We start from the raw sequence: 56558 nt of genomic DNA on the forward strand, positions 1-56558 counted from the left end.
GGCGGCCAGGGCCTCGCCGATGTCGCGAAAGCCAACGGCCTCGCGGTATCCGAGACGCCGCCGGTGACGGTCGGCGGTGCCGCACCGGGCGATGCCGCCTACAAGGCCCCGCCCGAGCTTGCCTCGCTGCTCAAGCCCGGCTTCGCCACCGCGCCCGATCAGGCGCCGACGCTGGAGACGATCCAGCAGGGCGAGCGCTACGCGCTGCTCTCGGTCGCGCGCGTGCTGCCGGCGGCGCCGCTGCCCTTCGCGCAGGTCCGTGGTCGCTTGGCCGCCGACTATGCGGCGGTACGCGCGTCCGATCGAGCCAAGGCGGCGGCGCAGGCGATCGTCGCCAAGGTGAAGGGCGGCACCGCTATGGCCGACGCCTTCAAGGCGGCGCCGGTGACGCTGCCAACGCCGCAGGCGGGCAGCGGCCGCCGCATCGACTTGTCGCGCGCGCGCGGCCAGGTGCCCGCCAGCCTGAAGGCGCTGTTCACGATGCCGGCGGGCGGCACCAAGCTGGTGCCGGCGGATGGCGGCCAGGGCTGGTACGTCGTCCAGCTCCAGAAGATCGTGCCCGCCGACGCGAAGCTGCTGCCGCCGCTGGTCGCGGCCAGCCGGGGCGAGCTCGTCCAGGCGACCGGCGACGAATATGCCCAGCAACTCGCCAACGCGGCGGCGGCGGCGGTCGGCACCTCGCGCAACGAGGCGGCGCTCGCTGAACTGAAGCGGCGGCTGCTCGGCATCGCGCCCGCCACGCCATGACGCCCGATGATGCGGGCGCCGCCGCGGCGCTCGCCGCCGGCCGGCCCGCGATCGTCTGGCGGCGCCAGATCGCCGATACCGACACGCCCGTCTCCGCCGCGCTCAAGCTGATCGAGCCGGGACGCGGCGACTATCTGCTCGAATCGGTGGAGGGCGGGCGCACGCGTGGGCGGCACAGCGTGATCGGCCTCGCCCCCGATCTGGTGTTCCGCGCTCGCGGCGCGCGCGCCGAGATCAACGCGCGGTGGCTGGCCGATCGCGATGCCTTCGTGCCCGCGGCGGCGGCGACGCTGGAGGCGTTGCGCGCGCTCGTGTCGTCGTGCCGGATGGAGGTGCCCGCCGGCCTGCCCAAGGCGCTCGCCTGCCTCGTGGGCTACTTCGCCTACGAGACGGTGGGCCTCGTCGAGCGGCTGCCGCGCCCCGCGCTCAACCCGCTCGACCTGCCCGACATGATCTTCGTGCGCCCGACGCTGGTGCTGCTGTTCGATCGGCTGACCGACGAGCTGTTCTGGGTGGCGCCATTGTGGCCGGGCACCGGTGCCACCGTCGCCGACGCCGTGGCGCGGATCGGGGCGGCGCAGGCGCGGCTGGCCGCACCCCTCCCCGCGCCTGCCGACGTGCTGCCGGACATCGGCGGTGGCGACGGTGCGCCGCGCCCGGTGCTGCCGCCCGGCCGCTACGCCGGGATGGTCGCCGCCGCGCAGGAGTATATCGCCGCCGGCGACATCTTCCAGGTGGTGCTGGCGCAGCGCTTCACCCGCCCCTTCGCCGCGCCGCCGATCGAGCTGTACCGGGCGCTGCGCCGCATCAACCCGTCGCCCTTCCTCTACTTCCTCGATCTGCCCGGCTTCGCGCTGATTGGCTCCAGCCCCGAGATCCTGGTGCGCGCGCGCGACGGCGAGGTGACGATCCGCCCGATCGCCGGCACCCGCCCGCGCTCCGGCGACGAGGCGGAGGACGGCCGCCGCGCCGACGAGCTGCTCGCGGACCCCAAGGAACGCGCCGAGCACCTGATGCTGCTCGATCTCGGCCGCAACGATGTCGGTCGCGTCGCGGCACCCGGCAGCGTGCGCGTGACGGACAGCCATACCGTCGAGCTCTACAGCCACGTCATGCACATCGTCTCCAACGTCACCGGGCGGCTGGACGACGGGCGCGACGCGATCGACGCGCTGCTCGCGGGCTTTCCCGCCGGCACCGTCTCGGGCGCGCCCAAGGTCCGCGCGTGCGAGATCGTGGCGCAACTGGAGGCGGAGACGCGCGGCGCCTACGCGGGCGGCGTCGGCTATTTCGCGCCCGACGGATCGATGGATAGCTGCATCGTGCTCAGGACGGCGGTGGTGAAGGACGGCGTGATGCACGTCCAGGCCGGCGCCGGGATCGTCGCCGACAGCGACGCCGAGGCCGAGCAGCGCGAGTGCGAGGCCAAGGCCGGCGCGCTGTTCGCCGCCGCCCGCGAGGCGGACGCGCGGGCAAGGGACAAGCGCTGAATTCGTGTTCGTATGGCGGCGACCGGCCGAGCTAGACGCCGCCCTCCGCCGCGCCACCGCCTTCGTCCGCCCGGACGATGCCGAGGCGCCGCGCCTCCGCGACGATCCGAGGATCGGCCTCGGGCGGGATCGCCGGAAACCCCTTCTCCAGCACCGTGGCCACACGGTCCAGGATTGCGATTCGCGCCGGCTTCGCGCGGCCGGCGGCGACCACCGTCCACGGCGCCCAGCGCGTATCGGTGCGCGCGAACATCTGTTCCGTCGCAGCCGCATAGTCGCCGTAGCGGGCATGCTGGCGCAGCGCCTCCGGGGACACCGTCGACGCGCTCCATGGCTGCGTCAGGCGGTCGGCGAGGCGGCGGCGCTGCTCCTCTGCGGTCACGTGCAGGAAGAGCTTGACGATCGCGGCGCCGGCCTCGACCTGCCGCGCCTCGAACTCGTTGATCTCGTCGCAGGCGCGCTTCCACTCGATCTTGCCGCCTGGCCCTTCGACGCGGTCGGCGAGCACGTGGCGATACCAGCTCCCGTCGAACAGCGCGATCTCGCCGCGCGCAGGCAGCTTCGCCCAGAAACGCTGCAGCCAGTGCCGTCCCTCCTCCTCTACGTTCGGCGCGCCGATCGGCCACGCCCGCAGGTGACGCGGATCGAGGCCCGTCGCCAGCCGCCGAATCGCGTTCCCCCGCTCGCTCGCGTGCCAGCCCTCGATCACGATGATCGCGCGACCGCCATGCGCGGTCCGCGCGCGCTGGACGCGGCGCAACCGCCGCTGCGAGACCGCGAGCGCCTCGGCGAGATCGCCCTCGGGCCGGAGTGCCGCCTCGTAGTCGGCGAGCCTGAGCGTCATGCCCACCGCGCTAGGCCCGGCGGCGGGCGGCGGCGAGCGCGGCGAGCCTGGAGCCCGTCCCGCGGCGGGACGTCAGGGCTTGGGTGCTGTGTCCAGCGTGCGGATGTGCAGTTCGCGAAGCTGCTGCGGGCGGACCTGCGCGGGCGCGCCCATCATCAGGTCCTCCGCCTTCTGCGTCATCGGGAAAACGATCACCTCACGGATGTTGGGCTCGTCGGCGAGCAGCATCACGATGCGATCGATGCCCGGCGCAGAGCCCCCGTGCGGAGGCGCGCCGTATTTGAACGCGCCGATCATGCCCGCGAACTCGGCGTCCACCTCCTCGCGCTTGTAGCCGGCGATCTCGAACGCCTTGTACATGATGTCGGGCCGGTGGTTGCGGATCGCGCCGCTTGAGAGCTCCACGCCGTTGCAGACGATATCATACTGGTACGCCAGGACTTCCAGCGGATTCTTCCCCTCCAGCGCCTCCAACCCGCCCTGTGGCATCGAGAAGGGATTGTGGCTGAAGTCGATCTTCTTCTCGTCCTCGTGCCACTCGTACATCGGGAAATCGACGATCCAGCAGAACTCGAAACGCGCGGGATCGATCAGCCCGAGCTGCGTCGCGACGCGGGTGCGCGCGAGGCCGGCGAGGCGCACGGCATCCGCCTCCTTGCCGGCGGCGAAGAACAGGCCATCGTCCGGACCGAGGCCGAGCGCGTCGGCCATCGCGTCCATGCCCTCGGCGCCGTGGTTCTTGGCGATCGGCCCGCCCCATTCGCCGCCCTTGCGCGTGGCGTAGCCTAGCCCCGCAAAGCCTTCGGACTGCGCCCAGCCGTTCATGTCGTCGAAGAACTTGCGGCTCTGCCCCGCCGTACCCGGGGCGGGGACGGCGCGCACCACGTCGCCCGCCTCGACGATCGAGGCGAAGCGGCCGAAGCCGGAGTCGCGAAACCGATCGGACACGTCCGAAATCAGGATGGGGTTGCGAAGATCCGGCTTGTCGTTCCCGTACCTTAGCATTGATTCCTTGTACGGGATGCGACGGAAAGGCAGCGGCGAGACCTGGCGCTGCCGGCCGCCGAAACTCGCGAACTCCTCGAAGATGCCGTGCAGCACCGGCTCGATCGCGGCGAACACGTCCTCCTGCGTGACGAAGCTCATCTCGAAATCGAGCTGGTAGAACTCCCCCGGCGAGCGATCGGCGCGCGCATCCTCGTCACGAAAGCAGGGCGCGATCTGGAAGTAGCGATCGAAGCCCGCCACCATGAGGAGCTGCTTGAACATCTGAGGCGCCTGCGGCAGCGCGTAGAACTTGCCGGGATGCACGCGGCTGGGCACCAGATAGTCGCGCGCGCCCTCGGGGCTGGATGCCGTCAGAATCGGCGTCTGGAACTCGGTGAAGCCCTGGTCGATCATCCGCCGGCGGATCGACGCGATCACGTTGGATCGCAGCACGATGTTGGCGTGCAGCCGCTCGCGGCGCAGATCGAGGTAGCGGTGGCGAAGCCGGATCTCCTCCGGATAATCCTGCTCGGCCGCCACCGGCAGCGGCAGTTCGGCGGCGGCGGACTGCACGTTCGCGGCGGTGGCGAACAGCTCGATCGCGCCGGTCGCGAGATCGGCGTTCACCGTCGCCTCCGCCCGCGCCTTCACGGTGCCGTCGACCGTCACGACCGTTTCGAGCTTGAGCGCGTCCAGCGTCGCAAGCGCCGGGCTGTCGCTGTCGGCGACGATCTGGGTGATGCCGTAGTGATCGCGCAGGTCCACGAACAGCACGCCGCCATGATCGCGCTTGCGGTGCACCCAGCCCGAGAGGCGAACGCCCGAGCCGACGTCGGCCGCGCGGAGCTGACCGCAGGTGTGGGTGCGATAGGCGTGCATCGGTCTGGATCCCTGGAGTCCGCGTGCGCGGCGTCCAGTCCGCTGGACCCGCCGGAAGCTCGCCGCCTCCCCGGCCCCGCCGGCTTTGTCAAGCGCGGCAGACGCGGTTAAGGAGCCTGATGCACATACACCCGCTGATTACCGACAGCGCCACCCTCGCCGATCTCTGCGCCCGCCTGGCCGAGGCCGACTTCGTCGCCGTCGATACCGAATTCATGCGCGAGAACAGCTACTGGCCCGAGCTGTGCCTGATCCAGATCGCCGACGAGCACGAGGCGGCGGCGATCGATCCGATGGCGCCGGGCATCGACCTCAAGCCGCTGCTCGACCTGCTGGTCGACAATGAGGACGTGCTCAAGGTCTTTCACGCCGGCGGGCAGGATATCGAGATCGTCCATAATCTTACCGGGCGCACCCCGCACCCGATGTTCGACACGCAGGTGGCGGCGATGGCGCTCGGCATGGGCGAACAGGTCGGCTATTCCAACCTCGTCGAAAGCTGGGCGGGCGTGACGCTCGACAAGGGCGCGCGCTTCACCGACTGGGCGCGCCGCCCGCTCGACAAGCGCCAAATCGACTATGCCATCGGCGACGTCACGCACCTCTCGGCGATCTTCCCGCGCCTGCTGGAGCGGCTGCGCAAGACCGGGCGCGGCCAGTGGCTCGACCAGGAGATGGAGCGGCTCTCCGATCCCGCGAGCTACGTCAACGATCCTGCGCTCGCGTGGCAGCGCGTAAAGGTGCCGAGCCGCAAGCCCGAGGTGCTCGGCCGGCTGAAGGCGCTGGCGGCGTGGCGCGAGCGCGAGGCGCAGGGCAAGGACCTGCCGCGCGGACGCATCATGAAGGACGAGACGCTCGCCGACCTTGCCAGCCACCCGCCGGCCAAGCAGGCCGATCTCGCCAAGGTTCGTGGGCTCTCGGCGGGTTGGGCCGGAAACGATATTGGCGGTCGACTGATGGGCGCGCTGGAGGCGGCGACGCCGCTCTCCGACGACGAGATGCCCGCGCGCGATGATCGCAAGCCCGGCCTCGGCAAGGACGGCGCGCTCGTCGCCGATCTGCTCAAGCTGCTGCTTAAGATCAGGGCCAAGGAGACGGATATCGCACCCAAACTGCTCGCGCGCTCGGACGAGCTGGAGGCGCTGGCGGCGGGCCGGCGGGACGGGCTCGCGATCCTGTCGGGCTGGCGCTTCGACGAGTTCGGCCGCGACGCGCTGGACCTCGTGGAGGGGCGGATGGCTTTCGCGGTGAAGGGCGGCAAGCTCAAGATGACGCGCACGGTCGAGGCGGGCTGAGCCCGGCGTTTCAGGCCCGCAGCAACGGCTCGCGCCCAAAGGACGACGCCAGCGCCCGGTGGCGGCGCTCCACCGCCTCGCCGTAGAGCGCGGCGTCGCCCGGCGCGAGGCTGAGCGCCAGCGCCCCCTCCTCCAGCGTCACCGCGCTCGCGCGAAGCGGGCCGGCCACGCCGCCGGACAGGCGCTGCCCCAGCCGCATCGCCAGCCCCCAGCGCACCGCCCGGCGTCGGTCCTCGAGCGCGCAGATCAGCGGCACCACCGGCGGATCGCCGTCGGCGCCGAAGCTGGTCCACAGCGCCTGCGCCATCATCGCGCGGCCGCGCGGATCGAGCCCCACCCAATTGCCGTGCAGCGCCGTCTCCAGCCCGCGCTCGGCGCGGAACTCGGGATGCGCGCGCCAACCCACGTCGGCGAGCAGGCAGGCGGCGTGGCGCAGCCGCGCGTCGGCGGCGCTCTCGCCCTCGAAGAGCGGACCCATCCAGCGTTCGAGCAGGTCGCCATGCTCGGGGAAGCGGCCGAGCCGGCGCCCTTCCTCGCGCGTCGCGCAGATCAGCGGGTCCTGCGCGCGGACATCGGCGGCAAGGTTGCGGAACAGCACCCCCTCGCGCAGCCCGAAGGCGGAGGTGACAAGCTGCGACGAGCCGAGCTCCGCCACCACGGCGGCGAGCAGCGCCGCGGCATCGGGCAGCGTCGCCGCGCGCGACGAGGAGAGGCCGGGCACTTCCTTCAGCGCGGCCTTGTCGCTGTCCGCCAGAGATTTTGCGATCTGCGCCGGGCTCGCGGGCGGCATGGTGAAGCCGTGGACGATGGGCAGCGGATAGCCGGTGCGCCACATCGTCAGCCGCGCCAGCGCGCGCCACGATCCGCCGACGAGATAGAAGGGCAGCCCCGCGCCTTTGTCGGTCCAGCCCGCCTCGGCGAGCGCCTCGCGCACGACCTCGCGGAGCGCCCCGCCACCCCGTCGGCGGAGCGCACCGATGCGGAGAACCCCGAGCGGGAAGGAGCTGGTGTGCCGCGCCCCGCCCCCCTCGACGCGGGCGAGCTCAAGGCTGCCGCCGCCGAGGTCGCCGACGATCCCGTCGGCACCGGGAAAGGCAGCGATCACCCCCTCGCCCGCCATCTCCGCCTCCTCCGCACCCGACAGCACGCGAACGTCGAGGCCGATCGCCGCCGCGCGGCGCAGGAAGTCGGCGCCATTCGATGCGTCGCGCACCGCGGCGGTAGCGACGGTGTGGAGCGTCGAGACGCCGATCTGGCGCGCGACGAGGAGGAAGCGATCCAGTGCCGCAATGCCGCGATCCATCGCCTGCGGATCGAGCGCGCCGGTGGCGACCAGGCTCTTGCCGAGCCCCGCCATCACCTTCTCGTTGAACAGCACCGAGGGGATGCGCGCCGGGCCTTCATAGACCACGAGGCGGATCGAATTGGACCCGATGTCGATAATCGCGACGCGGCCGGATTGCCCCGCGACCGGCTCGAGCGCCGTATCGGCGCGGAAGAGGAAGCCGGGCTTCGTCACGCCGCCGCCTGATAGGGGCGCGCGCTCTCGCCGCCTAGAGGTGATCGGCGTGCCGCGGCGGGACGGCAGACCTCTCCGATCAGCCGCCGCGACGCAGCTTGAGGCGCGGCACCCCCGCCGACTTGGCGAGCGCCGCGCCACGTCCGGAGAGCGACGGGTTCGTCATGAAATAGCGGTGCAGGTTGAATGGCTTGCCACCTCCGCTGCAGACGCGGTCGTAGCTGCCGTCGGCGTTCAGCGTCCAGCTCTGCTCGGTGTCGATCAGGTTGGCGACCATCACCTGGTCGAGCACCTGCTCGTGCACGGTCGGGTTGAGCACGGGCAGCATATATTCGACGCGACGATCGAGGTTGCGCGGCATCCAGTCCGCCGACGAGATGAATACCTTGGCCGTGGGGTTGGGCAAGGCCTGCCCGTCGCCGAAGCAGAAGATGCGGCTATGCTCCAGGAAGCGGCCGACCACCGAGCGGACGCGGACATTCTCCGACAGCCCCGCGACGCCGGGCCTGAGGCAGCAGATGCCGCGGACGATGAGGTCCACCTGCACGCCGGCGGCGGACGCGCGGTAGAGCTTCTCGATGATCGCGGGATCGACGAGCGAGTTCATCTTGGCCCAGATCGAGCCCGAGCGGCCGGCTCGGACATGATCGATTTCGGCGTCGATCAGCGCCGCCAGCCGCTCGCGCAGCCCATGCGGCGAGATGGTGGCGCGTGCCAGCGACTGCGGCTCGACATAGCCGGTGATGTAGTTGAAGATCTGCGCAGCATCGTGGCCTACCTCAGGATCGGCGGTGAAGAAGCTGAGATCGGTATAGATTTTCGCCGTCACCGGATGATAGTTGCCGGTACCGAAATGACAGTAGGTGCGGATCGCGCCATTCTCGCGGCGAACGACCATGCTGATCTTGGCGTGCGTCTTCCAGTCGATGAAGCCGTAGACCACCTGCACGCCCGCGCGCTCGAGCTGCGCAGCCCACATGATGTTCTGCTCCTCGTCGAAGCGCGCCTTGAGCTCGACGACGGCGGTGACGGACTTGCCCGCCTCGGCGGCGTCGACAAGCGCCTTGATGATCGCGGACTGCTTGCCCGCGCGATAGAGCGTCTGCTTGATCGCGACGACGTCGGGATCCTGCGCCGCCTGCTTGAGGAAGGCGATCACCACCTCGAACGACTCATAAGGGTGGTGGACGACGATATCCTTGTCTCGGATCGCCGCGAAACAGTCGCCGCCATGTTCCCGGATACGCTCGGGAAAGCGCGCGGTGTAGGACGGCCACTTGAGATCGGGCCTATTCTCCTCGACGAGCTCGGCCAAATCCGCGATTCCCAGGAAGCCTGTCGCCTCGGACACGAGCGCGGCGTCCTGTCCGACGGCATCGCAGACGAGCTTCTTGAGATCGGACGACATCCCCGCTTCCATTCGCAGGCGGATGACACGGCCGCGGCGCCGCCGCTTGATGGCGGTGTGGAAGTAGCGGACGAGATCCTCCGCCTCTTCCTCGATCTCGATGTCCGAATCGCGGATCACGCGGAAGGCGCCGTCGCCGATCAGCTCGTAGCCGGGGAAGAGCGTGCCGGTGAAACGGCGGATCAGCGTCTCCACCGCCATGTAGCGCGCCTGATCGCCGGGCAGCCGCACGAACCGCGACAGCGTCGGAGGCACCATCAGCAGCTCGCGGATCGGCTCGCCGTCAGCCAGACGCTTCAGGTCGAAGATGAGGCTGAAGCCCTTGTTCGGAATGAACGGGAAGGGATGCGCGGGATCGAGCGCCTGCGGCGTGATGACGGGCAGCACCTGCTCCAGGAAATAGGTGCGCAGCCAGGCGTCCTGCTCCTCGTCGATGTCGTCCACGCCGAGGATCAGGAAGTCGCGCGCCGCGAGCTCGTCTCGCAGCACGCGGCGCACCTCTTGCTGACGCGTCATCAGCCGGTCCGTCGCCTCCCCGATCGCGACGAGCTGCTGCCCGGCGGTGAGCCCGTCGGCGGAGAGCTGCGCAACGCCGTTCAGCTCCTGCCCGCGCAAGCCGGCGACGCGGACCATGAAGAATTCGTCGAGGTTCGCGCCCGAGATCGACAGGAAGCGCAGCCGCTCCAGCAGCGGGTGCGCGGGGTTGCACGCCTCGTCGAGCACGCGCTCGTTGAAGGCCAGCCACGACAGCTCGCGGTTGAAGTAGCGTTCGCGCGGCGCGACCGGCTCATCGCGCGCGGCGCTGTCGCGGACGGCGGGATCCGCGGCGGCCTCGGTGATCGACTCGGTAGTCGCCGGGACGAGCGCGTCGTCATGATCGGAGTTCAGGAGGGGCTGTTCGCTCATGGCATAGACCCTAGCACGTCTCGATTAAGCCTCGATGACACGGCTCGCCGCCAGCGCCTCGCGCGCGAGCGCCACGGTGAGCCGCCGCCCGCCCGCCAGCGACAGCCGATCGATGGCGTCGACCACCGCCAGCACCGCGACGTAGCTGCGCTCGATCCGCGCGTTGAGGTAGGCGATCGCCGCCGCCGGCGCATCGAGCCCGCGCCGCGCCAGGCCGCGCTCGACGAGCCTGGCGATCAGCGCGTCGTCGGGCGGCTGGATCGTCGCGCGCGGCGTGGCGGCGAGCCGCGAGGCGAGGTCGGGCAGCGCCACCGGCCACTCAGGCGGCGCGGCGGCGGCGACGATCAGTAGCGGGCGACGGCGCTGCGCGGCGTCGTTCCAGGCGTGGAAGATCGTCTCTTCCTCCACGCGCTCCGCGTCGTCGATCACGACTCCCCCCGTAGCCTCGGCGAACAGCCGGGCGAGCAGGGTTCGGCCCGAGCGGCGCGGGCCGGTGAGCAGCGTGACGGGCAGCGGCCACGTCGCCCAGCGCGCGAGGTGACGCGTCGCCGCCTCATTGGCGGCAGTGACGATGAAGTCGTCGGCGCGCTCCGCCTCCGGCCAGCCGAGCGGCAGCGCGAACTGGCTCACGGCGCCGTCCTACGGCGCCGGCGGCGGCGGCGGCGGGGGAGCCGGCGGCGCGCGGCGCAGGCGGACGGTGCCGCCCTCCCCCTCCAGTCGCCAGCCGCGCGATGCCAGCGTAGTGCGCAGCGCCGAAACCTCGCCTGCGAAATCGACGGTGAGCAGCGAGGTGCCGCCGAGCGCGAGGCTGGCGGGCGTCGCCTGGCCGACGCCGGGCACGCCGCGCAGCGCCGCCTGCGCGGCATCGAGCGCGGCGGCATCGGGCGTTTCGACCTGCACTTGGAGCGTAACGCCCTCGGCGGCCGGCGCGGCGGCGAGCGGATCCTCGGCGTCGGTGGCGGATGCCGCCTCGTCCGGCGGTGCCTCGGGCTCCTCGATCGTCAGCGACGGATCGGGGCTGAGCTCGCCACGCCCGAGTGCGTCGACGTAGAGCGCGTCCAGCCGGCGCACGCCCTCGTCGAGCATCGCCGGCAGCGCCTCGGTAGACGGCGCGGTGAGCACGAAGGCGCCGAGCGGCGTCGCGTCCGGCCCGTGCCGCGCCACGAAGCGCGCCCACACCGGCCCGCCCGGCCAGCGCCGGCGGATCCACACCTCCGGCACCACGATATCGGCCGCGCCATATTGATCGAGCAGCGCACGCCACCACAATCGCCCCGGCCGCCGCGTCTGGCCGAGCTGGAGCAGCACCGGATCGGGCGCGGTGCCGACCGGGCGGACATAGTCGACCGGGCTCACGCCGGCACGGAAACGCGCCCATGCCTTTTGCCAGTCGGTGCGTGCCTCGAAGCTCTGCGGCCCGCCGCCGCCATATTGCACGGGGATCACCAGCATCGGCGAGGAGCGCGGCGCCTGCCCGCCGCCGCCGAGATACTGGTTCGCGCGCCCGCGATCGAACAGGATGCCGAGCGAGGCGATGTAGCGGTGCGGCCCGATCTGCTCGTTCTCCACCTCGATGCCGGCGACGATGGCGTCGAGCGTGCCGTCGGGCAGCCCCGGCACGGCGTCTGGCGCCATTCCGTGGGCGCGCGCGTAGAGGATCTTCCAGCCGCGCCGCTGCGCCTCGCGCCAGCCGGCCGATCGCGCCTCCTCGGCGGTGCGGCCGGCGACGTCCACGCGCACGCCCGCCACTTCCAAGTTCGACGAACTGTCGATCGGCGGCACGCCGCGCTCGCCGGGCGCGAGCTGCGCCGAGGCCCACATCGTGCCCAGCGCGATCGCGGCGACGCCGGCGATCGCCGCCGCGACCTTGCCGCGCGGCGCGGGAGCACGGAGGCGGGCGCGCAGGGAACCGGAGGGCGTCACGCGCGCCCTTCTGGCGAGTTGGCCGTGGAAATCCAAGCGCGATGTCGCTACCGCCCCGCCATGTCCGACGACAGCTATACCTACGCCAAGGCGGGCGTCTCGATCGCCGCCGGAAACGCGCTCGTCCGCGCCATCGCGCCGCTCGCCCGCGCCACGCGGCGGCCGGGGGCGGACGCCGATCTCGGCGGGTTCGGCGCGTTTTTCGATCCGAAAGCGGCGGGCTACGACGATCCGCTACTCGTCGCGGCGACGGACGGCGTCGGCACCAAGCTGCGTCTGGCGATCGATTGCAACGGGCACGAAACCGTCGGCATCGACCTCGTCGCGATGTGCGTCAACGACCTGATCGTCCAGGGCGCCGAGCCGCTGTTCTTCCTCGATTATTTCGCGTGCGGCGCACTGGACGGCGGCGTGGCCGAGCGCGTCGTGGCGGGCATTGCGGAAGGCTGCCGCATCGCCGGCTGCGCGCTGATCGGCGGCGAGACGGCCGAGATGCCGGGCATGTACGGCGCCGGCGACTATGATCTCGCGGGCTTCGCGGTGGGCGCCGTGGAGCGCGCGCGCGTGCTGACGGCGGACAAGGTGGCGGCGGGCGACGTGATCCTCGGGCTCGCCTCGTCGGGCGTCCACTCCAACGGCTATTCGCTGGTGCGCCGGCTGGCGGCGGATCGCGGCTGGAAACTCGATCGCCCGGCGCTGTTCGATCACGACACGACGCTCGGCGCCGCGCTGATGACGCCGACGCGCATCTACGTGAAGAGCCTGCTGCCGCTGGTGCAGGCCGGCCGCGTCCACGCGCTGGCGCATATCACCGGCGGCGGCCTGCTGGAGAACCTGCCGCGCGTGCTGCCGCAGGGCCTGCGCGCGCAGGTCGACGCGGGCGCCTGGGAGCAGCCGGCGCTGATGGCCTTCCTGCAGGCGCAGGGGCGGATCGAACCGGGCGAGATGGCGCGCACCTTCAACTGCGGGATCGGCATGGCGGTGGTGGTCGCCGCCGACGAGGCGGACGCCGTCGCCGACGCGTTGGGCGCGGCGGGCGAGACCGTTCACCGCATCGGCCGGATCGAGCCGGGCACGCGCGGCTGCACCGTCTCCGGCCCGCCCGAGAACTGGGCGATGCGCGAGGCGTGGGCGGCGGACTTCGATGCGTGAGCCGGTGCCGGTCGGCGTCCTGATCTCGGGGCGCGGATCGAACCTCAAGGCGCTGATCGACGCGGAGCAGGACGCCTACCGCATCGTCCTCGTCGCCTCGAACGTGGAGGAGCCACCCGGCCTTGCCCACGCGCGCGATGCCGGCATCGCCACCTTCGCGCGCGGCCATCGCGGGATGGCGCGCGAGGCGTTCGACCGGCTGATCGACGACGAACTGCGCGCCCACGGCGTCCGCGCGGTGGCGCTCGCGGGCTATATGCGGCTGCTCTCGCCGTGGTTCGTCGATCGCTGGGCGGGGCGGATGGTCAACATCCATCCCTCGCTGCTGCCGCGCCACAAGGGGCTGCACACCCACGAGGCGGCGCTGGCGGCGGGCGACGCGCGGCACGGCTGCACCGTCCACCTCGTCACCGCCGCGCTCGACGACGGGCCGGCGCTCGCCCAGGCCGAGGTGCCGGTGCTGCCCGGCGATACGCCCGAGACGCTCGCGGCGCGCGTGCTGGTCGAGGAGCATCGGCTGTATCCGCCGACGCTCGCCGCGCTGGTCGAGACGCTGTGAGCTTCGACGCGCAAGCCACGCTCGTCCGGCTACGTGCGACCTGCATGGCCCAGCCGCTCGCCGCCGAGAAGCTGTCGCACGGCATGCCGCACTTCCATATCGAGAAGGGGCGGGGCTTCGCCTGGTACATGGCCGACCATCATGGCTGCGGCATCCACGCCGTAGCGGTGAAGACGGCGCACGCGGACGAGCAGGACATGCTGTCGGAGGCGGAACCCGACCTCTTCTACCGCCCAGCCTACCTCGCCGCCTCGGGATGGCTGGGCATGAGGCTCGATCTCGGCGACACCGATTGGCAGCGCGTGGCGGACCGCGTCGCCCGGAGCTGGGACATGGCGGCGACGCCGAGGCAACGCGAGAGGTTCGGACGATGAGCGAGGAGAGCGAGCGCCGGTCGCGGCTGCGCTGGGTGACGTTGGGCGAGGCGGTGGCGATCGCCGCCGTGGTGATCTCGGGCCTCACCTTCTGGAACAGCTACGAGGATCGCCGCGACGCGCGCGAGGAGAAGGTGGCGGCCACGCACGCCAGGCCGCTGCGCCTCAAGGCCACGGCGGACGCGGAGGGCGATAGGCTGGCGCTCGCGCCGGTCGACGAGACGCAGCCGATCCAGGGTCAGGTGGTGCGCCTGCCGCCCGGCTTCGGCGTGGCGCCGGTCACGACGTCCAGCGACGCGCGGATCGAGGCCGGCTGGTTCGCCGACGCGCTCAAGGCCGACAGGAAGCGCCGCCACCTGTCCGACGACGCGCCCGGCGACGCGCGCGTGCCGGTGATGATCGAGACGAGCTACCTGGCGAACGGCGATCCCGCCAAGGCGCGCGCCTTCTACGACGTCGGCTACGCGCTGGAGGGCCGCTTCCTGCGCGGCACCGCCGTCCGCTTGCGCGGACTGTCGCTGATCGGGCAGGCGCCGGCGGACGACAAGGCCGCCGACGCGCGGTTGGCGACGCTATGGGCGTCGCGGGCGCGGGGCTGATCCCCGCGCCCGTACGGAATCAGCCGACGATCTCTTCAGGCTTGAAGAAATAGGCGATCTCGGTCGCCGCATTCTCCTCGGAGTCCGAGCCGTGGACCGAGTTGGCCTCGATCGACTCCGCGTGGGCCTTGCGGATCGTGCCCACGTCGGCATTGGCCGGGTTGGTCGCGCCCATAACCTTGCGGTTGGCGGCGACGGCATCCTCGCCCTCCAGCACCTGCACGACGACGGGGCCGGAGATCATGAAGTTGACGAGATCGCCGAAGAAGGGCCGCTCCTTGTGGACGGCGTAGAAGCCCTCGGCCTGCTCCTTGGTCATCTGGATGCGCTTGGAGGCGACGACGCGCAGGCCGGCCTCCTCCAGCATCCGGGTGACGGCGCCCGTGAGGTTGCGGCGGGTGGCATCGGGCTTGATGATCGAGAAGGTGCGGGTGGTCGCCATGACGGTGCCAAGCTCCAATGTTCCGGCGGTGGATGGATGGCGTGGGCGACTAGACGCGCCCCGGCGCGGTGACAAGGCCGGCCCGCGCCGCTACCCCCGTGCCCCAAGATGAGCCACGCCTCCGTCCTCGCCGATCTCGCCGCGCGCGCACCCGAGCTTCGGGTGATCGACGGCCACGCCAGCACCGCCACCGTGGCGGACGCGGCGCTGGCGCTGGGCGTCGAGCCCGGCCGCATCGCCAAGACGCTGACGATCCGCGCGGGTGGCCAGGCGCTGCTGCTGGTGACGCGCGGCGACGCCCGGCTCGACAACGCCAAGGCCAAGGCGGCGTTCGGCGGGCGGCCGCGGATGCTGGGCGCGGACGAGGTGCTGGCGCTCACCGGCCATCCGGTGGGCGGCGTCTGCCCGTTCGGCCTCGCGACGCCGCTCCCCGTCTTCTGCGACCTGTCGCTCAGGGACTTCGGCATCGTCTACCCCGCCGCCGGATCGCGCACGAGCTCGGTGCGCGTCGCGCCCGATCGCCTCGCCGGGATCGTCGGCGCGCGCTGGGTCGACGCCTGCGTGCGCGCGTGACGCCGCACGAGATCGCCGCCGCCGACGCGGCCGATCCGCTCGCCGCAGTGCGCGATCGCTTTGCGCTGCCCGAGGGCGTCGTCTACCTCGACGGCAACTCGCTCGCCCGCTGCCCGCCGACACGCCCGCGCGGATCGCCGAGGTGATGGCGTGCGAGTGGGCGAGCGGCTGATCCGGAGCTAGAGCGAGGCGGGTGGATCGACGCCCCCGCGCGGATCGGCGCCACGATCGCGCGGCTGATCGGATCGCTCGCCGACGAGGCGACGGTGGCGGACTCGACCTCGGTCAACCTCTTCAAGCTGATCGTCGCCACCTGCGCGCTGGCGCCGGAGCGCGGCACGATCGTGACAGAAGCCGGCAACTTCCCGACCGACCTGCACGTCGCGCGCGAAGCGGCGGCGCTGGCGGGCAAGCGGCTGCGCGTCGTCGCGGCGGAGACGCTGGAGGCGGCGATCGACGGCGACACTGCGCTCGTCGTGCTCGCCCACGTCCATTACCGCTCCGGCTGGCCGCACGACATGGCGGCGCTCACCGCCCACGCGCGCGAGCGGGGCGCACGGATCGTCTGGGACTTGAGCCATAGCGTCGCGCGGTGCCGCTGGACCTCGCGCGCGACGGCGTGGAGCTGGCGGTCGGCTGTAGCTACAAATATCTCAATGGCGGGCCGGGCGCGCCCGCCTTCCTCCACGTCGCGCGGCCGCTCCACGAACATGGCCTCGCCGATCGCGGGGTGGCTCGGCCATGCCGAGCCCTTCACGTTCGGCGCCGATTATGCCCCCGCCTCCGGCGTCGCACGCTTCCAGGTGGGCACGCCGCCGATGCTGAGCCTGCTCGCGCTGGAGGAAGGCGTGCGGACCTTCGACGGTGTGGACCTGGCGCAGGTGTGGGCGAAATCGCGCGCGCTGTTCGATCTGTTCGCCGATCGCGCCGCCGCCCGCTGCCCCGCGCTGCGCCTCGTCACGCCGCGCGAGCCGGATCGGCGCGGCAGCCACATCAGCTTCGCCCACGATCACGCGCAAGAGATCGTGCAGGCGGCGATCGCGGACGGCGTGATCGGGGACTTCCGCGTTCCCGCCGTCGCGCGCTTCGGGACCCACGCCGCTCACGCTCCGCTTCGCCGACGTGGCACGCGCGGTCGACGTCCTCGCGCGCGTGCTCGATGAGGAGCGCTGGCGCGACGCGCGCTTCGCCGTGGGTTCCATGGTCACCCGATCGGCCTGCGGCGGCACCGCGCCGGTAGCACGAGCCTCCGAAGAGCCTCGCTCATGCTTGATGCCGCGCCCGCCCCTCCCCTAGAGCGGCGCGCGAGAGGGAGTTGTCAATGACGAGAGGCTGGATCGCAGCGGTGCTGGCGACGATCGCGACGGGAATGGCGGCAAGTGCCGCGTCCACGCAGACGCTGCGCCCGGTGCCCTACTGGGCATCGCTGTCCGCGGGCGAGGCAAGGATGCGGACCGGGCCCGGTCGCAACTATCCCGCAAGCTGGCTGTATCGCCGCGCCGGCCTGCCGGTGCGCGTGATCCAGACCTATCCCGGCTGGCGCAAGCTGCGCGATCCTGACGGCGGCGAGGGCTGGATGATGGCGACGCTGCTCACCGCCACGCGCACCGCCATCGTCCGCCCCGGCGGGGCGGAGCTGCGCGACACGCCCAACGCCGGCTCGCACGTCGCCTTCCACGCCGCCGCCGGAGTGATTGGCCGCCTTTCTAAATGCGGCGAAGGCTGGTGCCGGCTGGACGTGGCAGGCCGGGGCGGGTTCGTCGAACTGGGCCGGCTGTGGGGCGTCGACCCGGGCGAAGCCGTGGATTGACGTGCCTGCAGCCTTTCCGCTCGCTGACGTTACGGATCGGTCATGCCGTCGCCACGGGGTGGCGGCGCCGGTTACGCTAGGACCGCTCCTGTCGGCGGGTCTGGACCCTGTCACGCCGACGCATGACGGAACGGCGCTCGGCTATCCACTCCCGGCCGAGCGCCGTTTTCGCGTCCGTACAAGATAGTCTGAGGCGATGGACGCACCTGTCTTCTACGATCCCAGTGGGCGGCGGAAGCGCTGGTCGCTCGGCACCGTCGCCGCCATGCTGCTCGCGCTTGTCGCCGCGGCGGCGGTGTTCGCGCTCACCATCGTCGACGTGCCGGTGCCGACGCCGCTCGCGCTGCCTGTCGAGCATCCTCAGCCGCGTCCGTTGCCGGCCGAACTCGCCCATGTCGGCCGCGTCATCAAGAACCGCGTCAAGGGCGTCGCCTTCGCGCTCGGCGCCTGGTCGCCGCACGGCTCCGCCGCCGCCGCGAAGGTGCGGCAGACGGTGGTTGGCTTCTACGCGCCTTGGGACGATGCCTCCAAGGCGTCGCTCGTCCGCCACGTCGGGCAGCTCGACTGGCTGGTGCCGGCGCTGGGATCGGTGACGGGGCCGGATCACAGGCTGACGATCGCCACCGATCGCGTGCTCGGTGCCGTACTGCGCAACGCCACGCACCGCCCGCTGCTCATGCCGATGGTGCAGAACGCCAGCGGCGGCGCGTGGGACGGTGCGGGCATCGCCGCGCTGCTGCGCGATCCCAGGGCGCGCGCCAAGCTGCTCGACGGGCTAGAGCCGACGCTCAAGGCCTATGGCGCGGGCGGCGTCGCCTTCGATTTCGAGGAGCTGCCCACCGCCTCGCAACGCGACTATCAGCACTTCATCGCCGAGGCGCACGCCCGCTACGCCCCGCGCGGGCTGCTCGTCACGCTAGCCGTGCCCGTTGGCGACGACGATTGGAACCTGCGGGCCTACGCGCGCAGCGCCGACAGGCTGTTCGTCATGGACTATGACGAGCATTATCCCGAGGGCCAGCCGGGACCGATCGCGAGCCAGGGCTGGTTCGTCGATCGCATGCGCGAGGCGGTGCGCCAGATCGGCCCCAAGAAGGCGATCGTTGCGATCGCCGGCTACGGCTATGACTGGCCGAAGGGCAAGACCGGCGCTGCCGTCTCGGTCGAGGAGGCGTGGCTCGCGGCCCACGACAGCGGCGTCGCGCCGCGCTTCGATACGGTGAGCGGCAACACGATGTTCGATTATGTCGGCGACGACGGCCTGCCTCACACCGTCTGGCTGACGGACGCGGCGAGCGGCTGGAACCAGCTCCGCGCGGTCGACGCGTCCGGCGCGTCGGGCGTCGCGCTGTGGCGGCTGGGATCGGAGGACCCCGGCGTTTGGGATGCGCTCAAGGCGTTCGAGAGCCACCATGTCCCCGATCTCTCGACCCTTCGGTCGGTGGGCGACGTCGACGTCGAGGGAAATGGCGAGCTGCTCCGCATCACGGACACGCCGACGACAGGGCGGCGCAACGTCGTCATCGACGCGCGCGGGATGATCCGGGGCGAGGCGTTCGTGTCGCTCCCCACTCCCTACGTCGTCACCCGCGTCGGCGATCGGCCGGGGCTCGTCGCGCTCACCTTCGACGACGGGCCCGATGGCCACTGGACGCCGCGCATCCTCGACCTGCTCAAGCGGGAGGGCGTGCCCGCCACCTTCTTCGTCATTGGCGAGAACGCCGTCAGCCATCCCGGCCTGCTCAACCGCATCATCGCGGAAGGCTCCGAGATCGGCAATCATAGCTACACTCACCCCAACATGGCGCTGTCGAGCGAGCGCGGCACCAGGTTCGAGCTCAACGCCACGCAGCGGCTGATCGAGGCCTATACCGGGCGCGGCACCCGCCTGCTCCGCCTGCCCTATTTCGGCGACGCCGAGCCCACCACCGACGACGAGTTGGTGCCCGCGCTCCGCGCGCAGCAGGACGGCTATCTAAACGTCGGCCTGCACGTCGACACGCAGGACTGGCAGCGGCCTGGCGTGTCCGCGATCGTGAGCAACGGCGTCGCGGGCGTACTGGCCGGCAACGACGATCGCTCGGGCAACGTCATCCTGCTCCACGACGGTGGCGGCGATCGCGAGCAGACGCTGGCCGCGCTGCCGGCGCTGATCGAGACGCTGAGGGCGAAGGGCTATCGCTTCGTCACCGTATCGCGCCTGATCGATCTCACGCCCGCGCAGGTGATGCCGCAGATCACCGGCAAGGATCTGATCGCGGTTCGCGCCGACGTCGGCATGTTCCTGTTCCTGGCCGGTCTGCTCGGCCTGCTCAAGTGGATCTTCTTCGTCGCGATCACGCTCGGCATCGCGCGCGCGGTGCTGATGGCGGTGCTGGCGATCCGCGCGCGATTGGAAGCGCGACGCGAGCCTGTGCCGGCGATCGATCCGGCGCGCTTCGTATCGGTGCTGATCCCCGCCTTCAACGAGGCCAAGGTAATTGCGGAATCGGTACGCCGCGTGCTCGGCTCCGAGGACGTGCGCATCGAGGTGATCGTCATCGACGACGGCTCGTCGGACGGAACATCGGACGTGGTGCACGCCGCCTTCCCCGGCGATCCTCGCGTGCGCGTGCTGACCCTGCTCAACGGCGGCAAGGCGGTGGCGCTCAACCGCGGGCTGGCGCTGGCGTCGGGCGACGTGATCGTCGCGCTCGACGCCGACACCCAGTTCGAGGCGACGACGATCGCGCGGCTGGCGCGCTGGTTCGCCGATCCGGCGGTGGGCGCGGTGGCGGGCAACGCCAAGGTCGGCAACCGCGTCAATCTCGTTACCCGCTGGCAGGCGGTGGAGTATGTGACGGCGCAGAACCTTGAACGCCGCGCGCTCACCCGTTTCGAGGCGATCACCGTGGTGCCCGGCGCGGTCGGCGCGTGGCGGCGAGCGGCGCTGGACGCGGTGGGCGGCTATCCGGTCGATACGCTAGCGGAGGATCAGGATCTCACCATCGCGATCCAGCGCGCCGGCTGGCAGGTCGCCTACGACGTCGACGCGGTGGCATGGACGGAGGCGCCCGAGACGTTTCGCGCGCTCGGCCGCCAGCGCTTTCGCTGGGCGTTCGGCACGCTGCAATGCCTGTGGAAGCATCGCGGCATCTTCCGCGCGGGGCGGCCCGCCGGCCTCGCCTATGTCGGCCTGCCGCAGGCGTGGCTGTTCCAGATCATGTTCGCGGCGATCTCGCCGATCATCGATCTCGCGCTGGCGATCAGCATCGTGTCCACCATCGTGCGCGTGCACCAGCATGGCTGGGCGCAGACGCAGTCCGACGTCTTGACGATGGGCGTCTACTGGCTGGCCTTCTCCGCCATCGACGTCGCCTGCGGCTGGATCGCCTACCGGCTGGAGCCGCGCCGCATGCACTATCCCGCGCTGCTGCTGCTGGCGCAGCGCTTCGTCTACCGCCAGCTCATGTATTCGGTGGTGCTGCGCGCGATCGGCGCCGCGTTATCGGGGCCGTGGGTGGGCTGGGGCAAGCTCCAGCGCACCGGCCGCGTCGACGTGGCCGCGTGACGGGAACGATCGCGCCGCCGGGCCGCTGGACGAGTATGCGTCGCGTCCCGCTCCTCGCCTTCATCCTCCTCGCGGCCTGCCGGCAAGCGACCGCCGCCGAGGTCGGCGCGCACGCGCAGGCGGGCGCCCAGTCCGCCGCGACGATCGCGGCCTCGGAGCACGGCGCGAGCGTCAATCCCGGCGTGGTACCCGCGGTTTCCAGGGGACTACCCATCCAGCAGGCGCCGATGCGTTGAGTCGCAACCGGGCGCCCCGGCGTTCCAACGCGGATGGTCTGCCGGGGACGTCGCACTGAGGCAGTAGCTGTGATTTTACCTCGGCTGCAGCCTATGGCGAGATGCCGGGAGCCGCGCACGCGTAGTCGGCGCCCGCCTTCGTGGCAGGCTCCTGCCGATCGCGGTCCCTTCGGGAGGCGCGACGGCAGGAGCAGACGCACAGGCTCACTCGCCCTTGCCGGGTTCCGCCATGTTTCGGTGGAGCGCGGCGGTCACGCCGGCGGGAAGGATGTGCGCGGCGGCGGCCTGGAGCTTGTTGTGCCAGCCCGACACGATGCTGCTCTTGCCCGCGATCATCGCGTCCCAGCCATCCTTTGCGACCTTGGCAGGATCGTCCTTCTTGTCGGACCGGCCGACATTGGTGTCCTGCATGCCCGCACGATCGAAGAACTCGGTGTCCGTCGCACCGGGCATGAGGTTGGTGACGGTGACGCCCTTCACGTCCTTGATCTCGTTGTTCAAGGCCTCCGTGAAGCTGTCGATGAACGCCTTGGTGCCGTTGTAGACGGCGTGGAACGATCCCGGCATGAAGCCAGCGATCGAGCCGGTGACGAGCACCTTGCCCTGCCCACGCGCCACCATGTCCTTCACGACCTTCTGGAGAAGGTAGAGCGTGCCGGTGATGTTGGTGTCGATGATGTGTCGCCAGAGCGCAACGTCCTGATCGAGGAAGCCGTTGCCCCCGCCGGTGCCGGCGTTGGCGCACAGCACGTCGATCCTGCGCCCGCCGGCCGCGGCGAGCAGCTTGTCGACGCCGTCGATGGTGGAGAGGTCCGCCTCGATGGACTTCACGTCCACGCCCTTGCCCTTGATGTCGGCGGCGGCGCTGTCGATCAGCGGCTCGTCGGCGACGATCAGCAGGTCGTAGCCTGCGTCGGCTGCGACGTGGGCGAGCTCGAAGCCGATGCCCGTGGAGGCGCCGGTGACGATCGCGAACTTATCGGCCATATGCTTGGTCTCCTTACTCGGCCGCCATCGCCATGCCGGGCTTCAGCACGACCTTGGTGACCTCGTTCTGGTTGTCGTGGAACATCTTGTAGCCCTGCGGCGCCTGCTCCAGCGGAAGGCGGTGCGAGATGAGGAAGGTCGTGTCGATCTTCTCCTCGACGATCGCCTGCAGCAGCCCGGGCAGGTAGTGCTGGACGTGGGTCTGCCCGGTCTTGAGCGTCAGCCCCTTCTCCATGAAGGCGCCGAGCGGCCACTTGTCGACGAAGCCGCCATACACCGCCGGCATCGAGATGCGGCCGCCCTTGCGGCAGGCGAGCACCGCTTGGCGGTTGGCGTGGGCTCGATCGGTGCCGAGGAAGGTCGACGCCTTGATCTGATCGAGCACATTGTCGACGAAGAAGCCGTGCGCCTCCAGTCCGACAGAGTCGATGCACGCATCCGGGCCGATCCCGCCCGTCATCGCCATCAGCGCCTCGTAGACCGCGGTCTCCTCGAAGTTGATGGTCTCCGCACCGAACTTGGCGGCGAGCTCCAGCCGGTGCGGGAAGTGATCGATGCAGATCACGCGCTCGGCGCCCATCAGGAAGGCGGACTGCACCGCGAACAGGCCGACCGGCCCCGCGCCCCACACCGCGATCGTGTCGCCCGGCTCGATCTGGGCATATTCCGCCGCCTGCCAGCCGGTGGGCAAGATGTCGGAGAGGAACAGCACCTTGTCGTCGTCGATCCCGTCGGGGATGACGATCGGGCCGACGTCGCTGAACGGCACGCGCACATATTCCGCCTGGCCGCCGGCATAGCCGCCGGTCATGTGGCTGTAGCCGAACAGGCCGGACATCGGCTGGCCGTAGAGCTGCTGCGCGATGTCCTGATTGTCAGCGGGCAGTCCGTTATCGCACGCCGAATACTGATGCTTGCCGCAATGGTAGCAGGAGCCGCACGCGATGGTGAACGGCACCACGACGCGCTGACCCTTCTTGAGCGTGGACTTGGCGCCGACTTCGACCACTTCGCCCATGAACTCGTGGCCGAGCACGTCGCCGGCCTGCATCGTGGGGATGAAGCCGTCGTAGAGGTGGAGATCCGATCCGCAGATCGCGGTGGACGTCACCTTGATGATGCAATCGCGGGGATTGACGATCTCGGGATCGTCGACGGTGTCCATGCGGACGTCATGCTTGCCGTGCCAGGCCAGTGCGCGCATCAGCGTGTTCCTTCAATATACGTTTCGGCCCGCATCAGCGGCCATATTCCTCGACCTGCGCGGCATTCATCCGCGCGGTGGCGATCTCGCCGGTTTCCATGAGCTGCTTGAAGCGACGCAGGTCGCGGCGCGCCTGGATGGCGGGCTCACGCTGGAAGAGCTTGGCGACCAGCTTCCCGATCACGCCGGCGGGCGGATCGTAGAGGATGGTGGCGGTGACGACGGTGCCGCGCGCGCCTGCGTCCTTGAACTCGACACGGCCGGAGTTGGCGACGTCCGCCCCCTCCTCCGATATCCAGGCGATCATCTCGCCTTCGCGCTCCTCGGTGACGCGCGCGTCCCACTCCACCGTCTGGCCGGCGGGCGCCTTGACCACCCAGTGCGAGCGCGCCTTGTCGCGCACGTCGATCCGCTCGACATTCTCCATGAACGTCGCGAGGTTCGAGAAGTCGCGAAAATAGCTGTAGAGTTCGGCGCGTGGCTTGTTGATCGTCACCGTGCCGCCGGCGAACTGGCTGCCCTTCGCATCCGGCGTCGCGGCGCGTTCCTGTTCAATCCCTGCCGAGGATTTGGACGCGGTCGCGGGTCCGTCGTCGCCGCGCGTGGCGTCGAGCGTGTCGCTCATCTCGCTCTCCTGTGATGTCGCGTGGGTTAACGCGCGTCGCCGGCCCCGGTGCCTAAGCCGCGACGGAGCGATACATTTTTCCGCTCAGCGCGTCAGCAGGTCCGCGAAGGTGAGCAGGAAGAGGAAGCTTGCCCATACGATCCCGGCAAGCGCCGCCAGCCGCACCAGCCCCTCGGCACGCAGCAACTGCATGAAGGCGAGCGCCACGATCGCCACCTGCGCGCCGGCGATCAGGATCGGGATCGCCCGGCCGCCGTGCGAACCGATCACCGCGCTCGCCACGATCAGCGCGATCAGCACCGCCCAGCCGGCGAGCGGCCGCCAAAGGACTTCGCCCCTCACCGGCCCGCCAGGTAGATCAGTGGATAGAGGGTGAGCCACACGAGTTCGACGAAGTGCCAGTAGAGCGTCGTCACCTCCACCCCCATCCAACGCCGGCTGAGCAGACCGGCGCGATCGAGCCACAGCAGCCGCGCGACGAGACCGATGCCGATGATGATGTGGATCGCGTGGATGCCGGTGGCCGTCCAGTAGAAGGACCAGAAGCGCCGCGCGCCGGGTTCCGGCAGCTTGAAGCCGGGGCCGGGCCAGAGATGCTCGTGCAAATCCTTGGCATACTCGAAGCCTTTGACCACGAGGAACGCGACGGCGAGCGCCAGCGTGGCGGCGAGGCACCAGCGCGCCCAGCGCGTCCATCCGGCCTTCAGCGCGCGCTCGGCGATCACGATGGCGACGCTGCTCGTCGTCAGGATCACGGTGTTAGCGGTGCCGAAGGTGAGGTCAGCCTCGTGGCTGCCCGCCGCGAGCCCGACGGTATCGAGCACGCGCAGCGTCGCGTAGAACAGGAACAGCCCGCCGAAGAACAGCATCTCGGTGGCGAGAAAGATCCAGAAGCCGAACTGCATCGCGGCGCGCTGCCGCTCGGCCGTGTGCCACGGCTTGTGGATCTCGGCCGGCGGCGCGTGGGCGACGGCCTCGCTCATGCCGGCTCCTGCGGGGCGTGGGCCTCCTGATCGGCCTCGTCGAGCGGAGCGGACCAGGGATGATAGCCGTAGGGATCGTTGGCGACGACGACGGGCTCCAGGAAATTCTCCTTGGGCGGCGGCGAGGATGTCTGCCACTCCAGCCCCGTCGCCTCGTGCGGATTGTCGGGCGCGCGCTCGCCCGCGATCAGCGACCAGCCGAGATAGAAGAGCGGCATGACATAGGCCGCCGCCAGCACCGCCGCGCCCGTGGAAGACATGACGTGATAGGGCTGAAACTCGGGCGGATAGACGTGATAGCGACGCGGCATTCCCATATAACCCATGACGAACTGCGGGAAGAAGGTGAAGTTGAACCCGAAGAACATCAGGATGGCGGCGAAGCGCGCGAACTCCTCGCTGTAGAGACGCCCGGTGATCTTTGGCCACCAGAAGTGCAGCCCCCCGAAGAAGGCCGATACCGCGCCGCCGACCATGATATAATGAAAGTGCGCCACGACGAAGTAGGTGTCGGTGACGTGGACGTCGATCGGGATGGCGGCGAGGAACAGCCCGGTGAGCCCGCCCAGCGTGAACAGCCCCACGAAGCCCAGCGCGTAGAGCATCGGCGCGGTGAAGCGGATCTGGCCGCGGTACAGCGTGCCCGTCCAGTTGAACACCTTGATGGCGGACGGCACCGCGACGATGAAGCTCAGGAACGAGAAGACCAGGCTCGCGAACGGGCTCTCGCCCGAGACGAACATGTGGTGGCCCCACACCGTGAAGCCGATGATCGCGATCGCCAGCATCGCGAACACCATGAACTGATATCCGAACACGCGCCGCCGCGCCTCGCACGCGATGATCTCGGACACCACGCCGAAGGCGGGGATGACCATTATGTAGACGGCGGGATGGCTGTAGAACCAGAACAGATGCTCGAACAGGATCGGATCGCCGCCGTACAGCGGGTTGAAGATCGGCAGCCCGAAGGCGCGCTCCACGAAGATGAGCGTCAGCGCCATCGCCAGCACCGGCGTGGACAGCACCATGACGAGGCTGACGGCGTACATCGCCCACACGAACAGCGGCAGGCGGAACCACGTCATGCCGCGCGCGCGCATCAGGTGGACGGTGGCGATGAAGTTGATGCCGGTCGAGATGGTCGAGAAGCCGGAGACGAACACGGCAGCGGCGGCCAGCAGCACGTTGCCGTTGGCGTACATGGTGGAAAGCGGGGTGTAGAAGGTCCACCCCGTGTCCACCCCGCCCGCCACGATCGCGAGCAGCGCCAGCACGCCGGCGACGACGAATAGGTACCAGGAGAAGAGGTTGAGCTTGGGGAAGGCGAGCTCGTCCGCGCCGATCATCAGCGGCAGCAGGAAATTGCCCAGCGTCGTCGGGATCGACGGCACCAGGAAGAACCACACCATGATGATGCCGTGCAGCGTGAACAGCCGGTTGTAGCTCTCGTCCGACAGGAAGTCGCCCGCCGGATGGATCAGCTCGGCGCGCATGATGGTGGCGGCCGCGCCGCCCACGAAGAAGAACAGGGTGATCGACGCGGCGTAGAGGATCGCGATGCGCTTGTGATCGGTGGATGCCAGCCACGAGCGGACGGTCGTGCCCTCCGTGAGATAGTTGTGGACGCCCTCCTCGCGGCGCAGCAGGCCGGCCTTGGTCATTTCGCGTGACCCTCGCGGCCGGGCAGCGCGCGGATGTAGGCGATCAGCGCCACGATCTGCTCTTCGCTCAGGCGTCCCTCATAGCTCGGCATAATGTTGGGGTATCCGTTGACGATCTGGGCCTGCGGCTCGACGATCGAGGTGCGTAGATAATCCTCGTCTGCCGTCGTCTCGCCGCCGTCGGCGAGCGTCACCCGCGATCCGAACAGCCCGCCGAGCGACGGCGCCGGAACGCGCGAGCCGGGCTCGTGGCAGCTCGCGCAACCCGACGCCGCCCACACCGCGCGGCCTTCGTTGACCAGCGAGGAGTGTGGCGGCCGCTCGCGAAGCCAGCGCGCGAAGGCGGGCTGCGGCAGCACGTCCACCCAGCCGCCCATGCGCGAATGCTGGGTGCCGCAGAACTCGGCGCAGAACAGGTGGTAGCGTCCGGGCTCCTTCGCCTCGAACCAGAGCTGGGTGTAGCGGCCGGGCAGCACGTCCTGCTTCACGCGGAAGTCGGGGACGTAGAAGCTGTGGATCACGTCCTCCGACGTCATCACGAGGCGGACGGGCACGTTCACCGGCACGGTCAGCCGATCGATCTCGCGCGTGCCGTCTGGATGCTGCGCCTTCCACATCCACTGCTTGGCCTGAACGTGGATCTCCATCGCGCGATCGGGCACCTCGAACTGCGGGATCTGCGCGGAGGTGGCGAACCAGAACACGAAGACGAACAGGAACAGCGTCGCCACCGTCCAGCCGATCTCGACCTCGCGGCTCAGCGGCTCGGGCACCGGTCCGCGCGGCGCGTTGGTGCCGCGGCGGTAGCGGATGCAAAAGGCGAGGATCAGCCCGCCCACCAGCGCCATCGTCGCCACCGATATTGCGCACAGAAGGAAGAACAGCGTGTCGATGTGCGGCGCGACGGAGGAGGCCTCACTCAACACGCCGCCGCCCTCCTGCGCCGCGCGACCAGGAACAGGAAGCCGACACCGAGGATCATCGCCAGCGCGCCCGCGCGGAGCGTGGCGACGATCGCGGTACCGTAGCGGCCGTGGACGGCGCCGAGGCCGAAGCACAATGTCGCGACGCGCGCCGCGAAGCCGGCCGGCGACGAGGCGCCACGCGCCGCCGCCTCCACCGCGGCGCGCATCACCGGCGCGGGCGTGCCCGTCTCGGGCAGCGTGGCGGAGAGCCCGCCATCGGCGCGGAAGACGTAGGCGACGGCATCGTGCGCGTACTGCCCGGAGGCGGCGTCGTAGGCGTAGCGGTAGCCCAGCGCGTCCGTGGCGGCAGCGATCGCCCGCGCGTCTCCGGTGAGCAGCAGCGCGCCCTGCGCCTCCGCCGGCAAGGCCTTCAGCCGCGTGTCGCGCATCGCGCGTGCATCTGCGGGGCCCTCGCGCGGATCGAGCCCGATCGTCGCGAGGCGGTAGTCGCGGCGCGGCACCAGCCCGGCGTCGTGGAGCGCGCCGGCGGTCAGCGTCAGCCCCGGCCCGCACAGGTGCCGGCATCGATAATCGGCGAACAGCAACACCAAGGGCCTGCCGCCCGACACCGCTTGCCAGCGAATGCGTCTGCCGTCCTGGTCGGTGAAACCGAGATCGGGAAGCCGCGTGCCAAACGGCGGCGGCGTGGCCGAGACGTCGGCAAGCTCCGCCTCGGTCAGTCCGGCGCGCGCGGGCGCGGCGAGCGCGAGCGCGCAGAGAAGCGCGGCGCGCCTCATCGCGCCCCTCCCCAGCCGGCCCGCGCCTCGTCCGCCATCGCGCGCTCGACGGCACCGGGATCGGCGGGCCGGCGCGGGCCGGTGACGGCGTGACCGGTCTCCAGCCGGGGCAGCGGGAAGTCTTCGCGGCGGACCTGCACCTGCGGTCGCAGCGTCGCCACGTAGACGCGGCTCGATGCGATCATCACCCCCGCGAACGCCGCCGCGCCGACTACCGCGACGATCGCCGCGCGCCGCCACGGGAGGCGCCAGGGCTCGTAGGGATCGTCAGCCACGCCGCACCGCCTCGCGCCGCCGGCCGAACGTCATCAGCCCCGTCGCCGCCGCCGCGCCGCCCACTGCCCCGACCGCCATCGGCCACCCGTCCGGCGCGCCGATCCACCAGCCCATGCCGATCGCCATCCCCGCGAGCGCGATCCCGCCCGCCAGCCGCAACCGATCGGTGGCCGCCGCCCAGATCGTGGCCGGCAGCGCCGACGCGCCGACGAAGGGCACTACGATCCAGCCGCCGCGCAGCCGGTCGACATACCAGCCGACATGCTCGGGCAGGTTGCCGTACCAGACGATCAGCCAGTCGACGTAGAGCATGTAGACGAGCGCCAGCGCGCACGCGACGAGCAGCTTGGCAAGGTCCGCGCGCGCGGCGTGCGCGCCGGTGCCGAGCAGCAGCGCCGCGCCGAGGCCGCCGAGGAGCTGCACCACGGCGAGCAGCATCCCCGCGACGGTCGCGGAATGGCCCGGCTCCACCACCAGCAGCCAGTCGCAGCCGAGCATGGTGACTATGAGCGCGTAGGTGACGAGCAGCAGCGCCGCGGCGGTGACGGACAGCCGCTCCACCCGCCGCCCGGCCCACGCCAGCAACGCCACCGCCGCATGGTCGCGCGCGATCAGCAGCGGCGGCGAGAGATAGACGCGCAGGTGCGGCGGGGGCGCCAGCGCGAGGCTCGCGACCGCGAGCGGCAGCCCGGCGACGAGCAGCCAAGGCGTCACGCGGGCGAGCGGCAGCAGAGGCGCCGCCCACTCGCCCCCGGTGAGCCGCGCGATCAGCAGCCACGCGGTCGCGCCCAACGGAACCGCGCCCGCGATCACGAAGCCGGCGAGCCAACCCACCGCCGCCGCGCGCGGCGCCGCGAGCAGCACGGCGATCGCCAGCGCTACGCCGGCGAGCAGCACCAGGACGGGGACGCCACGCCTCACCCGGCCGCCCCCGGCGCAACCCGGCCCAGCGCCTGGACATAGGCGGCGATCGCCCAACGGTCGGCGGGCTCCACGCGGTCGGCATGGCCGTACATCGTGCCCCAGCCATGGGCGATCACCTCGACGACATGCTCGGGCGGAAGCACGCGCTGGCCGGGCGACTGGAACGGCGCGGGCGCTGGGAAGCCGCGCCGCACGATCGATCCGTCGCCCGCCCCGCCGGGACCGTGGCACATCGCGCAATCGACATTGTAACGTTGGCGTCCGCGCTCCAGCAGCGCGGGGGTGAGCGCCGGCCGCGTGACGGCGGCGATCGCGCGCGCCGGTGCGTCGCGCGCGATCGTGCCTTCGGGCGGCGCGGAGACGGGGGCGCCGCCCGGCCAGTAGGTCGCCGCCGACTGCGCCTCGTGCTTGGCCTGCTGCTTCATCGACAGGTCGCACGCGGCGAGCGTCAGCGGAAGCAGGACGATTGCGCGCCTCATCGCGACACAAGCCGGCTGTGAACCGCGCCCGCCCGCGTGAGCAGCGCAATGGCGGCGTTCGCATCCTCCCCCTCGTCGCAGGTGAGCGCGATCACGAAGCGGTCGCGCTGGGCGCGCTCCACCTCCTCCAACGCGAAGGCCGGGTGGTGCAGCCGCGTCAGTCGCGCACGGACGATCAGCATGACGACCGCCGCGATGCCGGCGGCGAGCGCGCCGGCCTCGACGGGCGCGACGAGGAAGGACACCCAGTCCGCGAACGGCCGTCCGCCCGCATCGAAGCGGTAGCGCACCGCCGCCGTCCACCATTCCAGCGCCACGAACAAGGCGGCGGAGACGAGCCCGATCGTCGCGGCCATGGCGATGATGCCGTGCCGGCCAGGGGTCGCCGCCATCTCCACCGGGTAGGGCGTCCACAAGCCGATGATGCGTCGTCCTTCCTCGCCCGCGCGCGCCACTCCGGCGCGGTAGGCCGCTTCGTCGGCGAAGCTGGCGAGCGCCATCGCGGTCACTTGGCGGCCTCCGCGACCAGCTCGCGCGTCTCGTGGATGGAGACCAACGGCACGATGCGCGCGAACAGCAGCATCAGCAGGCAGAAGGCGCACAGCGTGCCGAACAGGATGAGGAAATCCACGATCGTCGGCGCGTAGATCCACCAGGACGAGACCTGATAGCCTCTGGAAAGCGTGACGAGGATGATGAGGATGCGCTCCAGCCACATGCCGACCAGGATTCCCACCGAGACGGCGCACAACACCGGCAGCGAGGCGCGTGCCCGAGGCGACCAGAGGAGCTGCGGCGCGATGCAGTTGCCGAGCAGCATCAGCCAGTAGAGCCACGCATAGGGCCCGGTGAACTCGAACGCGACGGCGCGCGTCTCCGCCGCCTCGCCCGACCACCACGCCTGATACCATTCGGTGGCGTAGGATATCGTCATCACGATCGAGGCGGCGAGGATCACCTTGGCCATCACGTCGAAGTGCGCGGGCCGGATGATCGCCTGGAAGCCGAAGGCGCGGCGGATCACGGCGGCGAGCAGCACCACCACCGCGAACCCCGAGAACAGCGCGCCGACGACGAAATAGGGCGGGAAGATGCTCTCCGCCCAGCCCGGCATCAGCGAGGCGGCAAAATCGAGGCCGACGATCGAGTGCACCGAACACACCAACGGCACGGCGATCGCCGCCATCATCCGGTGCGTGGTGCCGTGCGCCGCCCACTGTCGGGCGCTGCCCTGCCAGCCGAGCGCGAAGGCGCCGTAGATCCGCCGGCGGGCCTCGCTACCCGGGCGGTCTCGCAAGGTTGCGAGATCGGGCAGCAACCCGACGTAGAAGAACAGGATCGAGAACAGCAGGTAGGAGACGATCGCCCAAAAATCCCAAACGAGCGCGGATCGCCACTGCGGCCACGTCCCCATCGTCGAGGGATAAGGCGCCAGCCAGTAGAAATACATGAAGCGGCCGAGATGGATGATCGGGAAGATGCCCGCCATCGACACCGCGAACAGCGTCATCGCCTCGGCGAAGCGGTTGATCGACGCGCGCCATTTCTGCCGGGTGAGCAGCAGCAGCGAGGAGATCAGCGTGCCGGCGTTGCCGATGCCGATCCACCAGACGTAGTTGGCGATCGGGAAACCCCACACCACCATAGTGTTGTTGCCCCACGAGCCTACGCCCCGAAGCAGCGAGTAGCCGATCGCGATCGCGCCGACGATCGTGCCGGCGAGCGCCAGCCCAGCGGCGATCCACCACTCTTTGCCGACACGGCGGTCGATCAGCGGCGCGCAGACGAGGTCGGTCAGCTCGCCCATCGTGCGGACGGAGGGCAGCACCCAGCGTTGCGCGTCGCTCACGCCGCGCCCCCGTCGTCGCGGACGCGCGCGAGATAGGTGGTGCGCGGCCGCGTGCCGAGCTCCTCCAGGAGCGCATAATGGCGCGGATCGGCGCGCCCGGCGTTCACCGCCGAGCCGGGGCGCTTGAGATCGCCGAAGACGATCGCGTTGGTGGGGCACGCCGCCTGGCAGGCGGTGGTCACCTCGCCGATCGGGCGGTGGAAGGCATCGGCGTCGTGCCGCGCCGCCTCGATCCGCTGCACGCAGTAGGTGCATTTCTCCATCACGCCCCGCGCGCGCACCGTCACGTCCGGGTTGCGCTGCGCGGCGAGCGAGGCGCTGTCCACCTCCTCGTAGACGGCGGGCCTGGTGTTGTCGCGGAAGTTGAAGCGGCGGACCTTGTAGGGGCAGTTGGCCTGGCAGGTGCGCGTGCCGATGCAGCGGTTGTACACCTGCACGTTCAGCCCCTGATCGTCGTGCACCGAGGCCTCGACCGGGCACACCGGCTCGCACGGTGCCTCCTCGCATTGCATGCACGGCACGGGCTGGAAGCCGGGCCGAGGATCGGCGGCGTCGCCGCGATCGTAGCGGTCGACGCGCAGCCAGTGCATGTCGCGATGGTGGCCGATCTCGGCGGGGCCGATCACCGGCACGTTGTTCTCCGCCTGGCAGGCAACGACGCAGGCGTTGCAGCCGATGCACACGTCGGTGTCGATCACCATCGCCCACTGATAGTCGCGCGTCAGCCGCTCAGGCGGCGGCGGCAGCAGCGTCGGGTGCGGGTCGGGCTTGCGGGTCGCCGCGCCGGGGGCGACCACCGGGAACAGCTTGGCGGTATCGCCGTCGAGCGCGAAGAAGCCCTGCGTCGAGAGCGGCCGGCGCGCCTCGCCGCCCGGCGTCAGCACCACCTCGCGCCAGCCGGCGGCGCCCTGCGCGGCGGGCACGCTGAGGCCGATGCCGTCCGCCACAGGGCCGCTGTCGCGCCGGCCGCCGCCCATCGGCAGCGTCGCGACGCCGGGCGCCTGCCCCGCCACGATTCGCGCCGCCACCGCGCCTGCGCCGGCCACCGTCACCGCGTCGCCGTCGGCGAGATCAAGGCGGCGCGCGTCCTCGGCGGAGAGGCGCAGCGCCGGCCCCCACACCTCCTTGGTGAGCGGATCGGGCGTCTCCTGCGCCCAGGCGTTGGCCGCTTGCCGCCCGTCCCACAAGGCGGCGGAGGGTGGTGTCGTCAGCACCAGCGCGGGGCCGTGGGCGATCGGCCTGGGCAGCACGAGGCGCGGCTTGCCGACGGGCTCCGGCGTCGCGCCGCCGCCGGGCACGACGCCGTCCACCAGCGCCTGCGTCCACGCGCCCGCGCCGCGCGCCGCCCAGGTGCGACGGACGCGGTCATGGTCCGACAGCGGCACAGGCGGCGCCGCAAGTAGGTCGAGCAGCCCGGTGCGCGAACGCGTGCCGTAGAGCGGACGGACCAGCGGCTGCGCGACCGACGCGGTACCGTCGGCCGCGAGCGCGTCGTGCCACGCTTTCCAGCTCGTGGCTCACCGGCAGCGTCCAGCGGCAGCGCGCGCTCGTCTCGTCGGCGAGCGTGCCGCAGGAGATCGACAGCGGCACGCGGGCGAGCGCGCCGGCGAAGCCGGGCACGTGGTAGGCCGGGTTGCCGCCCATCACCATCAGCGTATCCACCGCGCCCGACGTCATCTCGGTCATCAGGCCCGCGATGGCCTCGCCATGCGGTGTCGGATCGGGATCGACGGGCGCGATCCAGTCGACGGGCGCGGCGAGGCGCGCGTTCACCCAGGCGGCGAGCGCGTGAACCTCGGCCGGCTGATCGCGCCCGACGAGCAGCACGGCGCGGCCCTGCGCCCGCTTCAGCCGCGCCGACGCCGTGCGCAGCAGCGCGGCGGCGGACGCCGGCAGCCGCGCGTCGCCCGCCTCGGCACCGAGGCCGCCCGCCAGCACGCGGAGCGCGTCACCGATCATCGCCGGGTGCAGCGCGGCGCGGCGGTCCGCCATCACGCCCGTCGCGGTCATCGAGGGTTCGAGCACGAACAGCATCGTGCGGCGATCGCGTGCCCGCCTGCCCTCGGACCAGGCGCGCGCCAGCGCCACCTGCTCGGGCCCCGGACCCAGCGGATCGGCATCGAGCGCCACGATCACGTCCACGTCGGCGAGGCGCGGCCGCATCGCCAGCCGCCGGCCGTGGGCGAGCGCGCTACCCGCCAGCGCGCGGTCGTCGTCGATCGCCTCGTAGCGGACGTGGCGCATCGCGGGGAAGCGCCGCTTCAGCTCGGCGACGCGCGCGAGGAAGGTCGGCGAGGTGACGCGTTCCGTCAGCAGCCGCAGCCCGCGCCCGTCGCTGCGATCCAGCCGCCGGTCGAGCGCGAGGCGTAGCGCGTCGAGGTCGCCAAGGCCGTCCGGGCCGACGGGCGCGCGCAGCCGCTGGGGATCGTAGAGGTCGAGGATCGCCTGCTCGGCGAAGACGTCGGTGGCGCCGAGGCTCGCCGGGTGCGTCGCCAGCCCCTCCAGCTTGATCGGCCGCCCGTCGACCACGCGCCCGGTCACGCCGCGCGCATAGCCCGACAGCGTGATCGCGGTGGAGTAGAGCCGGACGTTGCCCGGCACCTCGCCATCAGGCTGGTTCGCCTGCGGCACCAGCCGCTCCTTGGGCCGCTGGCACGAGGCGAGCGACGCCACGGCCCCCGCCGCGATCAGCCGCAGCGCGTCGCGCCTGTCCAGCGTTGCCCTCAGCGGTGGCATGTCGAGCATTCGGTGAGGCCCTTCACACTGGCGACGTGCGCGCGCACGCGCTCCAGCTCCGGCGCATCGGCAGCGGATTTGGCAGGCGTGTAGGGCTCGGGATCGTAGACGCGGTCGCGCGGCGCGACACGCGCGGCGGGATCGCGGTGGCACTCCAGGCACCAGCCCATCGTCAGCGGCTTGGCCTGGCGCATCAGCGGCATGGACGCGACGTTGCCGTGGCAGGCGGCGCAGGGCACGCCGTTGTTCACGTGGACGTGGTGATCGAAATAGACATAATCGGGCAACGCCGTGATCTGCTTCCACTGGATCGGCCGCCCGGTCGCATAGCTCTGGCGGACGGGGGCGAGCATGTCCTCCTTGGTATAGAGCTGCGAGTGACAGGTCATGCAGGTGTGCGTCGGCGGCATACCCGGCCACGCCGCCGTCTCGACGCTGGTGTGGCAGTAGCGGCAGTCGAGCCCCAGCTCGCCGACATGATGCTGGTGGCTGAACGGCACCGGCTGGTTGGGAACGCGCCCCTCGCCCGTGACGTAGCCCGAGCGCACCGTCGCCCCCATCAGCAGCAGCGCCGCCGCAGGTGCGCCGGGGATCGCCAGCAGCGCGAGCCGCGCCAGCGTGTTGGCGCCCGGACGGAAGAGCTGCGCCACCTCGCCTCAGCCCCGGCGATCGCGATCATGCACGACCCCCCGGCGCATCGCTAGAGCTCGCCGCGGCTGGCCATCGCCTTGATGCGATCGGCGGTGCGACAGGCGATCGCCTGGATGGTGAGCGACGGGTTGACCCCGCCGACGGTCGGGAACACCGATCCGTCGCACACCCACAGGTTTGGGATGTCCCACGAACGACAGTCGGCATTGACGACGCTGGTACGCGGATCGTCGCCCATCTTGGCGGTGCCGTTCAGGTGGCAGGTGTCGTCCCACTCCTTCCAGCGCTCGCGCGCGCCGACGGCGGCGAGGCTGTCGTCCATGAAGCCCAATGCGTGGCGGATCATCGCGCGCTCATTGTCGCCGTAGGAGAAGGACACGCGCGGGATGCGCAGGCCGTAACCGTCGGTCTCGTCGGCGAGCGTCACGCGGTTATGCTCGTAGGGCAGCACCTCGCCGACCATCTTCAGCCCCACCCCATGATTGTAGCGCGTCATCTCGTCGACGAGGCGCTGGCCCCACACGCCCCGCTGGCCCGCCAGCTCCTTCGCCCAGGTGACGGGCAGCGGCCCCTGGCTCATGTAGCACCAGCCGCCGAAATAGTCCTTGCCGCGATCCTCGTAGTTCCAATGCTCGCTGATCGCCAGGCTCGGCGGCGATTTGTACCAGCGCACCTCCTCGTCCATCTGCCCCCAGGCGGCCTGATTGAGCTGCACCATGAAGTTGCGGCCGACCAGACCCGACGAGTTGGCGAGCCCGTCCGGGAACTGCGCGCAGGCGGAGTTGAGCAGCAGGCGCGGCGTCTCGATCGAGTAGCCCGCCACGACGACGTTGCGCGCGCGCTGGAAGCGCCATTGGCCCTCGCGATGATAGTGGAGGCCGGTGACGCGGCCCTGCGCGCCCACCTCGATCCTGCCGACCATTGCCAAGTCGCGGATCTCGGCGCCGGCGTCGAGCGCGCGCGGCAGCCATGTGTTGAGCACCGATTGTTTGGCGTTTGTGGAGCAGCCGGTGGTGCAGAAGCCGCGATAGACGCAGCGGTGCGCCTTGCCGCGCGGCGCCGACAGCGTGGCGATCGGCGTCTCGGTCCACTGGATGCCGAGCGCCTCGGCCCCGCGCGCGAGCAGCGCCGCCGCGCCGTTCAGCGGGTGCTGGCGATAGGGGTAGCGCGGGCGCTTGGGCCCCCACGGGTAGGTCACCGGGCCGGAGATGGCGAGCGCGCGCTCGACCTCGCCATAATATTTCCACATCTCGCGCCAGTCGATCGGCCAGTCCGCGCCGTAGCCGAGCTTGGTGCGCGCCTGGAACCATTCGGGCCGGAAGCGCAGCGCCACCATCGCGTAGTGCACCGTAGACCCGCCCACCGAGCGACCCGAATTGTTGCCGCCCAGCTTGATCGGGTTCGCGCCGTCGACGATCCGCTCGTCGGTCCAGTAGAGCTTGGCCTGGTGATGCTCGTCGGAGGCGAAATCCTCCAGCGGCCGCCAGTAGGCGCCGGCATCGAACGCCACGACCGAGAAGCCGGCCTCCGCGAGTTTGCACGCCAGCGTGCCGCCGCCCGCCCCCGTGCCGACGATCGCGAAATCGACCTCCTCGGTGTCGCGATGCTCGCGCATCGGCACCCAGCCGCCGATCTCGAATACGTCGGGCGCGCGGCCCTTCGCGGCGCGCGGCCGCTCCGCCGCCTCAACCGACATGCGCGTTCCGAACCTCGGCCGGCGGCTGGTGTCCGTCGCCGCGCTCGGCAGCCTCCCAGGGGTCGCGCAGGTCGGTGCCGGTGCGGACATAGCCGCGCGGGCTCGCCGGGCCGCCGAAGCCGATCGCGCTCCACGCGGAGGGGTGGGCGTAGTAGGCCGAGACGAGATCGGGCAGCATCCGCCACGCCCAGAAGATCGCGGGCGGCATGTCACCCCACGCGTCGCTCGCCGCCTCGCCGCGCTCGATCGCGGAGAGCAGCGAGTCGGCCTGCGCGGGCGCGAGTTGCGCGAAGCCGCAGCCATGGCGAGCGCGCGCCTCCGCCTCGATGGCGGCGAGGCCGCGCGTCCACGCCTCCGCCACCTTTGGAAGCCGGTGGTGGCGGAAGCCCTCGCCGTCGTCCTTGCCGATCTTGTCGAGCAGCATCGCGACCATGTTGGTGGGCGGCCGGCCCTCGGGCTGGGGCAGCACGCGGATCGCCAGCGCGCGGAGCACGTCGCGGCCGACGGCATCGAGCACGTCGGCGCGCTCGCCCATCGCGAGCCGCTCGTCCACCACCTCGCGCGTCTTGTCGTTCCAGCTCGGGGTGTCGCGCTTGGCGAGCACGTCGTAGCCGGGAAAGCGATCAGCCATCGCGTCCTCTCATCAGGCGGAGCGCACCCAGCGCCGCGACCGCCAGGCCGGTGAAGGAGGGCGGCGCCGGCAACGGCGGCCCGGCGAGCAGGTTCTGCGAGGCGTTTCGCCATCCGCCCATGTTGCGCCCGACACCGTAGGCGTGGAAGGCGACGCCCGCGATCCCCATCACCGCCGTCGCGACGAGCAGCCCGACGGTGAGCCCGCGCGGCTCGCCCGTCCAGGCGTCGCGCGCCAGCGACAGCGCGGCGACGGGCGGCAGCACCACCGGCAGGTACATCGCCGGATTCTGGAAGGCGCCGCGAAAGTGCAACAGCCCCGCCTCGCCCACCGTGCCCGCGATTCCGAAAGCGAGCAGGCCGGCGAGCGCGCGGCCGTCGCCGAGCGGCAGCGGTCCGATGCGCGGCGGATCGGCGCGGATGCCGTCGGCCACGGCGCCCACCGCGCCGGCCAGCACCAGCGCGCCCGGCGCCCCGATTGGCGCTCCGTAGAACAGGTTGACGAGCCGCACCCCGCCCGGCCGCTTCGCCACGTTCCAGGCGTGGAAGCCGAAGCCCGTCGAGCCGATCCCGCCCGCCGCCGCGTGGGAGACGAGGCGCAGCCCGCCGCCGCGCCCGCTGCCGTCCACGCCGAGGTTCGCGGCGGACGACAGCAGCGGCAGCCACATTGCCTTGTTGCGGAACGAGCCGCGATAATGCTCCATCGCGCTGTCGAGCAGCACCGACGCCGACAGCATCGCCGCGCCCGCCGAGACGAGCCGCGCCGCCCCGTCCCGCTGCGCCTTCTCCGCCCCGCTCATTCGCCCGGCAGGATCTTGGCCATCACCTGGCGCGCGGTATCGACGATCACCGAGCCTCTTTCACTGTCGCCCGCGAGCGAGAACATGAAGTGCTTGGCCTGCCCCAGATTGATGTGCGGCGGCAGCGGCGGCACGGAGGGATCGACCTTGAAGTTGATGACCGCGGGCTTGTTCGACGCCAGCGCGCGATCCCAGGCGGGACCGACCTGCTCGGGCTCGTCGACGTAGATGCCGTCAAGCCCGATCGAGCGCGCGAACTCATGATAGGGCACGTTGGGGATCGACTGCGAGGCGTCGAAGCGCGGATTGCCCTCCATCACGCGCTGCTCCCACGTCACTTGGTTCAGATCCTCGTTGTTCAGGACGGCGACGATCAGCGTGCGGTTGGCCCAGCCGTTCATGTACTTGGCGATGGTGATCAGCTCGGCCATGTTGTTCATCTGCATGGCACCGTCGCCGACCAGCGCGATCACCGGCCGATCCGGGTACGCGAACTTGGCGGCGATCGCGTAGGGCACCGCCGCGCCCATCGAAGCGAGGCCGCCCGACAGCGAGCACATCATGCCGCGCCGGATCTTGATGTCGCGCGCATACCAGTTGGCGCAGGAGCCGGAGTCCGACGTCAGGATCGCGCGCTCGGGTAGGCGGGTGGAAAGCTCGGTGAACAGCTTCTGCGGATTGATCGGATCGGCGGCGGCATTGGCGCGTGCCTCCACCGTCTTCTGCCAGGATTTGTTCCACCCGGCGATCTTCTCGCGCCAGCCATCGTCCGCCTTGTGCCGAAGCAGCGGCAGCAGGGCCTCCAGCGTCGCCTTGACGTCGCCTTCGAGGTTGCACTCCATCGGGTAGCGGATTGACAGCATCCCCGGATCGATATCGACCTGCACGCCCCTCGCCTGACCTTCCTTGGGCAGGAACTCGGAATAGGGGAAGCCCGACCCGAGCATGAGCAGCGTGTCGCACTCTATCATCAGGTCGTAGCTCGGCTTGGTGCCGAGCAGGCCGATCGAGCCCGTGACCCACGGCAGGTCGTCGGGCAGCACCTGCTTGCCGAGCAGCGCCTTGGCGGCGCCCGCGCCCAGCCGCTCGGCGACGGCGATCACCTCGTCGGTCGCGTCCTTGGCGCCCGCGCCGACGAGGATGGCGACCTTGCTGCCCGCGTTCAGCACCTCGGCCGCGCGCTGCAGGTCGGGGCCGGCCGGCACCGTCACCGGCTTGGACCAGCCGACGCCGGAGAACACCGCGCCATGGGCGCGCGGCGGCTGCTCCATCGGCTCATCCTGGATGTCGTTGGGGAAGATCAGCGCGGTCACGCGGCGACGCGCGGTGGCGATGCGCACAGCGCGATCCACCAGGTGACGCACCTGCGCGGGCACGATCGCGGTCTGCACGAAATCGCCCGCCACGTCCTTGAACGCGGCGTTGAGGTCCAGTTCCTGCTGGTAGTGCGCGCCGATCGCGGTGCGCGCCTGCTGGCCGACGATCGCCAGCACCGGCATGTGGTCCAGCCGGGCGTCGTACAGGCCGGTGAGCAGGTGCGAGGCACCGGGGCCGGAGGTCGCCATGCAGACGCCGAGCTCGCCGGTGAACTTGGCATGGGCGGACGCCATGAACGCCGCCATCTCCTCGTGGCGGACCTGCACGAACTCGAAGCGATCGCCCTGCCGGTCGAGCGCGCCGAGCAGGCCGTTGATGCCGTCACCCGGATAGCCGAAGATGCGGCGGACGCCCCACTCGTGCAGGCGGTTCCAGAAGAAGTCTCCGACCGTCTCCGCCATCTCGCGCCTCCGCCACGTCACCCGCCCAACCGGTCGGCGGACGGCACGTTCCGCTACCTTACGAAGAAGTCACCCGTCGCTGACGCAGGTTAGACGAGGCGTGCGCCAGCACTGATCGGTCGAGCGCATCGAGGCTCTTCACGCCGATCTGCCCCATCCCGTCGAGCGCTTCGTCGTGGAGGAGCTCGAGCGCGCGATGCACGCCGTCGGCCCCCCCGGCGCACAGGCCGTAGAGCGTGGCGCGCCCGGTCAGCACCGCGTCGGCACCGAGCGCCAGCGCCTTCAGCATGTCCGTGCCGCGCCGGATGCCGCCCGACATCAGCAGCGCCATGCGATCGCCGACGATGCCGCGCGCCTCCTCCAGCACGTCCAGCGCCACAACCGACCAGTCCTCCTGCCGCCCGCCGTGGGTGCCCAGCGCGATGCCGTCGACACCCGCGTCGAGCGCGCGGCGGATATCGTCGGGGTGGAGCAGGCCTTTCAGGATCAGGCGGCCCTTCCAGCGATCGCGAATGCGCGCGATGTCGTCCCATGACAGGCTCTTGCGCATCTGCTCGCGAATCCAGGTGGCGCTGTCGAAGAAGCGGCGGCGCTCCTTGGGCACGAAGTCGATGACGTTGGCGAATTCAGGCATGCCGCGGTCCAGCGTCGTCGTCGCCCAGCGCCAATGGCGCGCGGCGTCGAACGCGGCGCCGGGCGTCGGCTTGCCGTTCACCTGCACCCGCGCCTCCCACTCACGATCGCCGTAGATCTGCGCGTTGGTGGTGACGAGCAGCGCCTCCACCCCGCACGACTCGGCACGGCGGACCAGCTCCTGCCAGATCTCGTCGCCGCCGAAGATGTAGAGCTGCCACCAGTGCCTGAGGCCGGGCACGCGCGCGACGTCCTCCATGCGATCGTTGGACATGGTGCCCTGCGTGAACGGCACGCCGAATCTGGCCGCGCCCTGCGCGAGCGCAGTGTCGCCGCCGCGCATGAACAGGCCGTTGAGCCCGGTAGGCGAGATGGCGAGCGGCATCGGCGCCGCGCGGCCGAGCACCGGCGCCGCGATCGACCGGTGCGACACGTCGACGAGCTGGCGCGGCACGAAGCGCCACTCGCCATAGGCGGCGCGCTCACGCTTCAGCGTCGCCTCGTCCTCCGCCCCGCCCTCCAGATATTCGAGGACGAAGCGCGGCATCAGCCTGTGCGCGCGCGCCCGGAGATCGGCGATGCCGTGGGTGCGCTCCAGGTTGCCGCCGGTGTAGTATCGGCGTTTCGGCGTGCCCCCGAACTGCGCGGGCCGATCATGCTCTTCCATGCGCGCTCAACGCGGCATGGTGCCGAACGGCTTCCTTAAAAGGCGGACAGGCCGGTGATCGCGCGGCCGAGGATCAGGCCATGAACGTCGTGCGTGCCCTCGTAGGTGTTCACCGTCTCCAGATTCATGGCGTGGCGGATGACGTGGAACTCGGCGGAGATGCCGTTGCCGCCGTGCATGTCGCGCGCCACCCGCGCGATCGCCAGCGCCTTGCCGCAGTTGTTGCGCTTGATGAGGCTGATCGTCTCGGGGATCAGCACGCCCTCGTCCATCCGCCGGCCGACGCGGAGGGCAGCTTGCAGGCCGAGGCTGATCTCGGTCGCCATGTCGGCGAGCTTGATCTGGACGAGCTGCTTGGAGGCGAGCGGCACGCCGAACTGGTGGCGATCGAGCGTGTACGTCCGCGCCGCCTCGTAGCAGCTCTCGGCCGCACCCATCACGCCCCAGGATATGCCGTAGCGCGCGCGATTGAGGCAGCCGAACGGACCCTTCAAGCCGGCGACGTTAGGGAGCAGCGCGTCCTCGCCCACCTCCACGCCGTCGAGCACGATCTCACCGGTGACCGAGGCGCGCAGCGAAAGCTTGCCCTCGATCTTCGGCGTGGTGAAGCCGGCGGCACCGCGCTCCACCACGAAGCCCTTGATCTGGCCGTCATGCGCGTCGGACTTGGCCCACACCACCGCGAGATCGGCGATCGGCGAGTTGGTGATCCACATCTTGGCGCCGGTAATGCGGTAGCCGCCGTCGATCTTCTCGGCGCGCGTGCGCATCCCGCCGGGATCGGAGCCCGCGTCGGGCTCGGTAAGGCCGAAGCAGCCGACCAGTTCGCCCGAGGCGAGGCCGGGCAGCCAGCGCATCCGCTGCTCCTCCGAGCCATAGGCGTGGATCGGATACATGACGAGGGAGGACTGCACGCTCATCGCCGAGCGGTAGCCGCTGTCGATCGCCTCCACCTCCCGCGCGATGAGGCCGTAGGCGACGTAATCCAGCCCCGCCCCGCCATACTCCGCCGGGATAGTCGCGCCGAGCAGGCCCAGCGCCCCCATCTCGCGCATGATCTCGCGGTCGAAGGTCTCGTCGAGATAGGCGCGGGTGACGCGCGGCAGCAGCTTGCTCCGCGCATAGTCGCGCGCGGTCCGCCGGATCATCCGCTCCTCGTCGCTGAGCTGGTCGTCCAGCCCGAAGGCATCGGCGGGATCGAAGCGGGTGAGGGCGATGTCGTGCTTGCTCATGCGGTCGTGCCTCGTGCGGTGCTGGGGGGCGCGAAGGCATCGATCGCACGGGCGAGCGTGACGTCGCGCGACGATAGTCCGCCGGCGTCGTGGGTGGTGAGCAGGATGTCGACGCGATCATAGACGTTGGACCATTCGGGATGATGGTCCGCCTTCTCGGCGAGGATCGCCACGCGCGTCATGAACGCGAAGGCCTCGGCGAAGCCCGAGAAGCGGAAGCTGCGCGTCAGCGCGTCGCGGCCGGGCTCGTGCCGCCAGCCGGGCAGCACGGCCAGCGCCTCGTCGCGCGCGGCGGCGTCGAATTTCGCGATCGTCATGACGGACGCCCTAGCCCTCGACGGAGGCGGGTTCAACGGGCGGGCGGCGCGTGGTCGGCGGCGCCGCCGCCACCGCCTCGCCGGCAAGCTCGGCCGGCGCGGGCGGCGGCATCATGCGTTGTCGACGCCAGCCGCCGAAGCGGTAATAGGCCGCCGCCATCGCAACCGACACGATCGAGCCGATCGGCAACGCCCACCAGACGGCGTCGATCCCGAAGCGCGGCGCGCCCGCGAAGGCGACGCCGAGGCGCACCGGGATCAGCGCGATCGCGAGGATGACGAGCGGCGCCGTCACCGCGCCGTTGGCGCGCACCGTGGCGAACAGCACCATCGTGACGCCGAACGGGACGAAGGACCAGCCGACGATCCAGTTGGCGTGGGCGGCGATCGCCGTCGCCGCGCCGCCGCCGGGCAGGAACAGGCTCAGCGCCGGCCGATCGGCCGCCGTCAGCGCCACGATCAGCACGCTCGTCATCGCGACGTTGACGACGATGCCGGAGCGCGTGATCGCCCCCACCCGCTCCCACCGGCCGGCGCCGATATTCTGCGCGGCCATCGCGGACACCGCCGCACCGACCGCCAGCGCCGGCATCTGCACGTAGCTCCAGAGCTGCTGCGCCACTCCGAAGGCGGCGGCATGATCGACGCCGGCGCGGTTGACGATGCCGGTCAGCGCCAGCGCGGACGCGGTGACGACGAACATCTGCGCGCCCATCGGCAGCCCCTTGGCCATGACGACGCGCAGGATCGCGGGATCGGGAACCAAGTAGCGCAGCTCCGTGCCAATCAGCCGGATCGGCAGCCGCCTGCCGTAGACGATCGCGACGAAGCCGATCAGCGTGGCGTAGCTCGCCACCACCGTCGCCAGCGCGGAGCCTGCGATGCCGAGGCGAGGCGCCGGCCCCAAACCCAGGATCAGCACCGGATTGAGCCCGGCGTCGAGTACGACCGTCACGATCATCATCGCGAACGGCGTCACCGCGTCGCCGGCGCCGCGCAATGCCATCGCCAGCACCAGCACGAGGAACGACGCCGGCAGGCTGAGGAAGATAACGCGCAGATAGGCATGGGCGAGCGGCATTGCGTCCCCCGGCGTCGCGAGCCCCCGCAGGATCGCGTCGGAGGCGAACCAGCCTGCCGCCGAGACCGCGACCGAGGCGACCGCGAAGCCGCCGATCGCGGTGCCGAGCACGCGGCGTGCGCGATCGAGGTCGCGCGCACCCACCGCCTGTCCGATCAGGATGGTCGCCGCCAGACCGAAGCCGAACACGACCGCGAAGGCGATGAACAGCACGAGGTTGGCATTGGCCGTCGCCGCCAGCGCGCCATGGCCCAGGAAGCGCCCGATCCAGATGGTGTTGATCGACGCGTTCATCGACTGGAGGATGTTGGAGCCGAGCGTCGGCAGCGCGAAGGCGACGAGCGCGGGCGCGATCGGCCCGCTCGTCAGGTCGCGCGGGCCGCGGCGCGCGGCGGGGAGCGTCTCGGCTGCCATCGCGGCCGCCTGTGACGAGCAGCGGCGAGGCTGGCAATGCCGTTCACCCGCCCTGCCGATCTTCGATCGCGGAGCCGACGGGCTCCCAATCCTGCTTCAGGCTCGATCGATCGCGTAGCCGACATGCGCGCGTAGCGGGTGGCCCAAGGGGAAGAAGGGGTGATCGAAGTCGAGTTCGCGCCGATGCGTCATGCCGATGCGTCGCATCAACCCCCGGCTCGCCACGTTGGCCGGCACGGTGATCGCGACGATGCGCGGGACGTCGAGATGGGACCACCCCCAGGCGAGGCAGGCGAGCGCCGCTTCCCTGGCATAGCCTTGTCCCCAAGCGTCCTCACGCAGCCGCCAGCCGATCTCGACATCGCCGGCGACCGGCCCGACATCGCAGGGTTCCAGGCCGCACAAGCCGAGGACGGCGCCGTCCGCCCTGCGTTCCACCAGCCAGAAGCACAGGCCATGCTCCGCCTGAAGCGCCTGCTTCTCGGCGACGAGCGCCCGGCCGTCATAGGGTTCGCGCACGCCGCCGAGATGCGCCATCACCGCGGGCGTGTTGGTGACGCGGACGAACTCGGGTCCGTCCTCGTCGCGCCACGGCCGGAGGCGTAGCCGCTCGGTCTCGATCATCCGCCGAGCAGCCGCGCGGCAAGCGGCGCGAAATAGGTCAGCACCCCGCTTGCCCCCGCGCGCTTGAACGCGGTCAGCGTCTCCAGTGCCAGCGCGTCGCGGTCGCCCATGCCGGCGGCGGCGGCCGCCTCGATCATCGCATATTCGCCCGAGACCTGGTAGACGAACACGGGCACGGCGAAGCGGTCCTTCACGCGGCGCACGATGTCGAGATAGGGCAGGCCTGGCTTCACCATCACCGTGTCCGCGCCCTCGGCGAGATCGAGCGCCACCTCGCGCAACGCCTCGTCCGAATTGGCGTGATCCATCTGGTAGCCGCGCTTGTCGCCTTTCAGCCGACCGCCCGAGCCCACCGCGTCGCGAAACGGACCGTAGAAGGCGGAGGCGTATTTGGCGGCATAGGCCATGATCTGCACGTTCGGATGCGCCGCCTCCTCAAGCGCGCGGCGGATCGCGCCGACGCGGCCGTCCATCATGTCCGAGGGCGCGATGATGTCGGCGCCGGCGCGCGCCTGCACCAGCGCCTGCTCGGTCAGCACCTGCATCGTCGCGTCGTTCATGACGTAGCCGCGATCGTCGACGAGGCCGTCATGGCCATGCTCGGTATAAGGATCGAGCGCGACGTCGGTGAGCACGCCGACGTCGGGCGCGGCGTCCTTGATCGCGGCGATCGCGCGGCAGATCAGGTTGTAGGGATTAGTCGCCTCGCGCCCGTCGGCCGTCCGCAGATGCTGCGGCGTGTTGGGGAACAGCGCGACGCACGGGATGCCGAGCGCCTGCGCCTCCCTGGCGCGCGCGGCGATGCCGTCCAGCGACCAGCGCGAGACGCCGGGCAGCGTCGCGATCGGCTCCTCGACTTGCGCGCCTTCGGTGACGAACAGCGGCCAGATGAGGTCGGAGGGTGTGAGCACCGTCTCGGCGACGAGCCGGCGCGACCAGGGCGCGACGCGGGTGCGGCGGAGGCGGAGCGCGGGATAGGCGGCGTGATCCATGCCGCGTCCCTACTCCGCCTGTGGCGCCGCCTCCAAGAGAGCGTCGGGCCGTGCCAATGCGAACAGCCGGACTCCGGCCTCCGCCGCGCGTTCCGCTGCCAGCGAGGTGGGCGCCGAGATGGCGGCGATCGCGGGGCAGCCGGCCAGCGCCGCCTTCTCGACGATCTCGTAGGAGAGCCGCGAGGTGACGAGCGCGAAGCCGCCGTCCCAACCCATACTGTCCCGCGCCATGGCGCCGACCAGCTTGTCGAACGCATTGTGGCGGCCGACATCCTCGCGGATCAACCGGACACCGCCTTCGGCCGAACACAGCGCCGCGGCGTGCGCCGCGCCGGTGGCTCGTCCGAGAGGCTGAAGCGCGCGAAGCCCGTTGAGGCTCGCGAAGACGGCGCCGGCCGTCACCGGCGCGCAGACGGGTACGCGAGGGAGCGGGCGAAGCGCCTGCTCCAAATTCTCGATGCCGCACAATCCGCACGACGAGTCGGAAACGCGATGGCGAACGCGCTCGTGCACGCGCCCGGCGACGGCATCCGAGAGCGAGATGCGGAGCAGGACGCCCGCTCCCGCAGGGTGCGCGTCCACCGCCTCGATCTGGCTCGCCTCTTCCGCTAATCGCTCGGCGAGACAGAAGCCGACCGCGAAATCATGCAGGTCGGCGGGCGTCGCCATCATGACGGCATAGCCCACGCCGCCGACCTCGATCGCGACCGGTGCCTCGACGGCCAGCGTCCGGTCGCAATCCTCGCCACCTCCGTCGGGCCGGACCCGACGGAAGCGACGCCCCTGCTCTACCGGAAGAGCAGCCAGAGGATGATGATGACCGGGATCGGAATGCCGATCAGCCACAACAAGATGCCTTTTCCCACGAGGTCCTCCGTCCTTCACTCATCGGCCATAACCGTCACGGCCTCGCAACGGTTCCGCTGGCGGGCCCGGCCGCTTGCCTCGTGCGTTTCGGCGCCGTGACAAACTCGATCCCACGTAGCGCGGCGCTCTTCGTCAACGGCAAGTCGCGCAAGGGACGCCAGCAGTTCAAGAAGGCATGTCGGCTGTTCCGCGAGGCGGGGATTGAACTCGTCGAGGCGCACGCCGTCAAGAAGCCGGCGGACATGCCCCGCCGCGTCGCGGGCGCCGCCAAGCGTGGCGTGCCGATGGTGATCGTCGGCGGCGGCGACGGCACCATGTCCTGTACGGTCGACAAGATCGTCGGCCTGGACACGGTATTCGCCGCACTGCCGCTGGGCACCGCCAACAGCTTCGCGCGCACGCTCGGCCTGCCGCTCGATCTCGCCGGCGCGGTGAAGGCGATCGCGGACGGCGTGCCGAAGCGGATCGATCTCGGCATGATCGACGACGACTATTTCGCCAACTGCGCCACGATCGGCATCGCGCCGCAGATCGCCGAGACGGTGCCGCACGGCCTAAAATCGTGGCTCGGCCGGCCGGGCTACCTGCTGTGGGCGGCACGCCAACTCGCCGCGTTCCGGCCGTTCCGCGTGACGATCGAGCAGGACGGCAAGCGCCAGAGCTTCGAGGCCGTGGAGCTGCGCGTCGCCAATGGCCGCTTCCATGGCGGCGTCGAGCTCGTCGACGATGCCGAACTCACCTCGGGCCGCATCGTCGTGCAGGCGGTGATCGGGCACGGCCGCGCCGGCCTGGTGTGGAGCTGGCTGGCGAGCGTGCTGCGCCTGCCGCAGCGCCACGCGATGACGCGCGAGTTCGAGGGCCGCTCGATCCGCATCGAGACGGTGCCGCCGCTGCCGATCTCGATCGACGGCGAGGTGCTGGCGGAGACGCCCGTCACCGCGAAAGTCGCCGCGCGCGCGATCACCGTCGCGGCGCCGCGCGAGCCGGCGTGACGCGGCCGGCGAGCGTCGTCTCGGTCGCGTTCCGGTGAGGATCGCATCGGAGCCGCCCGTTGCCAGACCGCGCGGGCGCGTGGCAGGGCGAGCGCCGTCATGACCATTATCCACGCCGCGCGATGAGCGCACCCGTCCTCGCCACGGCGCTCGCCGCCGACAGTCCGGAGGCGCGCGCGCGCGCCGCGCACAACCACAGGCTAGCGGACGAGCTGCGCGCGAAGGTCGCCACGGCGGCGCTCGGCGGCAGCGAGCGCGCGCGGGCGAAGCACACCGCGCGCGGCAAGCTGCTGCCGCGCGACCGCGTCGAGCGGCTGCTCGATCCCGGCTCTCCGTTCCTGGAGATCGGCCAGCTCGCGGCGCACGACCTCTACGACGGCGAGATCCCCGGCGCGGGCGTGATCGCGGGCATCGGCCGCGTCTCCGGCCGGCAGGCGATGATCGTCTGCAACGACGCCACCGTGAAGGGCGGCACCTACTACCCGATGACGGTGAAGAAGCATCTCCGCGCGCAGGAGATCGCCGAGGCCAACCGGCTGCCCTGCGTCTATCTGGTCGACAGCGGCGGCGCCAACCTGCCGCACCAGGCCGAGGTGTTCCCCGATCGCGAGCATTTCGGGCGCATCTTCTTCAACCAGGCCAACATGTCGGCCAAGGGCATCGCGCAGATCGCCTGCGTGATGGGGAGCTGCACGGCGGGCGGCGCCTACGTGCCCGCCATGTCCGACGAGACCGTGATCGTGCGCGAGCAGGGCACCATCTTCCTGGGCGGCCCGCCGCTGGTGAAGGCGGCAACGGGCGAGGTGATCTCCGCCGAGGATCTCGGCGGCGGCGATCTCCACGCCCGCAAATCCGGCGTCGCCGACCATCTCGCCGACGACGACGAGCACGCGCTGACGATCGTGCGCGACATCGTCAGCCATCTCGGCCCGAGGCAGGCACCCGACGTCGAGCTGCGCGAGCCGCGCCCGCCGAGGTACGAAGCCGACGACCTCTACGCGATCCTGCCGGACGACGTGCGCGCGCCCTACGACGTGCACGAGGTGATCGCCCGCCTCGTCGACGGCTCCGAGTTCCACGAGTTCAAGCCGCTCTACGGATCGTCGCTGGTCACGGGCTTCGCGCACATCTGGGGAATGCCGGTGGCGATCCTCGCCAACAACGGCATCCTCTTTTCCGAGAGCGCGCAGAAGGGGGCGCACTTCATCGAGCTCGCCTGCCAGCGGCGCGTGCCGCTGCTGTTCCTCCAGAACATCTCGGGCTTCATGGTCGGCGGCAAGTACGAGGCGGAGGGCATCGCCAAGCACGGCGCAAAGCTGGTGACCGCCGTCGCCACCGCCACCGTGCCCAAGATCACGGTGCTGATCGGCGGATCGTTCGGCGCGGGCAATTACGGCATGTGCGGCCGCGCCTACAGCCCACGCTTCCTGTTCACCTGGCCCAACAGCCGGATCTCGGTGATGGGCGGCGAGCAGGCGGCGTCGGTGCTGGCCACCGTCCACCGCGACGCGGAAAGCTGGACGCCCGAGCAGGTGGAGGCGTTCAAGGTCCCGGTGCGCGCCGCCTACGAGGCGGAAGGCAACCCGTACCACGCCACCTCGCGGCTGTGGGACGATGGCGTGATCGATCCCGCGCAGACCCGCGACGTGCTGGGCCTAGCCTTCGCTGCCTGCCTGGAAGCGCCGATCCCCGAGCGCCCGGCGTTCGGCGTGTTCCGGATGTGATCGAGATGAGCGTTTTCCTACAAGCCCGTCCGCAGCTATGATCGTCGTCATGCCCGATCCCGGCTTCTCCCCCACGCCGCACCTCGCGCGGCCTCGGGAGGGGCGTGCCGGAGGGGTGTGTAGTGTCAACTTCGCCGCCTCCGGAGCGATCAAGTGATCGCCTCCCTCCTCATCGCGAACCGCGGCGAGATCGCCTGCCGGATCATCCGCACCGCGCGCCGGCTCGGCATCCGCAGGGTGGCCGTCTACTCCGACGCCGACGCCCGCGCGCTGCACGTCCGGCAGGCCGACGAAGCGGTGCATATCGGCCCGTCGCCTGCGCGCGAGAGCTACCTAGTCGGCGAGCGGATCATCGCGGCCGCGCGTGAGACGGGCGCGGAGGCGATCCACCCCGGCTACGGCTTCCTCTCGGAGAATGCGGAGTTCGCAGAGGAGGTGATCGCCGCCGGCCTCGTCTGGGTCGGCCCCTCCCCCGCCTCGATCCGCGCGATGGGGCTGAAGGATGCCGCCAAGCAACTCATGGCGAAGGCCGGCGTACCGGTGACGCCGGGCTATATGGGTGCCGAACAGGACGCGACCTACCTCGCCGAGCGTGCGGCCGAGACCGGCTACCCCGTGCTCATCAAGGCGGTGGCGGGCGGCGGCGGCAAGGGGATGCGGCAGGTGGAGAGCGCCGAGGCCTTCGCCGACGCGCTCGCCTCGTGCCGACGCGAGGCGGCGGCCTCGTTCGGCAACGACCACGTCCTGATCGAGAAGCTCATCCAGCGCCCGCGCCACATCGAGGTGCAGGTGTTCGGCGACAGCCACGGGAACGTCGTCCACCTGTTCGAGCGCGACTGCTCGCTCCAGCGCCGCCACCAGAAGGTAATCGAGGAGGCCCCTGCCCCCGGCATGGACGAGGCCACGCGGGCGTCGATCTGCGAGGCGGCGGTGCGTGCGGCGAAAGCGGTCGATTATGTCGGCGCGGGCACGATCGAGTTCATCGCCGATGCGTCGGAAGGCCTCCACGCCGATCGCATCTGGTTCATGGAGATGAACACCCGCCTCCAGGTCGAGCATCCCGTCACCGAGGAGATCACCGGCGTCGATCTCGTCGAGTGGCAGCTCCGCGTCGCCTCCGGTGAGCCGCTGCCCAAGCGTCAGGACGAGCTCACGATCGACGGCTGGGCGATGGAGGCCAGGCTCTACGCCGAGGATCCGGCAAAGGGATTCCTGCCGTCGATCGGGCGGCTCGATCATCTCGAACTGCCGAACGGCGCCCGCATCGAGACGGGCGTCGAGGAGCGCGATCAGGTCTCGCCCTTCTACGATCCGATGATCGCCAAGCTCGTGACGCGCGGCGCGACCCGCGAGGAGGCGCGCTCCTCGCTCGCCGACGCCTGCGCCGCCGTCGAGTGCGAGCCGGTCAAGACCAACGCCTGGTTCCTGGCGCGCCTGCTGCGCGAGCCGGAGTTCGGCGCGGGCACGGCGACGACGGGCTTCATCGGCGCGGAGCAGGAGCGGCTGACGGAGGCGCCGGTGCCGTCGGAGGCGCTGCTGCGCTACGCGGCGGATGACGTCGCCTTCGACGATACGCACGTGCCCGGCGGCTGGTCCAATCCCGCGCGCGAGTTCATGCAGGCTCGCTTCGGCTTCCGCCTCAACGCGCCGGCACGCGTGTCAGTGCGCCTGCTCGTCGATCGGAAGCCCGTCGATATCGAGGTCGACGAGCGCGCGCTGATGTACGACCGCCTGCGCGCGTCGGTCGTCGACGGGCGGCAGCACAGCTACTTCGAAGGGGGCGCGACCTTCACCGTCGCGCCTTACCGCAAGGACGGGGGCGCCGGCGGCGGCGCCTCTTCCGGCGCGATCCTCTCCCCCATGCCCGGCCGCATCGTCTCGGTGGAGGTCGCCGCCGGCGACGCGGTGACGAAGGGCCAGAAGCTGCTCACCCTCGAAGCCATGAAGATGGAGCACACGCTCACCGCGCCGTTCGACGGCACCGTCGCCGAGCTGACGGCGGTGGCGGGCGGGCAGGTGCAGGTCGACGCGCTGCTCGCGCGGATCGAGAAGGACGACTGATGGCGGGGCGGCATTTCGACGAATGGCGGGTGGGCGATCGGCTGGAGCACGAGATCCGCCGCACCGTGACCGAGACGGACAACCTGCTGTTCTCGACGATGACGCACAACCCGCAGCCGCTGCACATCGATCTCGAAGCCGCCAAGGCTAGCGAGTTCGGGCAGATCCTCGTCAACGGCACCTTCACCTTCGCGCTGATGGTCGGGCTCACCATCGCCGACACGACGCTCGGCACGCTCGTCGCGAATCTCGGCTACGACAAGCTGGTGATGCCCAAGCCCGTCTTCATCGGCGACACGATGCGCGCCACCAGCGAGGTGACGGAGCTGCGCGAGTCGAAGTCGCGCCCGACCGGCGGCCTCGTCACCTTCACGCACGAGCTTCTCAATCAGCGTGACGAGGTGGTCTGCCGCTGCCTGCGCACCGTGCTGCTCAAGAAGCGTGCCTAAGCGACGACGCCCGCCTCGCGCAGCTCGGCGATCCGCGCGGCGTCGAAGCCGAGCACCTGGCCGAGGATCTCATCGCTATGCTGGCCCAGCATGGGCGGCGCGGCGGGCGGCGGCTGGGGCGCGTCGACGAAGCGGATCGGCCGGTTGACGATCGGCACGCGGCCCAAGGTGGCGTGCTCTACCTCGACGACCATATTGCGCGCCACCGCCTGCGGCTGCGCCAGCGCCTCGCGCACGCCCAGCACCGGCGCATGCGCGACATGATGCTGGGCGAACAGCGCGCACAGCTCGTCCATCGTGTGCCGTTCGGTGTGCGCGGATAGCAGCGCGTTCACCTCCTCGCGATGATCGCGCCGCGCCTGCGTGGTCGCGAAGCGGGGATCGTCGGCCGCTCCGTCCATGCCGAGCGCACGGCAAATGCGGCTCCAGAAGATGTTGGTCAGGCACGCCACGATCACCGAGCCATCCGACGCGGGAAAGGCCCCGTAGGGTACGAGATTGGGATGCTGCGATCCGAACGGGCGCGGATCCTCGCCGGTGAAGAAGGCGAGTTGCGCGATATAGCCGAGCAACCCCATCAGCCCGTCCATCAGGCTGACGTCGATCAGCCGCCCCCTCCCCGTCGTGTGGCGCTCGTGCAAAGCGGCGAGGATCGCGATCGGCCCGTTGATGCCGCCGACCAGATCGCCCATCGGCAGGCCCAGCTTCACCGCGTCGCGGTCAAGTTCGCCGTTAACGCTGAGCACGCCCGACAACGCCTGCGCGACGATGTCGAACGAGGGGCGATCACGCAGCGGCCCGGTCATCCCGAACCCCGAGATCGCGCAGTAGATAAGGCGCGGGTTGATCGCCGAGAGGGTCTCGTACCCGAGGCCCAGCCGATCCATGACGCCGGGGCGATAATTCTCGACGAGAATATCGGCCTTAGCGGCAAGCGCCTTGACGATCGTCACGCCGTCTTCGGTCTTGAGATCGATGACGATGCTCTTCTTGCCGCGATTGTTGCCGAGGAAGTAGTGGCTCTCACCTTCGCGGATCGGGGGGAAGGTGCGTGTCTCGTCCCCGGTCCCGGGCGGCTCGATCTTCCAGACCTCGGCGCCCAGATCCGCGAGCGCCAGGCTCGCGGCGGGGCCGGCGAGGACGCGGCTCAGATCGAGCACGCGGATGCCCGCCAGCGGGCCGGGCCAAGGAACGGTGTCGATCATGCGAACGACTTAGCGACCCCCGCCCCGCGCGCCAAGGCGGCGGGCGGACGTCGCCCGGTCAACCCCGGCTCGCAGCTCCGCCGTCAGGGGCGGCGATCGCGCCGGCTCGCCGCGATGAGCGCAACGCGGCGTCCGGGACGCGATTTGTCGCCGACGCCCGGTTCAGAAGCTGGGCGGGATCGTCCAGGCGGGCGAGCGGACACCGAGGATGCGGCCGAGCGAGGGCGCGATGGAGCGCATGTCGACGATGCCGAGCGCACCCTTTCGGGCCAGCGACGGACCGGCGACGATCAACGTCGAGCGCATCGCCGGCTCGTCGGGCAGGTAGCCGTGCATGCCGCGATAGGTGGAGGGCGATACCACCGGTGCACCGGGATTCTTGCCGCCCTCGAAGCCCGGCCTGAACGCGACGAGGAAGCTTGCTTCCGCCGGCCCACCAAGCGACGCGATCGCGTCTCGGTCGAGCACCCGATCGACGCCGTTCGCTGGATCCCGCGCCACTGCATCGAGCACCCCGCGCACCTCGGCGCGGAGGGCGGCGTTCACCGGGTCGGCGAGGCGGACGGCGACAGTTCCTCCGGCAAGCCACGGCATCGCCCGCCAGCCCGCCACCTTGCCGTCAGGGCCGATCGTGATCAGCCCCGCGCGCACGAACGGCGCGAAGAGGTTCACGTCGTGGGCCACCGGCGCGAAACCGTGATCGGAAACCACCGCTACCGTCACGTCGGGCATCGCCGCGCGCGCCGCGTCGACGAGGACGCCGACCAGCGCGTCCGTGCGCTCAATCGCGGCGTTCGCCTGCACGCTGCCAGGGCCGGACTGATGCTCGACATGGTCGATGCCCGCGAGATAAACGGTCATGAAGCCGGGACGAAAGCGGCGCAGCATCGCGGCGGCGAAGCGCACGCGCGTGGCGTCGCCCGCCACGCTCTCGTCGATGCCCTGCGCATAGGGGCCGAGCGCCGCCTCCAGTGGCGGCAGCAGGCCCGGCGTCGCCAGCGCAGCGAGCAGCTTGCGGTCATCGTCGGTGCCGGTACGCCAGATCTGCGGCAGGTTCTCGTCGACGCCGGCCGCCGCGACGCTCACCGGCCAGTGGACGTTGGCCGTGGCGATGCCACGTTGGTGCGCGACCGACCAGAGTGTCGGCACCTTGATGTCCGAGGCATACCAGTACCAGCCCTGCTGGTTCTTTTGTTCGGGATCGAAGGTGAGATTGTTCGCGATGCCGTGCTCGGCGGGCGCGACCCCCGTCACGAGGGTCGTATGGCTTGGATAGGTGAGCGTCGGTACCACGCCGCGCACGCCAGTGGCGTAGGCCCCCTCGCGCATCAGCGCGGCGAGGCGCGGAAGCTTCATGCCCCGCGCCCTGGCCTCGATCACGTCGCCGGGTCGAAGCCCGTCGAGCGAGATCAGCAGCACCGGGCTCGCCGGCGCCGCCGACGCCGCGATCACCCAGAGAAGGATCGCGAGCCGGCGCATGCGGCGGAGCATCAGAAGCCCTTCCGGAGCGAGACGAACCACTGGCGTGGCGCGCCGGCAAGCAGCGTCTGATAATCGCCGCGGGCGGTGAAGCCGTTGGTCCCGACCGTCGAAATATACTTCTTGTTGGTTAGATTGGTGACGCTGCCCTCAACCGACACGTTCTTGAGCGCGCCTTCGCCCGTGAAGCGATAGCCCAGGCTCGCGTCAACGAGCACACGGCCGGAGACGCTCTGATCGTTCTCGTATGTGAAGAAACGCTTCGACATGTAGTCGGCACCGGCACGGCCGAAGATGTTGCCGTCGTCGTAGACGACCTCACCCTTCAGCATGTTCTTTGGATTGTCGACGACGTACTTGCCCTTCGTCGCGGTGAACAGCGTCTGGACGCCGGTCGTCCGATCCGTCTGGAACACGTCGTCGCGATATTTGGAATGATTGTAGGAGTAGCTCGCGTAGAGCGAGAGCGGCCGGAGGATGCGATAGTTGGCGGTCAGCTCCGCGCCGTAACTATGAACGCTGCCGACGTTCTGGAGCACGCTCGCGAAGCCCTGCGGGCCGAGGCCGACGGTGTACTGGATCAGGCGATTGGCAAAATCGATATAGTAGCCCGCCGCCGACGCCTGAAACGGCCCGCTGTGCACGCGGACGCCACCTTCGTAGGTCTTCGACCGCTCGGGTTTCAACCCGCCGATGTTGTTGAAGCCGAGCTGCGTCGTCGAGAACGGACCTACCGTGGCAGAGGCCTGGAAGGCGCGCATGTTCTCGGCATAGTTGGCGAACAGCTCCGCCATGCTGGCGAGGTGGAACACCGCGCCCGCTTGAGGCTGGAACCAGTCGCGCGCCTCGATGCGGCCTTCGGCCAGCGGCGACGTCGTGTCCGCCTGCCGATGCGCGGTGCTGCGCGAACGCACGCCCTTCCAGCCGCCGTTGAGGATCAGCTTGTCGTCGAGCAGCTTGAGCGTGTCCTGCACATAGTATTGCAGCGTTTCGGTGTCGTACTTGTAGTCCCACACCGTGCTGTATGGGTTGCGCTGGAACGCCAGCGTGTCGCGGTTCGGCGTCGGCGTGTCGCGCATGCCGTAGTAGCGCCGCGCCTGCCGGAACGTGTTGCTCTCATACCAGCCACCAACCTCAAGCCGGTTGGGTCCGGCGTCCCACGCGGCGCTGGTGATCGCGCCGCCGCGATGAATCGAATACTCGGTCGTGCGGAAGCCGATCGTCGCGGGATCGGTGATCGGCGACCCGTCCTGGTCGGGCGCGCCGAACGGCGTCGCCGCGTAAGGCAGCACCCACGATCCCTGACCGCGGTTGGTATGATAGTAGCCGGTGGTCTTGAGCGTGACCGTCGGCGTCAGGTGCGCATCGAAGGTGGCGCCGGCGAGATAGTCGCGGCGCAGGCCACCCGCGTCGAAATAGCTGTCGTCGACCGTGCCATAGGGCGCGGGCAGCGGCTGCCCGGTCTGGTAGTCGCGCGCGAGTTCGATCGCGAGCGGGTAGAGGCTCTTCTTCGTCAGATTGTCGTCCCGCAGCCCGCGCCGGCG

54 protein-coding genes (2 of these 54 only partly in view) are annotated in these 56558 nt (G+C 70.6%); 17 read left to right on the forward strand and 37 right to left on the reverse strand.

Annotated elements, in window-relative coordinates; all coding sequences use genetic code 11:
* Positions 1–747 carry the end of a SurA N-terminal domain-containing protein gene (locus tag ACOFKX_RS01935; protein WP_419825414.1) on the forward strand. The gene continues 1209 nt to the left of window position 1, outside the view, so 747 of the gene's 1956 nt are visible here — the last part of the coding sequence; its start codon lies off the left edge, out of view; its stop codon occupies positions 745–747.
* Positions 744–2237, forward strand: coding sequence for an anthranilate synthase component I family protein (locus tag ACOFKX_RS01940; protein ID WP_419825415.1), 1494 nt, complete (start codon positions 744–746; stop codon positions 2235–2237). Before ACOFKX_RS01935 ends, ACOFKX_RS01940 begins: the two co-directional genes overlap by 4 nt.
* Positions 2238–2268: 31 nt before the next feature.
* On the opposite strand, the gene ACOFKX_RS01945 is transcribed toward ACOFKX_RS01940, so the two are convergent.
* Together ACOFKX_RS01945 and aspS are read right to left on the reverse strand one after the other, a co-directional pair.
* On the reverse strand, positions 2269–3081 hold the full coding sequence (locus ACOFKX_RS01945; RefSeq protein WP_419825416.1) for a polyphosphate kinase 2 family protein: 813 nt from the start codon (positions 3079–3081) through the stop codon (positions 2269–2271).
* Between the two features lie 72 nt (positions 3082–3153).
* Entirely contained in the window at positions 3154–4947 is a 1794-nt protein-coding gene (gene aspS, locus ACOFKX_RS01950) for an aspartate--tRNA ligase (RefSeq protein WP_419825417.1), read from the reverse strand.
* A 119-nt stretch (positions 4948–5066) separates the two neighbouring features.
* Here aspS and rnd point away from each other — a divergent pair, with 119 nt between their 5' ends.
* Positions 5067–6242 carry a ribonuclease D gene (rnd, locus tag ACOFKX_RS01955; RefSeq protein WP_419825418.1) on the forward strand — a complete coding sequence of 392 codons (1176 nt, stop codon included), beginning with the start codon at positions 5067–5069 and terminating at the stop codon, positions 6240–6242.
* A gap of 10 nt (positions 6243–6252) precedes the next feature.
* Here rnd and ACOFKX_RS01960 read toward each other — a convergent pair whose 3' ends face one another.
* From ACOFKX_RS01960 to ACOFKX_RS01975, 4 genes are all read right to left on the reverse strand, one after another.
* Positions 6253–7761, reverse strand: a complete 1509-nt coding sequence (locus ACOFKX_RS01960; RefSeq protein ID WP_419825419.1) for a Ppx/GppA family phosphatase — start codon at positions 7759–7761, stop codon at positions 6253–6255.
* Between the two features lie 79 nt (positions 7762–7840).
* Positions 7841–10075 carry an RNA degradosome polyphosphate kinase gene (locus tag ACOFKX_RS01965; RefSeq protein WP_419825420.1) on the reverse strand — a complete coding sequence of 745 codons (2235 nt, stop codon included), beginning with the start codon at positions 10073–10075 and terminating at the stop codon, positions 7841–7843.
* 24 nt (positions 10076–10099) lie between these two features.
* A complete protein-coding gene (locus ACOFKX_RS01970; protein ID WP_419825421.1) occupies positions 10100–10705 on the reverse strand; it encodes an HdaA/DnaA family protein in 606 nt (201 codons plus the stop codon).
* Positions 10706–10714: 9 nt separating this feature from the next.
* Positions 10715–11998: a heavy-metal-associated domain-containing protein gene (locus tag ACOFKX_RS01975; RefSeq protein WP_419825422.1), complete on the reverse strand. Its 1284-nt coding sequence runs from the start codon at positions 11996–11998 to the stop codon at positions 10715–10717.
* 60 nt (positions 11999–12058) lie between these two features.
* Between ACOFKX_RS01975 and purM the strand changes: the two genes are divergently transcribed.
* From purM to ACOFKX_RS01995, 4 genes are read left to right on the forward strand one after another with little or no spacing between them, the layout of a single operon-like run.
* Complete coding sequence (gene purM, locus ACOFKX_RS01980; RefSeq protein ID WP_419825423.1) at positions 12059–13150, forward strand: phosphoribosylformylglycinamidine cyclo-ligase; 1092 nt, start codon at positions 12059–12061, stop codon at positions 13148–13150.
* Positions 13143–13709 carry a phosphoribosylglycinamide formyltransferase gene (gene purN, locus ACOFKX_RS01985; RefSeq protein ID WP_419825424.1) on the forward strand — a complete coding sequence of 189 codons (567 nt, stop codon included), beginning with the start codon at positions 13143–13145 and terminating at the stop codon, positions 13707–13709. Before purM ends, purN begins: the two co-directional genes overlap by 8 nt.
* Positions 13706–14083, forward strand: a complete 378-nt coding sequence (locus ACOFKX_RS01990) for an MmcQ/YjbR family DNA-binding protein (protein ID WP_419825425.1) — start codon at positions 13706–13708, stop codon at positions 14081–14083. The genes purN and ACOFKX_RS01990 overlap by 4 nt, the downstream gene beginning before the upstream one ends.
* Entirely contained in the window at positions 14080–14682 is a 603-nt protein-coding gene (locus ACOFKX_RS01995; protein WP_419825426.1) for a hypothetical protein, read from the forward strand. The genes ACOFKX_RS01990 and ACOFKX_RS01995 overlap by 4 nt, the downstream gene beginning before the upstream one ends.
* A gap of 19 nt (positions 14683–14701) precedes the next feature.
* Here the strand turns inward: ACOFKX_RS01995 and ndk are convergent, their stop codons facing one another.
* Positions 14702–15124, reverse strand: a complete 423-nt coding sequence (ndk, locus tag ACOFKX_RS02000; protein ID WP_419825427.1) for a nucleoside-diphosphate kinase — start codon at positions 15122–15124, stop codon at positions 14702–14704.
* 108 nt (positions 15125–15232) lie between these two features.
* On the opposite strand from ndk, the gene ACOFKX_RS02005 reads away from it, so the two are divergent.
* The 6 genes from ACOFKX_RS02005 (at position 15233) to ACOFKX_RS02030 (ending at position 21293) form a co-directional block, all read left to right on the forward strand.
* Positions 15233–15697 (forward strand): YbaK/EbsC family protein, encoded by a 465-nt coding sequence (locus tag ACOFKX_RS02005; RefSeq protein ID WP_419825428.1) that lies wholly within the window; start codon positions 15233–15235, stop codon positions 15695–15697.
* On the forward strand, positions 15694–15843 hold the full coding sequence (locus tag ACOFKX_RS02010) for a hypothetical protein (RefSeq protein WP_419825429.1): 150 nt from the start codon (positions 15694–15696) through the stop codon (positions 15841–15843). The genes ACOFKX_RS02005 and ACOFKX_RS02010 overlap by 4 nt, the downstream gene beginning before the upstream one ends.
* 120 nt (positions 15844–15963) lie before the next feature.
* A complete protein-coding gene (locus ACOFKX_RS02015) occupies positions 15964–16860 on the forward strand; it encodes a hypothetical protein (protein WP_419825430.1) in 897 nt (298 codons plus the stop codon).
* Positions 16861–17018: 158 nt separating this feature from the next.
* A complete protein-coding gene (locus ACOFKX_RS02020) occupies positions 17019–17507 on the forward strand; it encodes an SH3 domain-containing protein (RefSeq protein WP_419825431.1) in 489 nt (162 codons plus the stop codon).
* A 196-nt stretch (positions 17508–17703) separates the two neighbouring features.
* Positions 17704–21057, forward strand: coding sequence for a glycosyltransferase (locus ACOFKX_RS02025; protein ID WP_419825432.1), 3354 nt, complete (start codon positions 17704–17706; stop codon positions 21055–21057).
* Complete coding sequence (locus tag ACOFKX_RS02030) at positions 21054–21293, forward strand: hypothetical protein (protein ID WP_419825433.1); 240 nt, start codon at positions 21054–21056, stop codon at positions 21291–21293. Before ACOFKX_RS02025 ends, ACOFKX_RS02030 begins: the two co-directional genes overlap by 4 nt.
* Positions 21294–21497: 204 nt before the next feature.
* Here ACOFKX_RS02030 and ACOFKX_RS02035 read toward each other — a convergent pair whose 3' ends face one another.
* The 27 genes from ACOFKX_RS02035 to fdhD form a co-directional block, all read right to left on the reverse strand.
* On the reverse strand, positions 21498–22280 hold the full coding sequence (locus tag ACOFKX_RS02035; RefSeq protein WP_419825434.1) for an SDR family NAD(P)-dependent oxidoreductase: 783 nt from the start codon (positions 22278–22280) through the stop codon (positions 21498–21500).
* A 13-nt stretch (positions 22281–22293) separates the two neighbouring features.
* Positions 22294–23484 (reverse strand): zinc-dependent alcohol dehydrogenase, encoded by a 1191-nt coding sequence (locus ACOFKX_RS02040; RefSeq protein ID WP_419825435.1) that lies wholly within the window; start codon positions 23482–23484, stop codon positions 22294–22296.
* Positions 23485–23518: 34 nt separating this feature from the next.
* Complete coding sequence (locus tag ACOFKX_RS02045; protein WP_419825436.1) at positions 23519–24109, reverse strand: SRPBCC family protein; 591 nt, start codon at positions 24107–24109, stop codon at positions 23519–23521.
* 84 nt (positions 24110–24193) lie between these two features.
* A complete protein-coding gene (locus ACOFKX_RS02050) occupies positions 24194–24451 on the reverse strand; it encodes a hypothetical protein (RefSeq protein WP_419825437.1) in 258 nt (85 codons plus the stop codon).
* Positions 24448–25092, reverse strand: coding sequence for a cytochrome c oxidase subunit 3 (locus tag ACOFKX_RS02055; RefSeq protein ID WP_419825438.1), 645 nt, complete (start codon positions 25090–25092; stop codon positions 24448–24450). Before ACOFKX_RS02055 ends, ACOFKX_RS02050 begins: the two co-directional genes overlap by 4 nt.
* Complete coding sequence (locus tag ACOFKX_RS02060) at positions 25089–26756, reverse strand: cytochrome c oxidase subunit I (protein WP_419825439.1); 1668 nt, start codon at positions 26754–26756, stop codon at positions 25089–25091. The genes ACOFKX_RS02055 and ACOFKX_RS02060 overlap by 4 nt, the downstream gene beginning before the upstream one ends.
* The gene (coxB, locus tag ACOFKX_RS02065) at positions 26753–27682 is read right to left on the reverse strand and encodes a cytochrome c oxidase subunit II (RefSeq protein WP_419825440.1); all 930 of its coding nucleotides are present in this window, start codon (positions 27680–27682) and stop codon (positions 26753–26755) included. The genes ACOFKX_RS02060 and coxB overlap by 4 nt, the downstream gene beginning before the upstream one ends.
* Positions 27676–28458, reverse strand: a complete 783-nt coding sequence (locus ACOFKX_RS02070; protein ID WP_419825441.1) for a hypothetical protein — start codon at positions 28456–28458, stop codon at positions 27676–27678. The genes coxB and ACOFKX_RS02070 overlap by 7 nt, the downstream gene beginning before the upstream one ends.
* On the reverse strand, positions 28455–28733 hold the full coding sequence (locus ACOFKX_RS02075; RefSeq protein WP_419825442.1) for a hypothetical protein: 279 nt from the start codon (positions 28731–28733) through the stop codon (positions 28455–28457). The genes ACOFKX_RS02070 and ACOFKX_RS02075 overlap by 4 nt, the downstream gene beginning before the upstream one ends.
* Positions 28726–29655, reverse strand: a complete 930-nt coding sequence (locus ACOFKX_RS02080) for a hypothetical protein (protein WP_419825443.1) — start codon at positions 29653–29655, stop codon at positions 28726–28728. Before ACOFKX_RS02080 ends, ACOFKX_RS02075 begins: the two co-directional genes overlap by 8 nt.
* Entirely contained in the window at positions 29652–30137 is a 486-nt protein-coding gene (locus ACOFKX_RS02085) for a c-type cytochrome (protein ID WP_419825444.1), read from the reverse strand. Before ACOFKX_RS02085 ends, ACOFKX_RS02080 begins: the two co-directional genes overlap by 4 nt.
* Positions 30134–30637, reverse strand: a complete 504-nt coding sequence (locus ACOFKX_RS02090; protein ID WP_419827316.1) for a quinol:electron acceptor oxidoreductase subunit ActD — start codon at positions 30635–30637, stop codon at positions 30134–30136. Before ACOFKX_RS02090 ends, ACOFKX_RS02085 begins: the two co-directional genes overlap by 4 nt.
* Before the next feature lie 5 nt (positions 30638–30642).
* Positions 30643–31986, reverse strand: coding sequence for an NrfD/PsrC family molybdoenzyme membrane anchor subunit (gene nrfD, locus ACOFKX_RS02095; RefSeq protein ID WP_419825445.1), 1344 nt, complete (start codon positions 31984–31986; stop codon positions 30643–30645).
* Positions 31983–33371, reverse strand: coding sequence for a 4Fe-4S dicluster domain-containing protein (locus tag ACOFKX_RS02100; protein ID WP_419825446.1), 1389 nt, complete (start codon positions 33369–33371; stop codon positions 31983–31985). The genes nrfD and ACOFKX_RS02100 overlap by 4 nt, the downstream gene beginning before the upstream one ends.
* Positions 33352–34722: a hypothetical protein gene (locus ACOFKX_RS02105; RefSeq protein ID WP_419825447.1), complete on the reverse strand. Its 1371-nt coding sequence runs from the start codon at positions 34720–34722 to the stop codon at positions 33352–33354. Before ACOFKX_RS02105 ends, ACOFKX_RS02100 begins: the two co-directional genes overlap by 20 nt.
* Positions 34710–35372, reverse strand: a complete 663-nt coding sequence (locus ACOFKX_RS02110; RefSeq protein WP_419825448.1) for a cytochrome c3 family protein — start codon at positions 35370–35372, stop codon at positions 34710–34712. The genes ACOFKX_RS02105 and ACOFKX_RS02110 overlap by 13 nt, the downstream gene beginning before the upstream one ends.
* Positions 35373–35422: 50 nt before the next feature.
* A complete protein-coding gene (locus ACOFKX_RS02115) occupies positions 35423–37069 on the reverse strand; it encodes a GMC family oxidoreductase (RefSeq protein WP_419825449.1) in 1647 nt (548 codons plus the stop codon).
* Positions 37059–37700, reverse strand: coding sequence for a gluconate 2-dehydrogenase subunit 3 family protein (locus ACOFKX_RS02120; protein WP_419825450.1), 642 nt, complete (start codon positions 37698–37700; stop codon positions 37059–37061). Before ACOFKX_RS02120 ends, ACOFKX_RS02115 begins: the two co-directional genes overlap by 11 nt.
* Positions 37693–38499, reverse strand: coding sequence for a hypothetical protein (locus ACOFKX_RS02125; RefSeq protein WP_419825451.1), 807 nt, complete (start codon positions 38497–38499; stop codon positions 37693–37695). Before ACOFKX_RS02125 ends, ACOFKX_RS02120 begins: the two co-directional genes overlap by 8 nt.
* Entirely contained in the window at positions 38496–40277 is a 1782-nt protein-coding gene (locus tag ACOFKX_RS02130) for a thiamine pyrophosphate-requiring protein (protein WP_419825452.1), read from the reverse strand. Before ACOFKX_RS02130 ends, ACOFKX_RS02125 begins: the two co-directional genes overlap by 4 nt.
* A 58-nt stretch (positions 40278–40335) precedes the next feature.
* The gene (locus ACOFKX_RS02135; RefSeq protein WP_419825453.1) at positions 40336–41577 is read right to left on the reverse strand and encodes an alpha-hydroxy acid oxidase; all 1242 of its coding nucleotides are present in this window, start codon (positions 41575–41577) and stop codon (positions 40336–40338) included.
* 35 nt (positions 41578–41612) lie between these two features.
* Positions 41613–42809: an acyl-CoA dehydrogenase gene (locus ACOFKX_RS02140; RefSeq protein ID WP_419825454.1), complete on the reverse strand. Its 1197-nt coding sequence runs from the start codon at positions 42807–42809 to the stop codon at positions 41613–41615.
* The gene (locus ACOFKX_RS02145; RefSeq protein WP_419825455.1) at positions 42806–43126 is read right to left on the reverse strand and encodes a 4a-hydroxytetrahydrobiopterin dehydratase; all 321 of its coding nucleotides are present in this window, start codon (positions 43124–43126) and stop codon (positions 42806–42808) included. Before ACOFKX_RS02145 ends, ACOFKX_RS02140 begins: the two co-directional genes overlap by 4 nt.
* 10 nt (positions 43127–43136) lie before the next feature.
* The gene (locus ACOFKX_RS02150) at positions 43137–44621 is read right to left on the reverse strand and encodes an MATE family efflux transporter (RefSeq protein WP_419825456.1); all 1485 of its coding nucleotides are present in this window, start codon (positions 44619–44621) and stop codon (positions 43137–43139) included.
* 96 nt (positions 44622–44717) lie between these two features.
* The gene (locus ACOFKX_RS02155; protein WP_419825457.1) at positions 44718–45245 is read right to left on the reverse strand and encodes a GNAT family N-acetyltransferase; all 528 of its coding nucleotides are present in this window, start codon (positions 45243–45245) and stop codon (positions 44718–44720) included.
* Positions 45242–46237, reverse strand: a complete 996-nt coding sequence (gene hemB / locus ACOFKX_RS02160) for a porphobilinogen synthase (RefSeq protein ID WP_419825458.1) — start codon at positions 46235–46237, stop codon at positions 45242–45244. Before hemB ends, ACOFKX_RS02155 begins: the two co-directional genes overlap by 4 nt.
* 9 nt (positions 46238–46246) lie before the next feature.
* Entirely contained in the window at positions 46247–47044 is a 798-nt protein-coding gene (fdhD, locus tag ACOFKX_RS02165; RefSeq protein ID WP_419827317.1) for a formate dehydrogenase accessory sulfurtransferase FdhD, read from the reverse strand.
* A gap of 140 nt (positions 47045–47184) precedes the next feature.
* On the opposite strand from fdhD, the gene ACOFKX_RS02170 reads away from it, so the two are divergent.
* The 4 genes from ACOFKX_RS02170 to ACOFKX_RS02185 all read left to right on the forward strand — a co-directional run bounded on the left by ACOFKX_RS02170 (position 47185) and on the right by ACOFKX_RS02185 (position 52330).
* On the forward strand, positions 47185–48096 hold the full coding sequence (locus tag ACOFKX_RS02170) for a diacylglycerol/lipid kinase family protein (protein WP_419825459.1): 912 nt from the start codon (positions 47185–47187) through the stop codon (positions 48094–48096).
* A 122-nt stretch (positions 48097–48218) separates the two neighbouring features.
* Positions 48219–49820, forward strand: coding sequence for a carboxyl transferase domain-containing protein (locus tag ACOFKX_RS02175; protein ID WP_419827318.1), 1602 nt, complete (start codon positions 48219–48221; stop codon positions 49818–49820).
* Positions 49821–49973: 153 nt separating this feature from the next.
* Complete coding sequence (locus ACOFKX_RS02180; RefSeq protein WP_419825460.1) at positions 49974–51881, forward strand: acetyl/propionyl/methylcrotonyl-CoA carboxylase subunit alpha; 1908 nt, start codon at positions 49974–49976, stop codon at positions 51879–51881.
* Entirely contained in the window at positions 51881–52330 is a 450-nt protein-coding gene (locus ACOFKX_RS02185) for a MaoC family dehydratase (protein ID WP_419825461.1), read from the forward strand. Before ACOFKX_RS02180 ends, ACOFKX_RS02185 begins: the two co-directional genes overlap by 1 nt.
* Here the strand turns inward: ACOFKX_RS02185 and ACOFKX_RS02190 are convergent.
* The 3 genes from ACOFKX_RS02190 to ACOFKX_RS02200 all read right to left on the reverse strand — a co-directional run.
* Entirely contained in the window at positions 52327–53535 is a 1209-nt protein-coding gene (locus ACOFKX_RS02190) for a CaiB/BaiF CoA transferase family protein (protein ID WP_419825462.1), read from the reverse strand. The two genes, ACOFKX_RS02185 and ACOFKX_RS02190, sit on opposite strands and share 4 nt — an antisense overlap.
* Before the next feature lie 162 nt (positions 53536–53697).
* A complete protein-coding gene (locus tag ACOFKX_RS02195; protein WP_419825463.1) occupies positions 53698–55026 on the reverse strand; it encodes an alkaline phosphatase family protein in 1329 nt (442 codons plus the stop codon).
* Positions 55026–56558, reverse strand: the 3' portion of a protein-coding gene (locus ACOFKX_RS02200; protein WP_419825464.1) for a TonB-dependent receptor. The gene runs 828 nt beyond the window's last position; only the last 1533 of its 2361 coding nucleotides appear in the window; the start codon falls outside the window, past its right edge; the stop codon is at positions 55026–55028. Before ACOFKX_RS02200 ends, ACOFKX_RS02195 begins: the two co-directional genes overlap by 1 nt.

The organism is Sphingomonas sp., assembly GCF_965200105.1.
Taxonomy (GTDB): Bacteria; Pseudomonadota; Alphaproteobacteria; order Sphingomonadales; family Sphingomonadaceae; genus Solisphingomonas.

Coding starts and splice junctions, on each gene's coding strand:
- ACOFKX_RS02005 (WP_419825428.1), top strand. CDS start 15,233: ATGAGCCACGCCTCCGTCCTCGCCGATCTCGCCGCGCGCGCACCCGAG.
- ACOFKX_RS01945 (WP_419825416.1), bottom strand. CDS start 3,081: ATGACGCTCAGGCTCGCCGACTACGAGGCGGCACTCCGGCCCGAGGGC.
- ndk (WP_419825427.1), bottom strand. CDS start 15,124: ATGGCGACCACCCGCACCTTCTCGATCATCAAGCCCGATGCCACCCGC.
- ACOFKX_RS02055 (WP_419825438.1), bottom strand. CDS start 25,092: ATGAGCGAGGCCGTCGCCCACGCGCCGCCGGCCGAGATCCACAAGCCG.
- ACOFKX_RS02040 (WP_419825435.1), bottom strand. CDS start 23,484: ATGCGCGCACTGGCCTGGCACGGCAAGCATGACGTCCGCATGGACACC.
- purM (WP_419825423.1), top strand. CDS start 12,059: ATGTCCGACGACAGCTATACCTACGCCAAGGCGGGCGTCTCGATCGCC.
- ACOFKX_RS02150 (WP_419825456.1), bottom strand. CDS start 44,621: ATGGCAGCCGAGACGCTCCCCGCCGCGCGCCGCGGCCCGCGCGACCTG.
- ACOFKX_RS02140 (WP_419825454.1), bottom strand. CDS start 42,809: ATGAGCAAGCACGACATCGCCCTCACCCGCTTCGATCCCGCCGATGCC.
- aspS (WP_419825417.1), bottom strand. CDS start 4,947: ATGCACGCCTATCGCACCCACACCTGCGGTCAGCTCCGCGCGGCCGAC.
- ACOFKX_RS02085 (WP_419825444.1), bottom strand. CDS start 30,137: ATGAGGCGCGCAATCGTCCTGCTTCCGCTGACGCTCGCCGCGTGCGAC.
- ACOFKX_RS02125 (WP_419825451.1), bottom strand. CDS start 38,499: ATGAGCGGGGCGGAGAAGGCGCAGCGGGACGGGGCGGCGCGGCTCGTC.
- ACOFKX_RS02135 (WP_419825453.1), bottom strand. CDS start 41,577: ATGGAAGAGCATGATCGGCCCGCGCAGTTCGGGGGCACGCCGAAACGC.
- ACOFKX_RS02060 (WP_419825439.1), bottom strand. CDS start 26,756: ATGACCAAGGCCGGCCTGCTGCGCCGCGAGGAGGGCGTCCACAACTAT.
- ACOFKX_RS02105 (WP_419825447.1), bottom strand. CDS start 34,722: ATGCCACCGCTGAGGGCAACGCTGGACAGGCGCGACGCGCTGCGGCTG.
- rnd (WP_419825418.1), top strand. CDS start 5,067: ATGCACATACACCCGCTGATTACCGACAGCGCCACCCTCGCCGATCTC.
- ACOFKX_RS02020 (WP_419825431.1), top strand. CDS start 17,019: ATGACGAGAGGCTGGATCGCAGCGGTGCTGGCGACGATCGCGACGGGA.
- ACOFKX_RS02130 (WP_419825452.1), bottom strand. CDS start 40,277: ATGGCGGAGACGGTCGGAGACTTCTTCTGGAACCGCCTGCACGAGTGG.
- ACOFKX_RS02090 (WP_419827316.1), bottom strand. CDS start 30,637: ATGGCGCTCGCCAGCTTCGCCGACGAAGCGGCCTACCGCGCCGGAGTG.
- ACOFKX_RS02155 (WP_419825457.1), bottom strand. CDS start 45,245: ATGATCGAGACCGAGCGGCTACGCCTCCGGCCGTGGCGCGACGAGGAC.
- ACOFKX_RS02035 (WP_419825434.1), bottom strand. CDS start 22,280: ATGGCCGATAAGTTCGCGATCGTCACCGGCGCCTCCACGGGCATCGGC.
- ACOFKX_RS02115 (WP_419825449.1), bottom strand. CDS start 37,069: ATGTCGGTTGAGGCGGCGGAGCGGCCGCGCGCCGCGAAGGGCCGCGCG.
- purN (WP_419825424.1), top strand. CDS start 13,143: ATGCGTGAGCCGGTGCCGGTCGGCGTCCTGATCTCGGGGCGCGGATCG.
- ACOFKX_RS01965 (WP_419825420.1), bottom strand. CDS start 10,075: ATGAGCGAACAGCCCCTCCTGAACTCCGATCATGACGACGCGCTCGTC.
- ACOFKX_RS02190 (WP_419825462.1), bottom strand. CDS start 53,535: ATGATCGACACCGTTCCTTGGCCCGGCCCGCTGGCGGGCATCCGCGTG.
- ACOFKX_RS02195 (WP_419825463.1), bottom strand. CDS start 55,026: ATGCTCCGCCGCATGCGCCGGCTCGCGATCCTTCTCTGGGTGATCGCG.
- ACOFKX_RS02045 (WP_419825436.1), bottom strand. CDS start 24,109: ATGAGCGACACGCTCGACGCCACGCGCGGCGACGACGGACCCGCGACC.
- ACOFKX_RS02175 (WP_419827318.1), top strand. CDS start 48,219: ATGAGCGCACCCGTCCTCGCCACGGCGCTCGCCGCCGACAGTCCGGAG.
- ACOFKX_RS01995 (WP_419825426.1), top strand. CDS start 14,080: ATGAGCGAGGAGAGCGAGCGCCGGTCGCGGCTGCGCTGGGTGACGTTG.
- ACOFKX_RS02070 (WP_419825441.1), bottom strand. CDS start 28,458: ATGAGGCGCGCCGCGCTTCTCTGCGCGCTCGCGCTCGCCGCGCCCGCG.
- ACOFKX_RS02145 (WP_419825455.1), bottom strand. CDS start 43,126: ATGACGATCGCGAAATTCGACGCCGCCGCGCGCGACGAGGCGCTGGCC.
- ACOFKX_RS01940 (WP_419825415.1), top strand. CDS start 744: ATGACGCCCGATGATGCGGGCGCCGCCGCGGCGCTCGCCGCCGGCCGG.
- hemB (WP_419825458.1), bottom strand. CDS start 46,237: ATGGATCACGCCGCCTATCCCGCGCTCCGCCTCCGCCGCACCCGCGTC.
- ACOFKX_RS02025 (WP_419825432.1), top strand. CDS start 17,704: ATGGACGCACCTGTCTTCTACGATCCCAGTGGGCGGCGGAAGCGCTGG.
- ACOFKX_RS02120 (WP_419825450.1), bottom strand. CDS start 37,700: ATGGCTGATCGCTTTCCCGGCTACGACGTGCTCGCCAAGCGCGACACC.
- ACOFKX_RS02185 (WP_419825461.1), top strand. CDS start 51,881: ATGGCGGGGCGGCATTTCGACGAATGGCGGGTGGGCGATCGGCTGGAG.